Here is a 57,018-nt window from a genome sequence, read left to right as displayed (position 1 = left end):
GTCGAGGGCGAAGTCATAGGCCTCGGTGCGGGCTGCCGCCGAGAGCTGCTGGCCGGTCGAGAAGAACGTGTCCTGGTAGTAGTCGGAGAATGGCATCGTTCCCTTCGGCTGGCTGAGCTGCACGATGACGAGCACCATCAAGGCGGCTACCACGACCAGCGACGCCCACAACAGATGGGCACGAGGGAGGCGGATGTTCGAACGCCACTGAGGACGAGTCATCGCCCACCCGATGACGAGAACCGTCGCACCGAGGTGAACCAGTGTCGCTCGCTGCTCGATGGCGAACGGAGTGATGAGGAGCGCGAGCGGCGCCCACGCCAGCCAGTTGGGTCCCTGCCGTCCGCTCCACTTCACAAGCAGGACGCACGTGCCCAGAGCGACGAAGACCGATGCCGTGTCGACATGAATGGTGCCGAGATCGGTCCCGAGGTATCCGGGGTTGTCGCCGTCGCTGGCCGTCAGCGGGAACAGCACGAGCAGGATGACCGAGAGCGGGAGCAACCACCAGCCCTGCAGCATGGTCGCGAGACGGTATGGATCGCAGCCGGCCACGAGCAGCCGACCGCCGAACAGGCCGGCGAGCGACATCGCCGAGAAGAGGACCAGGTTGGTGGGGTGACCGGCCAAGACGCCCCGTGCGGTCGCCGTCAGAAGCCAGACGAACGCAGCGAACCACAGCACCCCAGTTCCGCTCACGCGCGGAGGCAGCGGACGGCTGGTGAGCCGAGCGAACACGCCGATCGCCACCAGGGCATCCTGCGTGCGGACGCTCCCGCCGAGGAGCGGGATGCGAAAGGGACCGGTCGGTGCCTGGGCCTGGGCTGGGTAGAGCAGACACTCTGCGAGCAGGAACACGACCACGAGGGCGACGAAGCGCTCGGGGCATCCACGGATCTCCCAGCGACGCGCCGTCAGGAACACCGCTGCCGCGGCGAGGAGTCCGGCAGCGAGCATCATCAGGGGCGCACCAGTTCGATGAGGAGCTCGGCGACTTGGTCATATCGGTCGACGATGTTGAAGTCGGCCACCGCCTGGGCACGAGCGGCCGCACCGAGGCGTTGCCGCAGCCCGGCATCGGCTGCGAGTGTGGTCATGGCCCTGGCCAGATCGTCGGCGTCGCTCGGCTGCACGAGCAGGCCGGTGCTTCCGTCGGAGACGAATTCCGGTATCCCTCCCTGACGGGAACCGATGACCGCCACACCGGTCGCCTGTGCCTCCAGGACGCTGCGGCCGAACGGTTCCGCCGGAGACGCGTTGACCAGCACGTCGAGGCAGCGCAGGACGTCGGGCATGTCGTCGCGTCGTCCGACGAACCGGGCCCTGCCGCCCAGGAGCTCTGCGGCTCTGGCCCTCAAGCGGTCGGCCGCAGCCTCGCTCGACATCCCGACCGCCCCGATGACAGCAAGGCGGGCGTCGAGTTCGCGTGGCACGCGGGCGAAGGCCTCGATGAGCACGTCGATTCCCTTGTCCTCGTCGATACGGCCGGCGATTCCAAAGAGGACGCCGCCATCGTCGGCGAGAACGCGTCGTGTCGCCAGCGACGTCGGTCCGGGTTCGAAGCGCTCGATGTCGACGCCAGGGTGGATGATGTGGACGTTGCGGCCGCGTCCCTCGAGGGCGGCGCCGGTGGCCGCGCTGTTGACGATCGTCGCGTCGGCACTGGCCGAGCAACGCTGGAGTATCCGGCGGCCGATGCCCGGACTCACGATGTCGACCACCTCCACGACGACCGGGACGCGGCGCAGCCGGGCGGCGATGACCGACGCGGGATGACTGCGGAGGTAGAACGACCAGACGGCGTCCACGTCGCCTATGGCTCTCGCCAGCGAGCCCGTACCTCGTGCAGCTCGCGCGAGCGTGGCGGCCAACTGGTGCGGCGGCGGACGACGATCCGTTTCCGGGTCACGGATCCCGTCGAGCATCGGCAGGTCGACCGCCCGGTGGGGGAGCCCACATCCGACCCAGCGGGCGTGAAAGTCCCCGTCCGGTGGCGAGGCAAGCGTCAATCGCACACCACGCTCGGCAAGTGCCGGGGCGTAATCCAGCATGCGGAGTTGTGCACCCCACACAGGCGTTGGGGGACTGACCAGCAGCACGTCGACTGATGTCATCTGCAGGCGGCGACCCGGTGGGAGGCGTACACCAACTTTTCGATCTCGTCCTTCAGGAGTCGCCCGCGTGTCGACCACTCGAAGAGCTCCGCACAACGGTCGAACGCGCTGGCCTGCATTCGCTGGCACTCGGCCGGGTCGTCGATCAGCTCGACGATCCGACGCGCCAGCACGTCCTCGGATGCCGCGCGGACATAGTCGACGTCCGGCCGCAGCGGGAGACCGTCCATCGACCCATCGAGGACTGCCATCGGTACACGATGGAACACGTAGTCGAGGGCTTTGAGCTTGAACCCACCACCGCCGCGTTCCGAGATCACCCCGACGCGAACGTCAGTGAGCTGATCGTCGATGCTGTCGACAGCACCGGTGAACCGAACGCTGCGAGCCTTGCTGAACTGGTGCGGATCGAAATCGGGTGGGGTGGCACCAACGACCCGCAGCTCGATCCCCGCACTGGCAAGGATGTCGTCGGCGGCCTCGACGAACTGCTGGAGGTTGCGCCGCTTGACGTGCCACATCAGGCTTCCGACGACGGCTGCGACGCGCGGGGTGGCATCGGAGATCGTCCGGTGGTGCACCCTGCTGCCGGAGTACCCGGGCGTGGCCACCAGTACGTTCGTGGCTCCTTCCCGCCGGAAGTGAGCAGCGTCGGACTCCGTCACCGCCGTGACGAGCGCACTCCCTGTGAGCAACATCCGTTCGCATCGGCGCACTCGAAAGGCGTCGTACATCAGCGGGAGCTTGGCCGGATCTCGCCATGAGACGACGTCGAGGACGTCCCTGCGCAACGCCGACTCGTAGTTCTGTGAGGCGAACACGACCGGTATCCCCGCGGCGCGGAGAATCGGCATGGTCCACGACATCGCGAGGAAGTCGATGACCGCGACGTCCCATCCGCCCTCGCGGATCGCAGCGGACAAGGCCTGGCGATACGGACCGGTGCGCCGATCGAAGACGCTGCTCGGCCACCGGCTCGCAACCTTGCGCAGGAGCGACGGTGTCGGCTCTCGCTCGATCGGTCGCCAGACGACCGGGCAGGACTCGGGCGGGGATTGTCCGGTGTCGTCGATCCCGAGGGCGACCACCTCGACGCCCGCCGCAGCCAGTGCGCCGGACAGGCCGGCGCTGTAGAGCATGCGGCCGGAGTGCTCGGGAAACGGAACGTCCGAGCTCAACCACAGGCATCGCACCCTGCTGCTCACATGTCCCACCATCGCCTCCTCGCGAGCTGATCGCCGTTGCACCAACTCGTCACAGCTTTTTCCTGCCGCCTGCGAGCCCGGTGTGCTACCATACAGCCACGGCGGAATCTATGGGCTCGGCGGAGCCCTCGCGCCGTAGGCAATATTAGGCGGACTTCGGCGTTGCCGAAGAAGTGGTGGGCCGGCGGGCCCCCGCGTGAGTGCAGCTCTTTCGCTGCGTCGTGGAGACATACCTTGAATGAGCGGACGGCGGTCGCTCTCTCGAGCGCGCCAAATTCTCGGTTTGAATCACTGACCTCGCTTGAATCACTCCAATCGGAGGAATTCGCTGTCCATCGGACAATCGCAGTGGAGCCGTTATCCGGGCTACTGCGTCCGGTTGCGGTGCCTCCGACGAGTGCTCAAGGGTTCGATCCGGCCCGGATCTCTGACCGGTACGACCGTCGAGGTCGACAAGCCAAGCGCGCCTTCGACGTCGTCGCTGCGGCGCTCCTGATCGTCGTGCTCTCCCCCCTGCTGGTGATCTTGGCAATCGGCGTCGTCGTTTCGTCGCCGGGCAATCCTCTGTTCGGGCAGGAGCGGGTGGGCCATGGCGGACGGCACTTCCGCTGCCTCAAGTTCCGGACGATGTACCGAGATTCCGAGCATCGTTTGCGGGCCGATCCGGACCTGCACGCACGCTATGTCGGCAACGACTACAAGCTTCTTCTCCACGAGGATCCGCGGGTCTTCGGGTTCGGCCGCCTGTTGCGTCGCACGTCGCTCGACGAGCTGCCGCAGCTGTTCAACGTTCTCGTCGGCTCCATGAGTCTCGTCGGTCCCCGGCCCGTCGTACCTGACGAGCTCGGGCTCTACGGCCCCTGGCGAGGAGCGTACCTCGAGGCTGTGCCCGGGATCACCGGACCGTGGCAGGTGAACGGTCGCAACGACATCAGGTACCCCGAACGAGCCATGCTCGACGCCGAGTACGTCGAAGGATGGACGTTCCAGGCCGATCTGATGATCCTGCTCAGGACGATCCCTTCCGTCCTGAAGCGCCGCGGCTGTCACTGACAGCGCACGCACACCACGGCAGAGTCATGCGGCCACGCGCGCTTCTCATCACCCCGTCCTTTTTCGGCTACGAGAAGGACATCGTTGCAGAGTTCGAACGGCAGGGCTTCGACGTCACTCTCATTGACGAGCGCCCGTCCAACAGTTCACTGGTTCGCGCTGCCATTCGGTGGAGTCGGCAGTCACTCAAGTACCTCATTGACCGGTACTACCTCGAGCAGCATCGACGCATCGAAGGGCTCGCCTTCGACACGGTCGTCGTCGTCAAGGGTGAGGCTGTTCCTCGATGGTTCCTCGAAGCGCTTCGCTCTCAGACGTCGCAGGCCCGGTGGATCTACTACACGTTCGACTCGATCGCGAACAACCCGAACTCCGTCGAGATTCTCGATCTCTTCGACGTGCGCTTCTCGTTCGATCCCAACGACGTCGCCCAACGGGCGGACCTCACGTATCTCCCGTTGTTCTACACGAGCGATTTCGAGACAGGCGGTGTGCGCCAGCCGTCGAGTCGTCCTGCCACGAGGCGGCCCAGGTGGGACGTGTGCTTCGTCGGGACCCTTCACTCGGACCGCTACCCGATCGTGTCGGCCGCGTGCCCGGAGGGGGCGGACGCGTTCGTCCATCTCTTTGTGCAGGCTCGGTGGTACTTCGCGGTCACGAAGTACGTCACTCGTGAACACACGAACGTCTCGTGGTCGCAGGTGTCCACGACCTCGCTGCCACGAGACGTGATCGCTGCGCGGTTCCGAGAATCGCACGCTGTGCTCGACATCCCGCGGACCGATCAGGCCGGTCTGACGATGAGAACGTTCGAGACCTTGGCGACCGGGGCGATCCTCGTGACGACGAACCAGTTCATCAGACACGAGCCGTTCTACGATCCGAGCCGTGTCGTGCTCATCGAGCGCGATGCCGACGGGATCGATGGCGCCAAGCTGCAGGAGCAGCTCGCCGCGCTGACGCGCCCCGTCGGCCCCCCGGCGAACTTCGATGACTACTCACTCGCCAACTGGGTCAGCCGTCTCACGTCGGACACGGTCGTCGAGCGCTTCGACCGGCGGCTCGTCTCGTGAGCGCTGGCGGACGTTCTCGCCGGGTCGCTGGGCGCCATCGTAGGACGGCAACCGACCCGGAATTCCGACCTTGGAGGTCAGGTATTGGTGTCCTATGATCGGCGACCATGAGTGACACCGATCCGTCCGCTGCCTGGGGCTTCGAGACCCGTCAGATTCACGCCGGCTCCAGCCCCGACCCGGCCACCGGCGCTCGGGCGGTGCCGATCTACCAGACGACGAGCTTCCAGTTCAAGAGCACCGAGCACGCGGCGAACCTGTTCGCCCTCTCCGAGGTGGGCAACGTCTACACGCGCATCATGAACCCCACCCAGGGGGCGCTCGAGGCGCGGCTCAACGCCCTCGAAGGCGGCGTGACCACGGCGATCGGGCTCCCCGGCACGCTCGTGGTCGGTTCGGGCCAGGCCGCCCAGACGCTGGCGCTCCTCAACCTCGCCGAGGCCGGCGACCACGTCGTGTCGTCGGCCTCGCTGTACGGGGGCACCTACAATCTGCTGCACTACACGCTGCCCAAGATGGGCATCGAGGTGACGTTCGTCGACGACCCCGACGACCTCGCGGCGTGGGAGGCGGCGATCCGTCCCACCACCAAGGCGTTCTACGGCGAGATGATTCCCAACCCGAAGAACGACGTGTTCGACATCGAGGGCGTCGCCGGCGTGGCTCACGCCGCCGGCATCCCACTCATCATCGACAACACGGTGCCGACGCCGTACCTCATCCGGCCACTCGAGCACGGTGCCGACATCGTGGTGCACAGCCTCACCAAGTTCATCGGAGGACACGGCACGTCGATCGCCGGGGCGATCGTCGACGGCGGGACGTTCGACTTCGGTGCGTCGGGCCGCTTCGCGAACTTCACCGAGCCGGACCCCAGCTACCACGGCCTCGCCTACTGGCCCGCACTCGGGCCGGGCGCCTTCGCCATCAAGGCACGAGTCCAGCTGCTGCGGGACATCGGCGCGGCGGTCTCTCCGTTCAACGCCTTCCTGCTGCTCCAGGGCATCGAGACGCTGAGCCTGCGCATGGAGCGCCACTTCGCCAACGCCCAGGCTGTCGCCGAGTTTCTCGACGGCCGCGACGACGTGCTCTCGATCAACTACGCGGGCCTGCCGAGCAGCCCCTACCACGACCGGGCCAAGAAGTACGGGGGCGGCAAAGGCTTCGGCTCGGTCCTCGCCTTCGAGATCAGAGGTGGCCTCGAGGCGGGCAGGCGTTTCGTCGAGGCGCTCACGCTGCACAGCCACGTCGCCAACATCGGCGATGTCCGCAGCCTCGTCATTCACCCGGCGAGCACCACGCACAGTCAGCTCACCGCCGAGGAGCAGGCAGCGTCGGCCGTGACGCCGGGCCTCGTGCGCCTGAGCGTCGGGCTCGAGACGATCGACGACATCCTCGCCGACCTCGAGCGGGGCTTCGCCGCCGCGGCCGCCGGCTGAACCTCGGGATCTGTGAGCGGAGGGAGCAGGTTCCTGCTCTCTCCGCTCACACCTCGCCGGCCGGTGGGTGGTCGTCGGGGTGATCGCGCAGGAACTGCTCGAACTGGGCGGCGATGTCGCCACCCTCGGCCAGCTTGGCCTCGTGGCGGCGGTCGTACTCGGCCTCGATGATCCGCACGTAGTCACGCAGCTGTTCGTCGTCGGCGATCGCAGCCGTGTGGGCATCCTCCCAGTGGGCGATGGCGTCGCTCAGATCGACGACGATCGGCACGTCGATCACGTGCGAGACATGCCGCACCAGCGCCGCGACGCAGCGCGGATGCTCACCGGCGTTCAGGTAGTGGGGCACACCGACGCGCAGCGACACGGTCGGCGTGCCGACCGCCTCGAGCGTGCTGTGCAACACGCCGACAACACCGGTTGGCCCGATGTACGACGGCGGCGCGAGGGCGAGCCGCCGGGCCAGGACCGGATCGCTCGTGCTCCCCGTGACCGTGGGCATCCGCGTGTGCGGCGTGGTGTCGGCGACCGCGCCCAGCGTGACGACGAGGTCGATACCGAGCTGCTCGATGACCGTGGTGATGCACCGCACGAACGTCGGCCAGGCGAGGTGCGGCTCGACGCCGTCGAGGGCGACGATGTCGTGGGCGCCGCCCGTCCTCACGAAGCGGATCACGTTGCTCGGCCACACGATCACGGGCCGGCTGCCGCTCGCCTCGTCGTCGGGGTCGTCCACGAGCTCGATCGCTGGACGCTCGACGGTGAAGTCGTAGAACGGGTCGGGGTCGATCTCGCCGATCGTCACCGCCGCCTCGTCGGGCACGATGTGCTCGAGCGCCGAACTGGCCACCGACAGCACGTCGAACAGGCCGTCGAGGGCGAGCACGAGCACCGGAGCGTGCAGCGGCTCGATGCCGTCGAGGTTCAACGTGAGCTGCGACGGCGGGCTCATCAGCGGCCGAGCGCCTCCGCGTGGTTGGCGACGAGGTGGTCGATGCACGCCGTGAGGGCCTGCACGTCGCCGGTGTCGATGGCCGGGAACATGCCGATGCGCAGCTGGTTGCGCCCCAGCTTGCGATAGCTGTCCGTGTCGACGATGCCGTTGGCCCGGAGCGCCGCCGAGATCCTCGTGGCGTCCAGGTGGTCGGCGAGGTCGATCGTGCCGACGACGTTGGAGCGCTTCGCCGGATCGGTGACGAACGGCGTGGCCCACTCGGTCTGTTCGGCCCACGAGTACAAGTGCTCCGCCGAGGCCTGCGACCGCTTGGCGCAGGCGTCGATGCCGCCGAGCTCGTTCATCCAGCGCACCTGCTCGGCGAGCAGCACCAGCGTGGCGACCGCCGGGGTGTTGTAGGTCTGGTCGAGGCGACTGTTCGACAGGGCGATCCCGAGATCGAGTGACGCCGGGCGCCAACGATCCGACGCAGCCAGGCGCTCGATGCGCTCGACGGCGGCGGGGGAGCAGGCGGCCAGCCACAGCCCGCCGTCGGCGGCGAAGCATTTCTGGGGTGCGAAGTAGTACACGTCCACCTCGGCCGGGTCCCACAGGAGGCCACCGGCAGCCGACGTGGCGTCGACGGCGACGAGCTGGTCGGCCGACGCGCCAGCGGGCCGGCGCAGGGTCATCGCCACGCCCGTGGAGGTCTCGTTGTGGGTGAGGGCGTACACGTCGACGTCGGCGTCGGCGACGGCGTCGGGGTGGTCGCCGGGATCGGACGCGATGACCGACGGCTCACCGAGGTGCGGTGCGGCCGTGGCGGCCTCGGCGAACTTCGACGAGAACTCGCCGAACACCAGGTGCTGGCTCCGCCGCTCGACGAGGCCGAACGTGGCGACGTCCCAAAAGACGGTGGTGCCGCCGTTGCCGAGCACGATCTCCCAACCCTCGGGGAGCCCGAAGAGGTCCATCAGCCCGGAGCGGACCGCCCCGACCAGCCGCTTCACCGGGGCCTGACGGTGCGAGGTGCCCAGCACGGAGCGGCCGGCGGCGACCACGGCGTCGATCTGCTCGGCGCGGACCTTGGAGGGTCCGCAGCCGAAGCGGCCGTCGGCGGGCAGAAGTTCGGTGGGAATCGGGAACTCGATGGGGGGAGTGTCAGCCACGGATTTAGCATGGCAGCCCGTGAACCGTATTTCCTCACGCCTTGCTGCGATCGCCGAGTCCGCCACCCTGGCGGTCGACGCCAAGGCCAAGGCGCTGCAGGCCGCTGGCGAGGACGTCATCGGCTTCGGCGCGGGCGAGCCCGACTTCCCGACCCCACCCGCCATCGTCGAGGCGGCGATCGCCGCCGCGAGGGACCCGAAGAACCACAAGTACTCGCCGGCCGCCGGGCTTCCGGAGCTGCGCGAGGCGATCGCCGTCAAGACCAAGCGGGACAGTGGGTTCGATTGCACCGGCAGCCAGGTGCTGGTGACCAACGGCGGCAAGCACGCGGTGTTCACGGCCTTTGCCGTGCTCTGCGATCCGGGCGACGAGGTGATCGTGCCGGCGCCGTACTGGACCACCTATCCCGAGGCGATCACGCTCGCCGGCGGCGTTCCCAAGATCGTCGACACCAGCGAGGAGACCGGCTTTCAGGTCACCATCGAGCAGCTCGAAGCCGCCTACACGCCGCGCACCAAGGCCCTGCTCTTCGTCAGCCCCGACAACCCGTCCGGCGCCGTGTGCCCGCCCGAGCAGGTGGAGGCCATCGGCCGCTGGGCCGTCGAGCGGGGCATCTGGGTGATCACCGACGAGATCTACGAGCACCTCACGTACGGCGACGCGCGATTCGTGTCGATGCCGACGGTCGTGCCCGAGCTTGCCGACCACTGCCTGATCCTCAACGGGGTCGCCAAGACCTACGCGATGACCGGCTGGCGCGTCGGATGGATGATCGGACCGAACGACGTCATCAAGGCAGCCACCAACTTCCAGAGCCACACCACCTCGAACGTCGCCAACGTCAGCCAGCGTGCTGCGCTCGCCGCCGTGTCGGGCGACCTGTCGGCCGTGGCGGCGATGCGCGAGGCGTTCGCCCGCCGGGCCACGGCGATGCACGCCGCGCTCAACGACATCCCCGGCGTCACCTGCCTCCCGCCACAGGGCGCGTTCTACTGCTACCCGAACGTCAAGGGCCTGCTCGGCCGCGAGATCGCCGGGCGTACCTGCACCACCACCCTCGAGCTGGCCGACCACGTCCTGTCCGAGGCCAAGGTGGCGTTCGTCCCCGGTGAGGCGTTCGGCACACCCGGCTACGCGCGCTTCTCGTTCGCCCTCAGCGACGACGCCGCGGCCGAGGGCATCGCGCGCATCGCCAAGTTCGTCGCCGCCGGCTGACGCCGATCTCGCTCGACACCGGGCGACCATCGGTGTTCGATGGTCGCGTGGACGACGACGAGCGTCTCCCGCTCAAGCTCTGGCCGTGCTCGAACGGCGAGTATCTGCCATCGCCTCTCGACGACCTGCGGCGCGAGGCGATGCGCAGGGCGAGGGACGCGGCCGACATCCACGCCCGGCGCCACGGCTGGTCTCGTCGTCGCTTCTTGACGTCGGCCGCCGGCATGGCGGCCGGGTTGGTCGCCCTCGAGGGGGCGGCGGCCGACCGCGCCCGAGCGACCGGCCGGGAGCGCGGCGGGCGGTTCCGTGTCGATCCGGCCGTCGCCCGCGACCAGGACGCGGCGTGCGAGGTCGTCCACGGCCCGGTCGGTACGGCGCCGGTGATCGACGTCCAGACGCACTTCCTCGAGAACGTCGAGACGTTCGGCGCTGGGTTTCCCCAGGCGGGGTGCGGCGAGGACGACCCCGGCGACTGCTTCTCGGTCGACCACTGGTACGACCTGGTGTTCAACCAGAGCGACACCGCGGTCGCCGTGATCTCGGCCGTGCCCGTGGTCGCCGACCCCGACCCCCTGTCGATCGACGCCATGGAGCGGGGGCGTGCGCTCGCCGACGAGCTGTGCGGCGACGGACGGGTGCTCGTCCAGGGGCACGCCGTCCCGGACGTGGGCCCGATCGAGGCGGTCGAGGCATCGATGCTCGAGCTGGCCTCGACGCACGCGCTCGCCGCGTGGAAGGCGTACACGCATGCGCCGACCGGCTGGGCACTCGACGACCACGACCCGTCCGCGGCGCCGATCGGCCAGCGGTTCATCGAGGCCGTCCGCGCGTCGGGCGTCCCGATCGTCGCCGTGCACAAGGGACTGTCGGGCGGCAACCGGTGGGCCTCGCCCTCCGATATCGGGCCGGCGGCAGCCGCCCATCCCGACCTCGCCTTCTGCGTGTATCACTCCGGCTACGAGTCCGGGACGCCCGAGCGCGCCTACGACGCCGACCAGGAGGCGTCAGCGCTCACGGGCGTCGATCGCCTGGTGCGCAGTGCCGCCGACGCCGGCATCGGGCCCGGCGGCAACGTCTACGCCGAGCTCGGCTCCACCTGGCGGATCGTGATGGGCAACCCCGACGAGGCGGCCCATGTCCTGGGCAAGCTGCTCGCGGCCTTCGGGCCCGACCGCATCCTGTGGGGGACCGACTCGATCTGGTACGGGAGCCCCCAGGACCAGATCGCCGCCTTCCGCACGTTCGAGATCACGCCGAGCTTCCAGGAGCAGTACGGCTACCCGGCGCTCACCGACGACGTGAAGGCGCGCATCCTCTCCCACAACGCCGCCGCGTTGTACGGCATCGACGTCCCGTCCCGGCGTTGCCCGCCGGTTGGCGAGGAGGAGTCTCGCTCGCTCGCCAACGCCACGCTCGGCCCGGTGTCCCGCCGCGGCGTGATGTCGACGTTCCTGCGCGAGCATCCCTGGATGACGGCCCCCGCCCGGATGTCGACAGACCACTAGCGATGCAGCGCCCACCGGTCGGCCAACCCCGACTGTCACCGTGACCACGATGTCCCCGTCGAGAGGATTCCTCAGAACCCCTGCGCCATGACGTCGTCGGCGATCGCCCGCGCCGCGTCCCACGTGCACGACGCCGTCCGGTGCAGCAGCACGGTCTTGGCGCGAAGGCGCGAGGCGATCTCGTCGGCCACCTTCTCGTGACAGATGCCGGGATCGGCGAGCGCCCCGCGCTCGACGGCGATGAGGACCACGATGTGGCCGAACTCGTGGGCAAGGATGTCGTGCAGGACTCGTGTTGACCGCTCCTGCATCCTCGGGTGCACCCTGATCGTGAGCGTTCGTTCGGCGACGGCGTCGGCGCCGGCCAGGATCGAGCTGTCCCACACGATGCGTACCGGGCGGCCGCCGAGGGTCGCGGCGAGCTGAACCCGCCACGCGCCGACGGCTTCGTCGAGCTCGGCGACCAGCTGTGGATCGGACGCGTTCGGCCGTGGCGCGGCGACGAGCGGCGGTGACGCCGTGACGGGCGAGTCGGTGACCGGTGCCGCACCGGCCGGCACGGCGATGCGCTGGCCAGGATGGATCACCGTGGACGTGGTGGCCCCGTTGGCGGCGAGCAGCTCGCGCAGTGTCACGCCCAACCGCCGGGCGATGCACGACCAGCAGTCGCCGCTCGCCACCGTGTACGTGTCGCTCGCACTCGGCGCGGCGCCAGAGATCTTCAGGACCTGGCCCGGCAGGATGAGCGAGCGCGGCGTGAGGCCGTTGAGGGCGAGCAGGGTGCCGAGTTCGGTTCCGGTCGTCCGGGCGATGCCGTACAGGTAGTCACCGCGACGCACGGTGTACGTCGCTCCGGACCACTCCGGTGTCGCCTGGCTGTTCGGGCTCGCCGCGCCGCCGAGCTTCAGGACCTGGCCCGGCAGGATGAGGGAGCGCAGCGTGAGGCCGTTGAGGGCGAGGAGGGTGTCGAGGTCGGTTCCGGTCGCGCGGGCGATGCCGTAGAGATAGTCGCCGCGGCGCACCGTGTACGTGCCGCCGGCGGCGACGTCGCTCGCCGCCGGCGCGACGTCGTTCACCGCCGCCGCGACGTCATGCCTCGATGACGAATCGGCTCCCCCGACGATCGACGGGACGACCCCGATGGACGCGCCGAGCGCGGCGGCCGCGAGACCGAGATGCCGGAACCGGCGAACGAGTGCCCTCACGGGTTCATCTTTGCAGCCGGCGGGTCGACCGCCGCGACGACGGCGGGTAGTTTGTGACGATCTCATGACGAACCGTGGTCAGCTCCCGCGCCGGATGGCGCTCGTCCTCGCCGCCTCGGCGGCCGCCGGGCTGGCCGGGTTCGGTCCCCGTGCCGCTGTGGTCCGGGCCGACCAGACCGTGGTCTTCGACGGAGCGGGCGACGCACCGCACATCAGCCTCATCGGCGACTCGACGCTGAGCGGCGTGCGCTGGTACGCCGACTACGGGGCGCTCGAGCAGTACAACTTCGTCCTCAGCGCCGAGTCGTGCCGGCGCACGATCGAGCAGTCGTGCATCAGCCGCGAGGGCTACCGGTCGCAGAACGTGATCGGGGCGATGAACACCCTGGACGGCCAGCTCGGCGAGCTGCTCGTGATCATGAGCGGCTACAACGATCCCGTCTGGACGATCGACGAGGCGATCGAAGGCGTCGTCGACGAGGCGCGTGACCAGGGCGTCGAGCACGTCGTGTGGCTGCTCCTGCGCACGAACGACGGGGTGGACTACTCCGATCCGCAGGAGTACTCGAGCATCAACACGTTCCGTGAGTACAACGACCAGCTCGTCGCCGCGGCCGAGGCGTCCGACGGTTTCCTGCAGGTGGCCGACTGGGCCACGTGGTCGAACGGCTCGTCCGGCTGGTTCGAGGGCGACGGCGTGCATCTCACGCCGCGCGGCGTCGACGCCGTGACGACGTTCATCGCCGGGATCGTCGGGCGCGTGCTGGCCGGGGAGAACGTCAGCCCGTCCGAGGCGCCGTGGACCGTGCTGGTGCCGGGAGCCGAGGGGGAGGAGGTCAGCGCCGTGCAGGAAGCACTCGTGGCGGCCGGCATCGACCTGCCCGGCGGCGCCGACGGTGTGTACGGCAACGACACGATGGCGGCGGTCGCCGCCTATCAGCGCGCCGACGGCAACCTGCAGGTCACCGGCGCCGTCGACATCGCCACGGCGCGCCGGATGGGTGTGTTCGAGGATCCCGAGGCGGCGTCGACGACCACCGCTGTCCCGACGTCGACGACCGCCGCTCCCTCCATGCCTGCGACCACGATCGCCACGGCCGGGGCTCCGGTCGCTGCCGACACCGCCTCCAGCACCGACGATGGCGCGTCGCGAGACCCGGGGCGCAGCCTGCTGCGCTGGCCACTGGCGGCCGCGGGGGTCCTCGTGATGCTCATCGCCGCCGTCGCCGGCCGGCGACGGTACGTGGTGGCCCGGCGGGCGTCGAGACGCTGGGCTCGCGTGCACCCGTCCACGGCACCGGGCCGCAGCATCGCCGACCTGCGGCGATCCGGGGAGCTGCCCATCGTCCCGCCTCCGCGCCGGCCCGCCTCGCCGGTCCTGTACGACCACACCAACGAGATCGAGCTGGCACCGGTGGGCGACCGCGAGACGGGCCAGGTGCCGGTCACCGACTGACCGCGGGGCCGATCGTGGAACGACCAGCTCGACGACGTCAGCGATAGCCGGTGGCGTCGGCGGGCAGGTCGCGGTCTTGGACTTCGACGACGTACCGCCAGGCGTCGGGGCGGCTGCCGTCGACGTCGGTGAAGCCGTACTCGCGCGCGAGTCGACCGCTGGACAACGACTGCTGGTTCCAGCGGGCGACGTCGGGATCGGCCGCGAGGGCTGCCACCGCCCGACCGACGAACGTCGGGCTCTCGGAGATGGCGAAGTGCGGGCTCACGGCGGTGGCGTCGCGCCAGTTCGTCTCGGTGACGCCGTAGGCATCGAGCATCGCCTCCGAGCGCAGCCAGCCCGGCGTCACGGCCACCGCCGTCCCTCCATGCGGCGCCAGCTCGTGGCCGAGGGCGAACGCCATGCGCAGGTTCGCCGCCTTGGCGAGGTCGTAGAAGAACGAGACGCGGTAGTTCGTCGCGTTGTACCCGGCGGTCCCGTCGGTCACCTCGACCACCAGACCGCCGCGGGAGCGGATCAGCAGGGGCAGGGCGAAATGGGCCGTGACGGCGTGGGCGTCGATGGCCCGGCGCAGGGTGGCGAGCCCGTTGTCGAGGTCGGACTCCCACACCGTGGCGTTCCACTCCATGGTGGTCGCGCCCCAGATGCCGTTGACGAGCACGTGGAGGGCCCCCTGCTCAGCATCGATGCGGGCGACGAGGGCGGCGACGGCGTCGCGGTCGAGGTGGTCGACAGGCACGGCGATGCCCGTTCCTCCCGCGGCGGCGACGAGCTCGGCGGTCTCCTCGATCGTCTCGGGCCGCTTCATCTCCGACGGCGTCGAGCGGGTGGTGCGGCCGGTGCAGTAGACGGTCGCTCCCGCCGCGCCGAGGGCGACGGCGATGCCACGTCCGGCGGCCCGGCTGGCCCCGGCGACGAGGGCGACCCGGCCGGCGAGCGGCCCGGTCATCGGGACGCTCCGGCGACCGTCTTCACGTAGCGGTGTGCGGGCACGGCGAACGAACCCGCGCCCGTGTCGGCGGCGTACGTGAACGCGCCGGCGTCGCGCCATCCGTGCCGTTCGTAGCACCGCCGGGCCCGGACGTTGCCGGCCACGACGGCCAGCCAGGCCGACCGGTGGTGCCGGGCGACGGCGCGCTCGCCAGCGTGGAGCAGCGCGCTGACGACGCCGGTACCCCGGGCCGGGCCGGCGACGTAGACCTGTTCGAGCTCGTCGTCGTGCACGGTCACGAAGCCGACCACCTCGCCCTCCACCACGGCCACCGTGGTGTCGTCGACGCGCGCCGCGGCCAGGCGGGCCAGGTCGGACTCGCTGCGGTGATCGGCCAGCGCCGACGGCACGTGACCGGCGTGCCCGTCGATCCAACCTGTCCGCCAGATCGTGGCGATCGCGTCCACGTCGGCCGGACGGGCCGGCCGGAGCTGCATCACTGGTGTAGTGTTCATAGACAGTGACGACTCTAGAGAGGAACGCGTGACTGGTCAAGTGCCGATAGGTGGTTACGCCGACACCGGGCTGTTCGTCGCCGCCGAGCTGGTGAACCGAGTCGCCGGCGACGCGGACCTGTCCGACCTGCGCGAGATCCTCGCCGTGGACCCGCCGTCCCTCGCTGCGCTCGAGGCCCGCCATGCGAAGGGCTTCGCCGCCCTGGCGGCGGATCTGCGCGCCATCTTCGACGCGTGCCACCTCGACGACATCGACGCCGCGGCCGCCGGGCTCAACGGCCTGCTGGCCGACCATCCGGCCCGCCCGCATCTGGCCAAGGATCCCGACGGCACCTGGCGCATGCACCACCACAGCGCCGACGCCGAGCTGTTGCCGATGTGGGCGTCGATCTGCGCCGAGGCGCTCGCCCGCCTGATCAGCGAGGGCGGGGGCCATCGCATCGGCACGTGCGAGCGGCCCGGCTGCGGCCAGGTGTTCATCGACGTGTCCAAGAACGGCAGCCGCCGGTTCTGCTCGGTGATGTGCCAGAACCGGGTGAAGGCGGCCGCCTTCCGCCGCCGGCGGTCGACGACGATCGATGCCTGAGCACTCGCTCGAGCCGCCGGACGTCCGGTGTCTATCGTCGGGCGGTGTGCAGGAGCATGGCGACGACGGCGCTCGGTTGGCGATGATGCTCGGGCTCGACGTCACCGACGTGCTCGATCTGTCAGCCAGTCTCAACCCCGTCGCTCCCGACGTCGCCGCGCTGGTCGCATCACTGGCACCCACCGTCACGCGCTACCCCGACGCGACAGAGGCCACCGCCGCGCTGGCGGGAGCGATCGGCGTGCCGATCGACCGAATCGTGCTGACCAACGGCGGGGCCGAGGCGATCGCCCTTGTCGCCGCGGTCGTCGGCGCGGGCCACGTGGTCGATCCCGACTTCGCGCTCTATCGGCGTCACCTCCCGCGAGTCGCCGCCGATGCCGGGCGCTGGCGGTCGAACCCGTCGAGCCCGTTCGGCCGGCTCGCGGACGCCGCGGACGCCGCGGCCGTCTGGGACGAGGCGTTCTACCCGCTCGCGACGGGGGAGTGGTCGCGCGGCGACGCCGACGCCTGGCGACTGGGCTCGCTCACCAAGCTGTGGGCCTGTCCTGGACTCCGCCTCGGCTACGCCATCGCCCCGACCGCCGAGCAAGCCGACGCAGTGCGCGCCCGCCAGCCGCGCTGGTCGGTGTCGACGCTGGCCGCCGAGGTCGTCGGGCCGATGCTGGACATGACCGACCTGCCCCGCTGGATGCTCGCGATCGGTGAGGCCCGCCGCGCCCTCGTCGCCGGGCTGCGCGATCGAGGCATCGACGCCGACGACACGGACGTGAACTGGGTGCTCGTCCGCGAGCCCGATCTCCGTCGTCGACTCGCCCGCCACGGCGTCATCGTGCGCGACTGCTCGTCGTTCGGCCTGCCTGGGACCTTCCGCATGGCCGTCCCGCACCCGAATGACCTCGACCGCGTGCTCGGCGCCGTCGACGCCCTCGCTGCGTCCCGGCGATGACGCCGACCTGGGCCGTCGCCGGTCTGGCGATCGATGCCGTCCTCGGCGAGCCGCCCGCCCGGGTCCATCCGGTCGTCTGGTTCGGGTCGGTCATGCGGCGGCTCGAGCAGGTGTCGTACCGCGACCACCGGTCCGCCGGGCTCGGTCACCTCGTCGCCGGCGTCGCCATCGCTGCGGGTGCCGGCACGGCCGTGCGCCGGCTGGTCGGTCCTCGCCCGGCCGCGGCTGTCGCCGTCGCCGTCTGTGCGGCCGGGAGGATGCTCGATGGCGAGGCGAAGGCCGTGGCCGACCTCTGCCGTGCCGGCGACCTCCACGCCGCCCGCCTCCGGGTCCGCTCCCTCGTCGGCCGCGACACCGATCTGCTGGACGCGACGGATCTGAGCCGGGCGGTGATCGAGTCGGTCGCCGAGAACAGCGTCGACGCCGTCGTCGCCACGCTCTGGTGGGGGACGATCGCCGGCGCGCCCGGCGTCCTCGTACACCGCGCCGTCAACACCCTCGACGCCATGGTCGGCCACCGCAACGAGCACTACGGCCGTTTCGGTTGGGCCAGCGCGCGACTCGACGATGTCGTCAACTTCGTGCCCGCCCGGCTGGCTGCGCTCGGCGTCGCCCTCGCTCGACCGCGACGTGCTCGGGCGGTGCAGCAGACGATTCGCCGCGATGCCTCCGCCCACCCGTCACCGAACGGAGGTGTGATCGAGGCGGCGTACGCGGCCGCGCTCGATGTGGGGCTCGGCGGCAGCAACCGATACGGCGACGTCGTCGAGAACCGGGGGCGGCTGGGCCGAGGACGTCCGCCGTCCCCCGATGACGTCCGTGCCGCGATCTGGCTGCGACAGACCTCGACCGCCGCCGTCGCCGGGCTCCTCTGCGTCGCCAGACTGGGGTTCTGTCTCAGGAATCCCCGCAATCGGCCGAGCCTCTGGCACGATTGATGTCGTGAATCGAGCCGCCGCGGCCGCTCCGGGCCGTACCGATCGTCCCGGTTTCGGGCGAATGCTCTGGCGGGGTGCCCGCCGACGTTGTGCGTGGTGCGGTGGGCGCCGGGCCTTCTTCACCGGCTGGTTCTCCAAGCAAGACCGCTGCCACACGTGCGGCATCAGCTGGCAACGCGGATACGAGGGCTTCGAGCTCGGCGCGGCCGCGATCAACGCCGTCATCACGTTCGGCCTGCTCGTGGTGGGGGTGGCCATCGGGGTCATCGCCACGCTGCCCGACGTTGCCGTCCTGCCGATCGTGATCATCCTCGGCATCGGTGCCGTGACGATCCCGACGCTCATCTATCCGATGACCTACACGATCTGGCAGGCCGTCGACCTGATGATGCGACCGCCCGAACCCGGCGACGGCGCGCCACCGTTCGTTCCCTGATCCCTGCCCCCTCGATGCCTGCGGAGCCACGATGATCAGCCCGTTCATTGCGCCCGACGCGATCCCTGCGGGCGCGCTGCTCGTCGACGTCCGTTGGACGACGGCGGGCAGCGATCGTGACGCCTTCGTCGCCGGTCACGTTCCCGGTGCGCGGTACGTCGACCTCGAGGCGGTGCTGTCGGGGGAGGGTGGACCGATCATCGGGCGGCACCCGCTGCCGACGCCGGAGGCGTTCGCCGCCGGTCTCGGTGCGGCCGGCGTGCCCGACGGCGTGGTGGTCGTCGCCTACGACGACGCCGGCTCCGTTGCGGCGTCGCGATTCGTGTGGATGTTGCGGACGGTCGGGCAAGAAGCGGCAGTGCTCGACGGCGGGCTTGCGTCGTGGACCGGCCCGCTCGAGTCCGGCGATCCGCCGGTCGTCGGGGTCACCCGCCGTGTCGTCGAGTGGCCGGCCGGCGCCACCGTCGAGGCCGACGAGGTGGCCGCGGCCGCCGCCCGCGGGCTCGTGGTCGACAGCCGCTCGGCGTCGCGCTATCGCGGGGAGCAGACGCCACTCGACCCGCGCCCCGGTCACGTGCCCGGTGCGCGCTCGTTGCCCTTCTCCGACAACATCGGCCCCGACGGTCGTCTCGCGCCGGTCGCCGATGTGCAGGCCCGGTTCGAGTCGGTCGGCGCCGGCGCCGGCACGATCTTCTACTGCGGCTCCGGGGTGACGGCGTGCGTGAACCTGCTCGCCGCCGAACAGGCTGGGCGGGGGAGGGGCCGACTCTACGTCGGGTCGTGGTCCGGGTGGGCCACCGACCCGTCCCGGCCCGTGGCCCGCACCTGACGCCGGGGACCGCCGACCCCCGTCGCTAATTCGCGGCCAGTCGGGGAGACCGTTCGCTACGTTTCTGACCCATGAGGGCATCTTCGATCTCCCGCGGCGCGCTCGCGCTCACCCTGTCCGCTGCGGTCGTCGCCGTGGGCGCGTCGTCCGCCCTGGCCCGTCCCACCGCGGCGCCGATCCCGCCGGCCTCCGGCCACGCCCAGGTGATCGCCCAGGGCGTCGCCTCCTTCAGCGCCGGAGCCCACCATTGGCGGCTCGTCTCCAACGACATCGGCACCGCGCCGGTGGGCATCGACAGCGCGTCGCCGACGTTCCTCGTGGCCGCGAGCGAGGCCGCCGACGCCGGACCGATCCGGGTGAGCGAGCCCGCCGGGCTCGGCTGGCTGCTCGCCGACGGCGAGGCCACGTTCCGGCCGGCCAACTCGGCGACTCGCATCGAGCCGACGCCAGGCGCGTTCGTGCACGAGATCGCCATCGACCAGGGCGACGGCGCCGATGCGTTCGATCCGGGCGACGGCCTCCGCGACCTCGACCTGGTGCGCGACGTCCTCGAGAACGGCGAGTCGCTCACGGTGCGGTCCGACGTCTCGGCTCTGATCTTCGTCACCGCCGGCGTGGCCACCGCGTCCGACGGCGGCGAGGTCACCGCCGGAACGACCCGGGCGATCGTCGGCGAGGTGACACTCAGCAACGCCGGGGACGTGCCCGTGGTCGTGCTGGCCGCGATCGTCGGTCCGGCCGCCGCCCCGGTGAGTGACGAGGTCCCGCCGACCACCGCCCCGACGGGCAACGGCAACGACAACGGCAACGGCGCAACCCCCACCCAGCCGCAGACCACGCCGGCGCCCACCTCGCCGCCCACCACCATCGACCCCACGGCCGACACGGACGGCGATGGCCTCCCCGACGTCGACGAGATCAACATCTACGGCACCAACCCGAACACCTACGACACCGACGGCGACACGGTCAGCGACTATCTCGAGGCCAAGGACGGCAACTCGGATCCGTTCAACCCCGACACCGACGGCGACGGGTACGACGACCGCGAGCAGTTCGACGGCTACGACCCGCGCGACCCCACCAGCAATCCGGGCGCGGCCAGCGCCACGCCGACGTCGGCGCCGTAGTCGCGCCCGATCGGCGCCGATGGGCTCAGTCGGCGGTGGCCGGCGCGCGATGCCGGGCTACGCGGGTGGCATGGGCATCGGCGTCGGGCACGCGGATGGCGACGATCGACCCGACGAAGGCGATCACGGCGGCGATGAGGAAGGCCTTCTGGTAGGCCCCGAGATCGCCCGCCGACGAGCCGTCCGATCCGTCGGGCAGGAACGCGGCGAGCGTGCTCGCCAGCAGGGCCACGCCCAGGGCCTGGGACACTTGGCGTTGCGTGTTGTACAGCGCCGAGGCCCGCCCGGTGTCGGCCGGGGCGATCGTGGCGAACGAGGACGCCTGCAGGGCGATGATGAGGAACGAGAACGAGCCGCCGAGGGCGAACATCAAGCCGCGGATGGCCCACTCGTTGGTCTCCAACCCCACCCGTGACACGGCGATGAGGAGCCCGCCCATCGCCGCCATGCCGAACACCATCAACGCCCGGGGGCCGACGCGGACGTAGAGCCGGCCGACCAGCTGCGACAGGGCGAGCACGCCGAGGGCTTCGGGGAAGGTGGTGAGACCGCTCTCCAGCGCCGAGGCCCCACGGACCTGCTGGAGCATCACGGGCATCAGGAAGAGGGTGCCGATGAACGCCGCCGTGGCGAAGATCGACACCGCGTTGGTGGAGCGGAACAGCCGATTGCCGAGGAGCGGCAGCGTGAGCATGGGCTGGGCGGTGCGCAGCTCGACGACGACGAGCGCCGCCGCCGCGGCGATGCCGCCGAGGCCGGTGATCACGGTGACGGGCGCGCCCCAGCCCGCCCTCGGCCCCTCGCTCATGGCGAACAGGATGAGGGCGAGCGCTCCTCCGGCGAGGACGAAGCCGGGCAGGTCGAAGCGGCCGGCGCTCGGCTCCCGCTGTTCGTGGAGGTACACGGCCCCGAACACGAACACGGCGATGCCGATCGGCACGTTGACGAGGAACACCCAATGCCACGACGCCGACTCGATGAGGGCGCCGCCGACGATCGGTCCGAGAGCCGGGGCGACGGCCGTGGGGATGATCAGTACCTTCGACGCCTGGGCCCGGCGCTCGGGTGGGAAGGCCCGGTAGAGCATCGCCAGGCCGACCGGTGCGAGCATGCCGCCGCCGACGCCCTGCAGGATGCGGAAGGCGACGAGCTGGCCCAAGCTCGCAGAGACCCCGCACAGGGCCGACGCCACGGTGAACACCGCGATGGCGAACAGGAGCGTCCGCTTGGTCCCGACGCGATCGCCGATCCAGCCCGACGCCGGGATCCACACGGCGAGGCTGAGCAGGTATCCGGTGACGACCCACTCGATCGACCCGATGCCGACCCCGAACTCCTGGGCGAGCGTCGGGAGCGTGACGTGGACGATCGTCGTGTCGAGGATCGTGACGAACATCGCCGCCACGTAGACGATCGCCACGACCACCGGCTGAGACGGGCGACGGAGGCTGGGCACCGAGCCATCCTGGCGGTCCGGCGGACCGCTCACACAATCACGCTCGTCACACCCCCCGGCGTCAGCGGGCGGTGACGAGGTAGCGGTTCACCAGGTTCTCGAGATGCTCCTGGCGACCGGAGACCGGCTGCGGCTCGGCCGCCGACTCGGCCCGCTCGCGCAGGGCCTCGAACGAGAGCTCGCCGGCGAGCAGGCGCTGGCCGAACTCGCCGTCCCAGCCGGCGTAGCGGTCGGCCCGGAAGCGGTCGAGCTCGCCGTCGGTGATCAGCGCGTCGGCCACGAGCAGCGCCCGGGCCATCGTGTCGATGCCGCCGATGTGGGCGCGGAACAGGTCGTCGCGTGCGATCGACTGGCGACGCAGCTTGCAGTCGAAGTTCAGGCCCCCGGTGGTGAAGCCACCGGCGCGGAGGATCTCGAGCATCCCGAGCGACATCGCCTCGACCGACACCGGGAACCGGTCGAGGTCCCAGCCGAGGCGGTCGTCGCCGGCATTGGCGTCGATCGAGCCGAAGATCCCGCAGTTGGCGGCGACGGCGATCTCGTGGGCGAAGTCGTGCCCCGACAACGTGGCGTGGTTGACCTCGATGTTGACCTTGATCTCGTCCTCGAGCCCGTGGCGCTGGAGGAACCCGAACACCGTGGCGCTGTCGTAGTCGTACTGGTGCTTGGTCGGTTCGAACGGCTTGGGCTCGATCAGGATCGTCCCCTGGAAACCGATGCGATGCTTGTGCTCGACGGCGAGGTGGAGGAACCGGGCCAGCTGGTCGAGCTCGCGCGCCATGTCGGTGTTGAGCAGCGTGTCATAGCCCTCGCGGCCGCCCCACAGCACGTAGTTGTGGCCGCCGAGCCGGTGGGTCACGTCCATGCAGTGGGCGACCTGGCCGGCGGCGTAGGCGAACACCTCGGGGTCGGGGTTGGTCGCCGCGCCGGCCATGTAGCGCCGGTTGGCGAAGAGCTTCGCCGTGCCCCAGAGCAGTTCGACGCCGGTCTGCTGCTGGTGTTCGGCGGCCCGGTCGGCCAGGCGGTCGACGTTGGCGGCCGACTCCTTGAACGTCGCCCCTTCGGGAGCGATGTCGAAGTCGTGGAAGCACCAGAACGGTGTGCCGAGCTTGGCGAAGAACTCGAAGGCGACGTCCATCTTGCGTTCGGCGGCGGCGATCGGGTCGAGCGAGCGGTCGAGCCACGGCCGATCGAGCGTGCCGTCGCCGAAGATGTCGAACCCGTCCCAGTTGAAGCTGTGCCAGTAGCAGACGGCGAACCGCAGGTGGTCGCGCATCGTGCGGCCCCGCACGACGCGGTCGGCGTCGTACCAGCGGAACGCCAACGGATTGTCGGTGTCGGGTCCGGCGTAGGGGATCGTGTCGATCTCGGGGAAGAAGTCGGTCATCGGGTGGCTCCTGACGTGGTGTTCTGATGGACGGCGTCGTCACGACGGACGACGGTGGGATCGGCGTGGACCCGCTGGATGCAGCCGAGCGCGGCGCCGATCGAGGCCGCGCGGTGGCCCAGCGACGAGGTGTGGATGACGCACCCGGCGGCGCCGGCGGCCACCGTGCCGCGGGCGAGGACCCGCATCGCCGCAGGGACGATCCACTCGGCGACCTCGGCGAGGGCACCGGCGATCACGACGAGTCGGGGATTGAAGACGTCGACGAGGTTGCCGACACCGATGCCGAACCACTCGCCGAGCTCGTCCAGCGCGCCGACGGCGATGCGGTCGCCGCGCCGGGCCCGCTCGACGACGACGGCGACCTTCTCTTCGGGGCTCACCAGGTCGTCGGCGATCAGCGCCTCGGCGACGTCGGGCACGGCGGCGCGCAGCATCGCCGGCAGCCCGATGAGGGTCTCCCAACAGCCGCGCGAGCCGCAGCCGCAGCGGTCACCGCCACGCACGAGCGTCATGTGGCCGACCTCGCCGGCGTAGCCGTTGGCGCCACTCACCAGGTGGCCGCCGGAGAACACCCCGCCGCCCACGCCGTGCTCGGCGAGCACGTACACGAAGTCGTCGACGCCGTCAGCGCGTCCCCAGGCGTGTTCGGCGAGGGCACCGAAGTTGGCCTCGTTGTCGATCACGATCGGCACCTCGTGGAGGTCGGTCGTGGCCAGGGCCTCGTGGAGCTGCTCGCCGAACGGCTCGTCGTGCCAACCGAGGTTGGGGGCCACGTGGACGACGCCGGTCCGGGAGTCGACCAGGCCGGCGACGGCGAGGCCGAGGCCGAGGATGTCGATGTCGTCGCCGATCTTGCTGCGGGCGTCGGCGATCTCGCAGAGCACCTCGCCGATCACCTCCTCGAGCGGCCGCTCGGCGCTGTGCAGCGGGCGGCGCCGTTCGAGCAGGACCCGGCCGCCGAGATCGACGACCGTCGTCGTGAGCGCGCCGACGTTGAGCTCCATCCCGATGGCGGCGAGGCCGGTGCCGTCGAGCTCGAGCAGCGTCGCCGGCCGGCCGACGCGCTGGCCGGCGTTGACGCCGAGCTCGCGGACCAAGCCACGCTCGATGAGGTCGCTGACGAGCGTCGAGGTCGTGCTGCGCGTGAGGCCGGTCTGGCTGGCGACGGCGGCTCGGGACTGGGGACCGAGTTCCGACAGCAGACGCAGCACGAGGGCGAGGTTGTGGCGGCGGACCGCGCCCTGATCGGCCGGACCGGCAGGGCGGAGCCGATCAGCCCGCAGCACGAGCGCTGCGCCGGCTGAGTGCGTCGAAGCTGCCGGCGAGGAGGAGGACTGCGGCGGCCACCATGTTCTTGAAGCCGGCATCGACGTCGGTGCCGAGGATCTTGGTGTAGAGGCCGAGGCCGTTGTTGATCACGGCGAGGACGAGACCGCCGACGATGGGATAGACGATCTTGCCACGGCCGCCGAACAGGCTGACGCCGCCCACCACGGCGGCGCCGACCGCCTGCAGGAGTTCGGTGCCGGCACCGGTCTGCGGCGTGATCGAGCCGACGCGCGACCCGTAGAGCAGTCCGGCGATCGTGGCCATGAAGCCGACGAGCGCGAACGCCGTGAGGCGGATGCGCCCGACGTTGATGCCAGCGCGGCGCGCCGCCTCGGCGTTGCCACCGACGGCGTAGAGGTGCCGTCCCCACGCCGTGCGGGCGAGAACGAACGTGAGGATCACGGCGAGGGCGAGGACGAGGGGCACGACCCACGGCACGCCCTCGATGGGCTTGGTGGCGTTGCGGGTGGCCCGGTTCTGATTGAGCCGCCAGGTGGCGAACGCCCAGACGGCGCCGATGGCGATCGCCTTGCCCGCGATGACCGACAGCGGTTGCGCGCTCACGCCCTTGGCCACTCGGCCGCGCCGCGTGGCCGTGGACATGACCACGTACCCGCCGATGACCACGGCGAACAACACCCACCCGAGCGCTGGCGGCATCGAGGTGGTCCCGATCGTCTGGAGGAACTTGTCCTGCACGCGGATCGTCCCGCCTTGCTTGGCGATCTTGAGCAGCAGCCCCTGCCAGCCGAGGAACAGCGCCAGCGTCACGACGAAGCTCGGGATCCCGACCTTGGAGACCAGCAGACCGGTGAACGTTCCCATGGCGATGCCGACGATCATCCCGAACAACACCGCGAGCGTGGTGTTCGGTGCCACCACGGCGAGCAGGACGCCGGCGCCGAGCCCGACGACGACGCCGGCACCGATGCCGCCGTTGGCGCCGAGGCGCTGCCTCGACAGCCGGGCGACCGCGGCGGCGAGGCCGAGGCCGATGATCCCGCAGGCGATCGCCGTCGCCGCGCCGGGCATCCCATCGTTGACGCGGAGGTAGATCACAGCGCCGGTGACGCCCATCGTCGCCCCGGCGGCGAGGTCGATCTCGCCGATCAGCAGCACGAACGTCACCCCCATGGCGAGGATGATCAGCCACGTCGCCTGCTGGAGCAGGTTGGCGATGTTGAAGTCGGTGAGGAACGTCGACTTGGTGAGCGTGAAGATCAGGCACAACAGGAGCAGGCCGCCGAGCGCCGGCAGCACGCCGGGCTCGCCGCCGCGAACCTTGCCGATGTAGTCGCGCACGGCGTCGCCGACCGTGGTGGGGCCGGCGTCGTTGCCGAAGTCGGAGACGGCCACCGAACCGGTGGACTCGACCGGCGTCCCGGGGTCACTCGCCTCGGGGTTGGGGAGGAGCTCGGTGGTCACTTGCCGACCGCCGATGCGCTGCCTGTGGTCATCAGCTCGACCAGCTGCGACTGGTTGACGTCGCGGCGCGGCACGTGGTCGGCGACCCGGCCGAGGTAGAGGGCGCAGATGTCGTCGGCGACCTCGAGCACGTCGAGCATGTTGTGGCTGATCAGCACGACGCCGAGCCCGTTGTCGGCGAGGCGCCGGACGAGGTCGAGGACCTGGCGGGTCTGGGCCACGCCGAGCGCGGCCGTCGGCTCGTCGAGGAGGACGACCTTGGAGTTCCACAGCACGGCCTTGGCGATCGCCACGGTCTGACGCTGGCCGCCCGACAGGCTGCCGACCGACTGGCGCACGCTCTTGACCGTGCGCACCGAGAGGCTGGCGAGGACCTGGCGGGCCAGGAGCTCCATCGACGCCTCGTCGAGCGTGCCGAAGCGGCGGCTCTCGCGGCCGAGGAACATGTTCTGCACGATGTCGAGGTTGTCGCACAGGGCGAGGTCCTGGTACACGACCTCGATGCCGAGAGCGGCCGCATCGCGCGGGGTGTGGATGGCGACCGGTTGGCCCTCGAAGAACACGTCGCCGGAGTCGATGCCGTAGATGCCGGTGATGCACTTGATGAGCGTGCTCTTGCCGGCGCCGTTGTCGCCGACCAGCGCGGTGACGGCGCCGCGGTGCACGGTGAAGTCGACGTCGTGCAGCACGTGGACGGCGCCGAAGCTCTTGTTGACGCCGCGGAGCTCGAGGATCGGCTCGCTCGGATCGGCGGACGCAGGCTGGGGCGTGGGGTCGAGGGTGGTCGTGGTCACGGCCGTCGGCAATCCTTCGAAGCGGTGGGCAGGAACGATCGACGGGCGCCGGTGAGTGGTCCATGCACCGGCTCGCCGGCGCCCGTCGTGGTGATCGTGGCGGCTCAGCCGCCTGCGGTGGTGGCGGTCGCCATGTCGGTGCCGGCCGCCTCGGTGCCGGCCATGTCGGTGCCGGCCATGTCGGTGCCGGCAGCCTCGGACCCACCGCCCATGCCCGGGTCGACCACGCCGTACTCTTCGCACAGGTCCTCGAGCCCGGTGCACACGTCGGCCCAGGTCTGGTAGCCGTCGGCGACGACGTCGTTGACGTTCTCGGCGTAGATCGGCACCGGCGTGGCGAGGACCGCGGGGACCTCGCGGCCCGACTCGGTGTCGGTCACGGTGCCGGTCGTCTCGGGCTCCTCGCCGTTGGCCAGGGCGATCGCAGCTGCGGCGGCGGCCTGGGCCTCGGTGCGAACGGCCTTGTACACGGTCATGCACTGGTCACCCTGGAGGATGTAGCGCAGGCCCTCGACGGTGGCGTCCTGCCCGGTCACGGGGACCTGCAGGTTGTTGGCCTGGAGCACCGTAATCACGGCGCCGCCGAGACCGTCGTTGGCCGCCAGGACACCGTCGATCTCGCCGTTGGCGCCGGCGAGCATCTGCTCGAAGATCTGGCCGCCCTGCTCGTTGTTCCAGTCGGGGACCGATTGGTCGTCGACCAGCGTGAACGTGCCGTCGTCGAAGAGGGGCTGGAGCACCGAGTTGTAGCCCTCGGCGAACAGCGTGGCGTTGTTGTCGGTGGGCGAGCCGTTGAGCACGGCGATCGCCGGGTTCTCCGCCCCGCGGTCCTCGAGGCACTTGACGAGTCCCTCACCCTGGAGCACGCCGACCTGCACGTTGTCGAACGACACGTACACCGAGGCCGAGCCGTTCAGCGTGAGGCGGTCGTAGTCGATCGTCGGGATGCCCGCGTCGGCGGCCTTCTGCTGGATCTGCGCACCCGACTCGCTGTCGAGGTTGACGATCATCAGCACGGTGGCCCCGTTGGCGATCATCTGGTCGGCGATGGTGGCCATGTTGGCGGCGTCGCCCTCGGCGTTCTGGATGTCGTAGTCGACGCCGGCCGCCTCGAATGCCTCGGCCAGGAACGGCCGGTCGGCGGTCTCCCACCGGTCCGAGCTCTGGGTGTCGGGCAGGATGACGCCGATGCGGGCGGGCCCAGCCGGTGCCGACGCGCCGTCGGTGCCGGGAGGCGCCGTCGTGGCGCTGGCGATGCCGCTGGACGCCGCGAGCAGGCCGAGGCCCCCGACGGCGATCAGCGATGCGAGACGAGTGGACCTTCTCACGTGTACCCCCTGTGTTGCCCAGCCCCTGGCCGGGCGTTGGTGATGCCTTGACTTGCTGTGCCGGCACCGGAACGCGTCGTTCCGCCCGTCCGCCCCCGTGACTCCCCCACGGGGCAGTTGCGGAGCGTTGCGATCGGGCTCCGGCGCCTGCGGCCCATTTCTTACTCTTCGCCGGCGGCTTTGTAAAGGGATCGAACAAAAGAGTTCAGGACGCTCGGGAATGCCCGATGGTGTCCGGCGGTTGGCCCCGTCGAGCATCGGCGGACTGGCCGCCGACGACATCACGATCTGGAGACCGTATGACCGCGCTGCAGGAGATCCCCGTCGAGACGATCAACGGTGAGGCGACCACGCTCGGCGACTACGCCGGCGACGTGCTGCTCGTCGTCAACGTCGCCTCGAAGTGCGGGCTCACCCCGCAGTACGAGGCGCTGGAAGCCCTGTACAGCGAGTACCGCGACCGCGGATTCGCGGTCCTCGGGTTCCCCGCCAACAACTTCGGCGGCCAGGAGCCGGGCACCAACACCGAGATCGCCGACTTCTGCGCCACCAACTACTCGGTGGATTTCCCGCTGTTCTCGAAGATCAGCGTCGTGGGCGAGGACCAGCACCCGCTGTACCGCGAGCTCACGGCGCAGGCGCCGTCGGCGACCGGGGACAAGGAGGCGTTCCGTGATCGTCTCCGTGGCTTCGGCATGACCCCGACCGAGGACCCCGACGTGCTCTGGAACTTCGAGAAGTTCCTCGTCAGCCGGGACGGCCGGGTGGTCGGCCGCTTCGCCCCGACGGTCACCCCCGACGACCCGGCGCTCGTCGCCGCCCTCGCGTCCGAGCTCGACGACGGCCAGGTCGCCGGCTGATCGCTACTTCAGTCCGGAGCGCACGAAGGCGTCGATCAGGCGCCGTTGCAGGACGACGAACAGCACGAGCAGCGGTATGCACGCCAGGGCGGACGCCGCCATCACGGCGCCCCAGTTGTTCGAGCCCTCCGACGCGATGAGCGACTGCACACCGACTTGGATCACCGAGTCGGCGTTGCGGAACACCAGCATCGGCCACAGGTAGTCGTTCCACGCCGTCACGAAGAGCAGCAGCCCGAGGGCGGTGAGCGGACCCTGGATGTTGGGCACGATCACGCGCCAGAGCGTGGTCAGTGGACCCTTGCCGTCCAAGCGCGCGGCGTCGAGGATCTCGGTGGGGAAGCCCTTCATGTGCTGGCGCAGCATCAGCACTCCGTAGGCGCCGGCGAGTTGCGGCACGACGATCCCGGCGAGCGAGTCCAGCCAATGCCGTTCGGAGAGCAACACGTAGTTGGGGATCATCGTCACCTGGAACGGCACGAGCCATGTCGCCAGGAACGCGGCGAACAGCAGGTTCTTGCCGAAGAACTCCCAGCGCGCGAACGCATAGGCAGCGAGGAGGCTGGTGAACAGCTGGGCCGCGGTCACGGCGACGGCGAACACCATCGTGTTGCCGAGCATCCGCCACACCGGCAGCGTGTCGAACACGTACCGCAGGCTGTCCAGCGACGGCGGCCACGGGATCGGGGTCTGGTCGTACTCGTGGCCCGGCTCGCGGAGCGCGGTGACGAGCATCCAGTAGACGGGGAAGCAGCTGAACACGGCGATCGCCGTCATCACCACGTGGACCCGCCAGCGCCGGTGCCGGCGAGGCGGCGCCGACGGTTGCGTCGGCGCATCCGGGTAGGTGTCGAGCGCCGTGGCGGCGTCGACGAGGGTGAGTGTCGCAGTCATGTCAACGAGTCCTGTCGGTCGGATTCGAGCGGGAGGGGGACCGGTCGAAACATCAGTCGTCGTAGAAGCTGAGCTTGTCCATCAGCTTCAAGCACCCGACGGCGAGGATCCCGAACGCCGCGAAGAACAGCACGCCGGCGGCCGACGAGCGGCCGGCATCGAAGCTCGTGAACCCCATCGTGTAGAGCAGGTAGTAGACGTTGGTGGTGGCACCGGCGGGGCCGCCCTGGGTGAGGAGCTGGATCAAGGGGAACAGCCACTGTGCCGTGAGCAGTACCGTCATCAGGCCCATGAACGTGAGCGTCGGTGAGAGCAGCGGCAGCGTGACCCGCCAGCGGATGCGGCGGTCGGATGCGCCGTCGATCGAGGCCGCTTCCTGGTAGGACGGATCGATGCTGGAGACCCCGGCCGACACCATCAACGTGGCGAAACCAAGCATCTTCCAGCCGGCGACCAGGACGACGGCGACGAGAGCGGGGCGGGCGTCTCGGAACCAGTTGACCGGGTCGCGACCGAGCCACTCGAGGGGCTGCTGGTACACCCCGCCCGACGTGCTGAGCAGCCAGCGCCACACGGCCGCCGCGACCACCGGCGTGATGAGCACCGGCACGAACAGCGCGGCCCGGTAGAGGTTGCGCGAACGCGTGCCCATCCGGTGGGTGACGAGGGCGACGACGGTGGGGATCACCAGGGTGAACGGCACCAGGCCCAGCATCATCCAGCCGGTGATGCCGAGCGACCTGCGCAGTTCGGGGAGGCGCAGGATCTCGGCGTAGTTCCGCGTCCCCACCCATTCCTTCGGTGTCGTCGGCAGCAGGTTCCAGTCGTGGAACGACAGACCGATCGTCGACGCCAACGGACGGTACGTCCAGATCGCCAGGGTCAGCGCGGCCGGGGCGAGCAGGAGGTAGGGAATGGCATAGGCGGCGACCCGTGTGGCCATCGGCCGGCGACGGGCGAGCGCCGTGGAGTCGTGGACCGCGCCGTCGTCGGCAACCGGTACCGGGACCGCCGGCACCAGCACCAACGTCGTCACGGCTCGACCAGAGCCCGGCGCAACCTGCCGGGCACGTCTTCGGACATGCCATGGTGCACGAGGAACCGCTCGACGTCACCGTGGGTGTCGCGAATCTCGGCGAGCACGGCGCTGATGAGCTCGGGGGGCGATCCGAGCAGCGGAGCGAGGCGCTCGAGGGCTTCGGCGTCGACGCCGGCGAGCCGGTCGGCGAAGGCGTGGCCGAGCAGGCTCGCGCTGGCCGAGTAGTCGGCGATGACCGTGTCGTCGTCCACGCCGAGCAGGACGAGCACGAAGGCCACGACCAGACCGGTGCGGTCCTTGCCGGCGGTGCAATGCACGATCGCCGGCAGGGCCTCGGGCTCGGCGAGAGCGGTGACGGCGGCCGCGAGCGCCGGACCCGAGCACCGCACCATCTGGCGGTAGACGGTGTCGAGGTCGGGGATCTCGGTGAAGTCGGCCGGTGCGCCGCTGGAGATCGAGATGTGCACCACCGAGACCGGCAGGTTGCCGAGCGCGCTCGGACGTTCGGTCCGTTCGTCGTCGCGTCGCAGGTCGAGCACCGTGCGGACGGCTCGCTCGGCGAGCAGCGATCGGTCGGCGTCGTCGAGCAGGTCGAGGCCGGCGGTGCGGAACAGCCGGCCCCATGCGACCGGTCCTGCAGGCGTGTCGTAGCCGCCGATGTCGCGGGCGTTGAACACACCCGAGAGTGGCAGCAGGCGATCGGCGAGGTCCGTGAGACTCATGACATCACTCTCGTGGTGGGGCGGAACGACGCCGCGGGCGTCGTTGCTGGGGATGATGCGTTCGACCAGCGCAGCCGGCGGCCGGACTCGGGATCGAAGAGGTGGACGCGCCGGGGATCGACGGCGAGGTGCGGATGGTCACCCTCGGCCGGGCCCGCACCGCGGGGCGAACGGACGGCGATCGTCTGCTCGCCGGCTTCGATGTAGGAGATCTCCTCACCGCCGAGGTTCTCCACCAGCGACACGATGCCGTCGGCGAACGGCTCGTCGCCCGGGCGGATGGCGCCGGCGACGCGGATCTCCTCGGGGCGCACTCCGATCGTGATCGGCCGCTCCTCGGTGGAACCCTCGGCGATCGCCACGTGGATGCCCGGCGCCTCGATCACCACCATGCCGTTGCGGGAGCGGACCGTGCCGTGCAGCAGGTTCATCGGCGGTGCCCCGAGGAACCCGGCGACGAACGTGGACGCCGGCTGGTCGTACACCTCGAGCGGCGAGCCGACCTGCTCGATGCGCCCGCCGTTCATCACGACGATCTTGGTCGCCATGGTCATCGCCTCCACCTGGTCGTGGGTGACGTACACGATCGTGGCACCGAGTTGGCGGTGCAGGGCGACGAGCTCACGCCGGGTCGCCGTCCGCAGCCGGGCGTCGAGGTTGGACAGCGGCTCGTCCATGAGGAACGCGCGGGGGCGGCGAGCGATCGCTCGGCCCACCGCCACGCGCTGGCGCTGGCCGCCCGACAGCTCCTTGGGCCGGCGGCGGAGCAGCTCGGTCAGTCCGAGCTGCCCGGCCACCTCGTCGACGCGTGCCGCGATCACCGGCGCCTCGGTGTGGTGGGCCTTGAGGCCGAACTCCAGGTTGGAGCGGACGTCGAGGTGGGGGTACAGCGCGTAGCTCTGGAAGACCATCGCCAGATCGCGGTCCTTGGGCGGCTGGTACGTGATGTCGTCGCCGTCGAGCAGCACTCGTCCGCCACTCGGCTCGAGCAACCCGGCCAGCATCCGCAGCACGGTCGACTTTCCGCAGCCGCTCGGCCCGAGGAGGGCGACGAACTCTCCGTCGCCCACGCTCAGCGACAGGCGGTCGACGGCGACGACATCGCCGTAGGACTTGGTCAGGCGGTCGAGCTCGATCATCTCAGTGGGCGGCCTGTTCGATGTGCTCGCGCAGGTCGGCCATCGACATCTCGAACAGGACCGGCCGGGGCAGGCAGTTGATCGCCCTGGCCACCACGGTGCGGTCGTCGAAGACGTCGATCACGCTGTACCCGCTGCTCGGCACGATGCGGAACGTGTCGGGGCCGACCTCGTGCGACATCGCGGTCGACGGCCCGGCCCACACCGGCACGCCGGCGAGCTGGCCGCCCAGCGGCTCGTGGTAGTGCCCGGCGAGCACCGTCATCACGTCGGTGCCGCGCAGGGCCTCGCCGAGCCCGGAGAAGTCGTCGAACATCGCGCTGGCCATCAGATCGACGACCGCGTCCGTCTCCGGCTTGGCGGTGTTGAACGGCGGGTGGTGGATCGTCAGCAGCGTGCCGGCGGGCGCCGGCTCGGCGAGCGTCGTCGCCAGCCAGCCGAGCTGCTCGAGCGTCAACTCGCCGCGATGGGACCCGGGCACGGTCGAGTCGACCATCACGATGCGCAGCCCGTCGAGGTCGACGACGTAGTCGACGGGGGCGAGCTCGCCTCGCTGCCCGTCGCTCTCGGTGCCCGCAGGCAGCGTGCCCGCCGGCGCTGCGGCACCGTCGAGGAGTCCGCTCCGGAAAGCGTCGCGGTGGTCGTGGTTGCCGATGCCGTAGAACACGGGCACGCCGAGCCGTTCGGCAGCGGGGTCGACGATGGCTCGGAGCCGCCGGTAGGCGTCGGGGGAGCCGTCGTTGGCGAGGTCGCCGGTGAGCACGAGGGCATCGAGACCCTCGGCATTGTCGGCGACCGTCTCGAGGGCGTGCTGCAGGTTGGCTGCGGTGTCGACCGAGCCGTAGAGCATTTCGCCCTCGTCGACGATGTGGGTGTCGGTGATCTGGACGATGCGGTGGGTGCGGTTGGCCATGGGGAGAGGTCCTCTCAGTTTCCGGGCATGAGGTCGGTGGCGCGGGCTTGGGCGTCGGCGAGGGTGGCGGCGGCGTCGGCGCCGTCGAACACGACCTGGCTGATGGCGTCGAGCCAGATCGTGGTGATCTGGGGCCCCTCCGTTCCCGGCGGGAACAGCCAGGGTTCGAGGTGATCGAGTTGGTCGAGGTTGTCCTGAAGGAACGGGTGCTCTTCGAGCCAGGGGCCGAGCAGGTCGGGCTCGTCGACGATCCCGGTGCGCAGCGGGAGGTACCCGATCTGCGACGTGATGATCGAGTACGCGTGGTCGGACGTGAGGAACGTGACGAGTTCGAACGCGGCGCGCTGCTCGAGCGGGTCGGTGGCGAACGTCGCCAAACCGGAACCGCTGTTGGTCGGCACGACGGGCCGGTCGCCGAACGCCGGGAGTCCGGTGGCGTCGAGCTGCCACCCGTTGGCCGCTGCCGCGGGGAGGAACGAGCCCGTCAGCACTGACGAGGTGAGGATCATGGCGAGGTCGCCGTTGATGAACGCTTCGGTCGCGTCCGCTCCGGCCACGTCGGGGAACAGTTCGTCGGACACCAGTCCGGCGAGCATCTCGGTGGCCTCGATCGCCTCGGGGCTGTCGAACGCCAGCGTCGACAGGTCGGCGCTGATCGGCGTCGCCCCGTTCGACTTGACGATGCCCTGGTAGCACCAGTCGGTGGTCGGCTCGCCTGTGCACTGCACGTAGATGCCGTCGGCCTCGGTCTGTTCGGTGACCGCCGAGGCGGCGGCGCGGACTTCGTCCCACGTCGCCGGCGGGGCATCGGGGTCGAGCCCGGCCGCTTCGAACAGCGTGCGGTTGAGAAACAGCGTCGGCGTGGAGAAGACGAAGGGGAACAGGTAGGTCTCGCCGCCGTAGTCCCCGAGCACCGCGGCCCGGTCGTGAACCGGGTGGTCGCCGGTGAGACGCCCGTCGAAGTAGGCGTCGACGCCCTCTGCTCCGAGGAGTGAGTCCCAGCTCGGCGCGCCGAGCTGGTTGACGATGAGGTCGGTCTGGAAGAGCATCTGGGCGAGCGACGGCGGGTCGCCCGCGACGATCTCTTGTTGCACGCTCGCCGTGAAGTTGGCCATGTCGGTCGGCGTGCGCCGTTCGACGTGGATGTTCGGGTGCGCAGCCTCGAACTCGTCGACGAGCTGGTTCATCGTGTCGGCGCCGGCGCCGGCCATGGCAAAGTTGTACGACTCGAACGAGATGTCGACCTCGGTGCCGGCGGGGATTGCCGGGAGGTCGATGGCGAGATCGTCGCTGGCTGCGTCAGCCGTTGGCGCGGTCGTGGCGAGCGCGGCCAGCGCGCCGGCGAGCACGGCGCCGGCGCTGACGTGCCGACGGTCGGGTCGGCGGCGCGGGACGGGAGGGTGTGACATGGTGGGGAGTGCTCCGTGAAGTGGGGGACCGGGGCCGAGATGGCGTGAAACGCTGATCCGTCGAGCGGTGCTACGGTGAAATTGTGTTTCACAGACATCGAAGCAGGGGACGGTGAACGGGTGGTGACATCGGGTCGAAGCGAGGCTGAAGTCCGCGGAGCGACGCCATGAACGCGTCAGCAACGCTCGGTCAGGCGTGGGACCAGGTTCGTGCCGCGGCGCCCTCGCTGCATCCCGGCCAGCGGCGTGTCGCCGAGGTGCTGCTCGCCATGACCAGCCAGGAGTTGGCGCGGGCATCGGCCGGTGAGATCGCCGAGCGCTCCGACACGTCCCCCGCCACCGTGGTGCGCACGTGCCAACAACTCGGGTTCTCCGGTTTCCGCGAGTGTGTGATGCGGCTGGCGGTCGACGCCCAGGCGGCCGGAGCAGGTGACGCCGACGACGGTGACGAAGCCGACGGTTCGGCCGGGGCCTTCCTCCGCGCTGCTGCGAGTGCGCTCGTCCACGCCGCGTCGACGATCGACGAGTCCGTCGTGGCGGCGGTCGGTGTGGCGATCTCGTCGGCCCGCCGGGTCGCCGTGGTGTCGTACGGGTGGTCGGTCCCCGCCGGCGAGGCGCTCGCCCTCGGTCTCGCCGGGCTCTCCCTCGCCGTCGAGTCCCCGACCGACTTCCAACGTCAGATCGTCGTCGCCAGCACGCTCGCGCCGGGCGACGTCTGCATCGTCGTCTGCTTCACGGGCAGCCATCGCCACGCCCGCCTCGTCGCCCGGGTGGCCAGGGAGCGCGGGGCGACCGTCATCCTGGTCAGCACGTTCTCGCGGTCGCTCGCCGCCGAGCATGCCGACCACAACGTGATCTTCGGTGGGGTGGCGACCGGCGAGGCCCATCCCCGCCAGCCGATCTCCACCGTCGTCCAGTTCGCCACGATGGAGGCGATCCGCCTCGCCGTCGCCGCCGCCATCGGCCCGGACGCGTCGGTGTCGCCGGCCTTGCTCGCCCTCGTCGAGAGCGGCGTCGACGGGCCGTGAGGCACCCGATCCGGCCGAACACGCCACAGCGCTGTTCGGCGCGGAACACGCCTATGTGCAGCCTCATTCGGGCATCGACGCCTCGACTACGACCAGGTGGCCGCTTCTGCCCGCGAGTTCAAGCCGCTCGTGTTGATCGCCGGCTACTCGGCCTACCCCCGCAAGATCAACTTCGCCACCATGCGATGGACTCCTGCGCCGCGGTGTCCGACTGGTCACCGGTGGCACTCCGGTAGCTCCGAGCGTGTCGGTCGGTCGATGTCTGCACTGGCCGACACGCGTTCTCCGAACACGGGCGCTCGACGTCTCGACCAGAGGCGAATGCCAGTTCTGCCTTGTTAGGAGTCCGGTCGGCAGCATGTGATGGCTGAGACTGACAATGCCGCAGAAATCGCAGAAATGAGTGGTTCACAGAACGTGCCTCTGATAGATTGATGGACGACCTCGACGGGATCGAATGTCGTGCCCAGCCGTGGAGCTCGGCCCCGATCCCCGAACCCGCAACGCTGGGTCCTGGGATCGGACACTGAGTCGGATCGTCTTCTGAGGGAATCGGCGACATGCGTCGCCCTGCAAGTGAGCAGACCGCGAGGAGGCCCCGATGTGGCACTCGACTGATTCCCCACCCCCTGGCGCCGCGTACGCGACGGCCCCAGCACCGACACCAGACCCACCACCGCCTCGTACATCGCGGTCGTCGTTGCCGGCTGGCGATCAGGCACTCGTCGATCGGTTGTCCGACATGCTGAGTGTGATCGTCGCGATGGGTCCAGCGTCGACCACCGATGGTCAGGTTGAGCAGGTGACACTGCTGGAACGGATCGTCAACGCTGCGGCCGGGTTGCGGGCCGAGGTGTCGGTCGCGTTCGCCGACGCGACGATCATCGAGCATCGCGACCAGGGAGTGCCTGCCCGGTGGGTCGGGCGCGGCGTCTCCGACGAACTGGGCCTCGCTCGACGGGTCTCGCCGCAGCACGCCGCGGCCGACATGCGGTTGGCCCGGCAACTCGATGCCCGGTCCCCGATCCTCGGGGGGCTGCTGCGCTCTGGGGACGTGTCCGAACGAGTCGCCACAGTCGTCGTGCGCGAGTGTCAGCACATGTGCGACGAGTTGGCCCGCCGGGTCGACACCGATCTCGCCCACCAATTGGTCGGGTTGGGTGTCGGCAAAGCCGAATCCGCAGCCCGCCGTCTGGCGATCGAGCTCGACGAGGCCGGATTTCTCGAGCGCCACGCTCGCGCCGCCGAACAACGCAGTGTCACCATCCGGCCCGTCGCCGACGGCATGGTTCGCATCACCGGCCTGGTGCCGATGCGTGACGGCGTCGCCGCCTACGGCACCTTGGACCGGGCTGCACGCGAGGCGCGCAGCAACGGTGACGAGCGGGCGCTCGACCAATTGCGCGCCGACATGTTCGTCGATCTGCTGTCCGGACGACGCGACCGTCCCGGTGTGCACATCGAATTCGACATCACCATCCCCGCCGAATCGCTCCTCGGCACCGGCACCGAACCCGGCGTCATCACCGGCTACGGCCCCATCCCCGCCGCCTGGGCCCGCGAGTTCCTCGACACGATCACCAACCAACCCGACGCGAGCACAGGGGTGGGGTCGGGAGTGGAGGTCTGGGTGCGGCGACTGCTCACCGACCCCGCCGACGACACCGTGTGTGCCGTCGATCAGCACCGCCGACGGTTCCATCCCCATGCCGCCCGCTGGATCCGTGCCCGAGACGCCAACGTGTGCCGTATGCCGGTGTGCGACACCGACCACGGCCTCGAGCTCGATCACGTCGACCCCTACCGGCGCAGCGGCGACTCCGCCGTCGCCAACGGCCAACTCGCGTGCGCTTCCTACAACCAGATCAAGGAGCTCCCCGGCTGGACCGTCACCAAACGCTCCACATCTGGCCATCCGAACTCGCCCACGTTAACGATCACCACCCCCACCGGGCGGACCTACACCACGCCACCACCGCCCGTCTTCGGACCCGGAACCCGGCGCCGATAGCCCGACCACCCGGTACTCGGGAGGCTAGGTCCCGTCATCGACTCAGCGAGCGGCGTTCTTGTTGAACGCCTCGATCTCCTCGCCCGGCTCGGGGCGACGGCCGGCGTTCCAGCTGCCGCGGAGGTGACGGCGGATCCCACCGGGCGGGTCCTCGGTCGCCCTCGCCGCCGAGTGCCAGAGATCGCAGTGGTGGAGGATCACGTCGCCGCGATCGCAGTACACCGCCACCTCGCCGGCGATCTTCTCGAACCCGAGCGGCATCCCGTCGGTCGGCCACAGATGGCTGCCGGGCACGACGCGCAGGAAGCCGTTGGCGGGCGACGTGGCATCGAGGTGGAGCGTCAGCGCCACGGACGGGAAGAAGTCGGAGTTGGGGAAGGCCTGGTGGTCCGAGTGCCAGCCGATCCTGCTGTACCCCGACTCCTGACCCGGTCTCGAGTCCTGGTACACGACGCCGAACCGGGAGCCGTGCTCCTCGCCGAAGCGCCACACGTCGTCAACGTCGAGACCCCGCCGGATCAGCTCGACGAGCACCGGGTGGGTGAACGCAGCATCGGCCTCGGCCGACAGCGTCGTGACGTCCTTGACGTAGTTGACGAACGGCAGCGTCTCGCCGGGCGCCGCCGACGTGAGGTAGTCCCCGGCGTACCGGGCCCGGTCGATCGCTCCCGTGGCCACGCCCCGTTGGAGGGCGGCCATGGCGGTGTCGAGGGCGTCCAGCTCCCTGTCGCTGAACAGGCCGGACACGACGACGTAGCCGTCGCGCTGGAACGCCTCGACGAGCGTGTCGGAGGTGGTGGAGGACATCCCGGCGCTCACAGCAGCGTGGTGGCGTCGCCGAAGACGTCGTCGAGGATGGTGAGGTCGAGCACGTCGGCGGCCGCCGGCGCCGACTCGCGGTCGGCGGCGAGGTAGGCCGCGGTCATCGCCCCGTCCCACAGCTCCGGGTCGATGCGGAACAACCCCGACGCGTCGGTGAGGTCGCTCTTCATGAGCGGGATCTGCAGTTCGTTCTGGCGCGTCTGCTGGGCGAGATCGAGCCCGAGGTCGGCGCCGTACTTCTCCACGGCGAGGGCTGCGGCCACCGCCGGGTCGACCTCGTTCTGTTCCCAGCCCTTGATGGTCGCCCGGATGAAGCCGACGACGGTGTCGCGATTGTCGGCCAGCCACGACCGTTCGGCGAAGAAGAGGTTGGAGTAGCTCGGCAGGCCGAGGTCGGCCCACGTGGTGACCACGAAGTCCTCGCCTTCCACCATTCCCTGCTGTTCCAGGGTGATCGGCTGGTTGACCGCGAAGCACGAGTAGGCGTCGCCCTGGCCCTCGATCAGCGGATCGGGGGTGAAGCCGGCGACGACGAAGTCGTAGTCCTTCGGGAGGCCGGCGATGTCGAGCACGGCGTCGATCAACACGTTGACGCCCTCCTGACCGAGGAACGTGATGCCGACGAGGTCCTCGGGCTTGGTGACCGGCTTGTCGGCGAGCGAGAGCACGGCGCCGGGAGACGACTGGTACTGGGTGCCGAACACGACGAAGTCGTTGCCCTCGTTGATGGCGTCGAGCAGCGTCGTCATGCTCGGCATCACGCCGATCACCCCGTCGCCGGCGGCGATGGCAACGGGCGGCGCCGGCGCGTTGGGGCCACCCTGTAGGTAGTTCGCCTCCAGGCCCTCGGCCTCGTAGAAGCCGTTCTCGATCGCCAGCCACGACCCGGCGTACTCCACGTTCTTGATCCAGCCCATGGCGATGTCCAGCGTCACCGGCGAGGACGACATCGGCAGCCGGCGTGCCGTCGCCAGGGAACGGGCACCCGCGGATCGCCCGCCGACGGCGAGGGCCGCCAGGCCGGACGCCCCGGCCGCGAGAATGCGGCGTCGCGTCAGCATCGTCGATGCAATGGGTAGAGCCGGGCGTGGGGTCATGGTGCTCCAGTCATCGTGGTGGGATTGCGTGGCGAGATTGCGTGGTGGGATTGCGTGGCGGGATTGCGTGAGGGGGATCGGGTCAGCGGAACCGGGCCCGGCCCCAGCGCTCGACGCGCAGGGCCAACTGGAAGAAGACGACCGACAGCGCGGTGGCGATGAGGGCGGCACCCCACGCCCGCTCGTTGTCGAACCGGACGCGACTGTTCGAGAAGAGCCGGCCGAGGCCGTTGGTCCCCGCGAGGAACTCGGCGACCATCGCGGCGAGTACAGCGCTGGACGCACAGAGCCGGAGCGCCACGAGCAGGTTGGGGATCGCCGACGGCACGAGCACCCGTCGCAGGAGCGTCCAGCGCGACGAGCCGAGCGCCCGCAGCAGGTCGATCGACGTGGACGAGGCGGAGCGCAACCCCGACGTGGTCATGACGTAGGCGGGGAAGAAGGCCAGCATGATCGTCACGATCGGCACGACCTTGTTGCCGTAGCCGACGACGCGGGCGACGACAGGGATGACGGCGACGATGGGGATCGAGCGCAGCATCAGCACGAGCGGGCTGATGGCACCGGCGACGATGGACGACGCCCACGTGGCGACGGCGACGGCGAACCCCATCGCCATCCCGATGGCGATGCCGACGAGGGCGAGGCCGATCGTGCGGGCCGTGTCGCCGGCGTAGGCACCGGGGTGGCCGACGAGGTCGGCGACCACGTCGGTGGGCCGGGGGAGCACGATGCTGTTGAAGCCGGTCAGCGACACCCACAGCTGCCACACGACGACGACCAGGGCGACGGCCCACCACCGGCTCACGAATCGCCCCACCGCCGTGACGGTGCGTCGGACGACGGCCGACGGGATCGCCCGGCTGTTGTCGACCCGCGATGTGCTGGCCAGGGTGTCGTCAGCGCGCTGCAGCGCATCGAGATCGGCGATGGCCATGTTCACACTCCCCATCGTTCGGTGGTCCAGCGGGCCAGCGCGGTGAACGCGCCGAACGTCAGCATCGACAGCACGGCGGCGAGCACGGCCGCGGCCCACAGCAAGGCGATCTGGTAGTTCTGCATGGCGCTCACGATCAGCACGCCGATGCCCCGCGGGGCGCCGAACCACTCGCCGAGGACGGCACCGAGAACGGCGGCCGGCGCGGCGAGGCGGAGGCCGTCGGCGAGGCCGGGGAGGGCTGCCGGCAGTTGCAGGCTGACGAGTCGCCGGCGCCGGCTCGAGCCGAGCGCGGTGAAGACGTCGTGATGGATGGGCCGCGCCGTCTCGACGGCCGCAGTGGCGGCGACGAACATGGCGAAGCCGGCGGCGAGGGCGGCGATCGCCACGGGTGTGCGCTCCCGTCCGAGCGTGACGATGAACAGCGGGGCGAGAGCGATCACGGGCATCGCGTGGAGGATCGTGGCCAGCTGGTTGATGCCGGGCCGCAGGACCGGTACGACCAGGGCGGCCACCGCGCCGACGACGGCGGCGGTCACGCCGATCACGAAGCCGAGACCGCTCGACGTGGCCGTGGTCCGGAGTGCGCGCAGCACGACGTCGCGCTGGGCCGGATCGATGACCTTGTCGACGATGTCCGAGACGGGTGGGAAGGTGCGGCCGAGCCACTGCCGGCGGCCGGCGATCTCCCAGAGCGCGAGGTACGCGGCGATGCCGATGGCGCGCTGGATCCACGTTGCGGCGGCCGCGGCTCCCCGGGGGGAGGGGAGCCGCGGCCGGTCGATCGTCGTGAGCATCGTGTCCGTCACCCGGCCGCCAGGGCGGTCGGGGCGAAGCGGTCGAAGAGCAGGCCCGAGATCTCGTCGACGACGGCGTGGAACTCTGGCGTCCGGGTCAGTTCGGGGAGCCGGGGACGGGCGAACGGGATGTCGACCACCGCCGCGATGCGTGCCGGTCGAGGAGTCATCACGACGACCTGGTCGGCGAGCAGCACGGCCTCGTCGATGGAGTGCGTCACCAGGAGCGTCGTCACCGAGCGCTCCGACCAGATGCGCTGCAGCTCGATGTTCATGTGGCGGCGGGTCATCTCGTCGAGCGCGCCGAACGGCTCGTCGAGGAGCAGCACGGTCGGGTCGGTGACCAGGGCCCGGGCGATCGCGCAACGCTGGCGCATGCCGCCCGACAGCTGGGCCGGTCGGGCCCGCTCGAATCCGCCGAGGCCGACGAGCTCGATCAGCGCGGCGATCGCCGCGTCGTCGACCGGCCGCCCGGTCACCTGGGCGGCGAGGGCGATGTTCTGATGCACCGTGCGCCACGGCAGCAGGGCGGCGTCCTGGAAGGCGATGCCGAGGGCGCCCGACGTGCGCACCGCCGCCGGCGGTTCGCCGTGCACGAGCACCTCGCCGGTCGTCGGCGTCTCGAGGTCGGCGAGGATCCGCAGCACCGTCGACTTGCCGCAGCCGCTGGGGCCGAGCAGGGCGGTGAACGATCCGGCTGGCGCGGAGAGATCGACACGCTCGATCGCCCGGACGTCACCGCGGCCGAGGCGGAACTGTTTGGAGAGACCGCGGATGGAGATCCCGCTGGCGTCGTGCATGGTCGTGTTGTACGCCTGCGGTGGGTCGGGCATGTTTCGTCCCCGTTGACAGCGCATAAAGGTGGAGCGCACCCGGGGTCGCCGGAAACGCGATCGTCACGGCTGGTTGATCGGCAGGTAATCAGCGATCCGTACCGTCAGGCCATGGAGTGTGGTCTCGTTCCGGTGGTCACCACCGAGCCAGGTGAGGTTCGTCGGATCGTCGAACGCGACGGCGCGGCCGTCCTCGCCGGTTGGGGCACCTCCGCGGACGATGCCGTCGCCGCCGCGCACGCGATCTTCGGCGCCGCGGTCCTGCGCGCACCCGATCCGTCACTGGTGCGGGCCGGCGGCGAGCGCGACCGGCGGCTGCCGATGATCGACCACACCACGCCGCTCGAGCCCCACACCGACGGGTTCGCCTACGGCGACGCCTACCCCGACTACTTCCTCCTCAGCTGCGCCACCGCCTCCCCGCACGGTGGCGAGTCGTTCCTCGTCGACGGCGACGACGTCGTCGCCCGCCTCGGTGCCCATCCTGCAGGTGGCGAGCTGCTGCGCCGTCTCCAGACGGTGCCGGTGGACCAGACCGAGCCGGGCATGCAGCCCTCGTGCTCACCCGTGATCGGGCGGACGAGGGAGGGACGGCTGATGATGCGGCGATTCGTCCACCAGCGCCCGGCGCTCAACAGCGACGATCCCGAGATCGACGCGGCGATGATCGGAGCCTGGTGGGACGCCATCGCCCGGGCGTCGAGGACGGCGCGCCGGTTCAAGCTGCGTCCCGGTGACGTGGCCGTGATCGACAACTACCGGATGATGCACGGGCGCGAGGCCTACGCCGACATCGAGCGACTGATGTGGCGGGTCTGGGTGTGGACCACCGCCGCCCATCGCGTCCCCGACGGCCCGCTGCACTCCGACAGCCGCTACGCCGCGCTGGCCGCGGAGTGACCCGGCGACGGCGAACGAACATCTGACGAACCTGACGACCGACGACACCACCACCACCGACCACAGACTGCGAGGAACCCCGATGATCGACGTACGCGCCGCCAACCTGATCCCGTCCCGAGCGACCACACCCGCCCAGGCCCGCGGCCTCGTCGCCCTCGACGGCGCCGCCGTGGTGTCGGGCATCACGACCGTCGAGGACGCCGTGGCGTTCGGTTCGGCGATGCTCGCCGGCCGCGTGCTGCGCATCGCGCCGCAGTTCGAGGCCACCAAGGCGGCGGGCGACGAGTCGGCCGCCGTGGTGGCCGAGCAGCCGGTCGACGCCCGCGGGCGCAAGCGTCACCTCGGCAGCTACGACAAGACACAGCCGGCGCACAACGACGGCTACGGGTTCGGTGACTTCGCGCCGGACCACATGTTCCTGTGGTGCGACAAGCCGTGCTCGATCGGCGGCGCCTCGTTCCTCGTCGACGCCCTCAAGCTGGCGACGATTCTCTCGGCCGAGGACACACAGCTGGCCGACTTCCTCTGGGACGAGCCGATCGACCACTCGGAGCCCAACTTCCCTCAGGGCGAGCCGGCGCCGATCGCCCGCTTCTCCTCCGGCGGCCGGGCCCAGGTGCGCTCCCACCCGTACCAGTTGCCGCGGCTCGGTCCCGACGAGACCGACCACTACCCGTTCGTCGAGCGGTGGGGCCTCGCCGTCGCCGAAGCCCGCTCGACCGGTCCCCGCTTCCGGCTCGAGGCCGGACAGCTGCTCTGCATCGACAACTACCGCATGCTCCACGGCCGTGAGGCCTACGTCGACACCGACCGCAAGGTGGTCTCGATTTGGGCGTGGACGACCGGAGCGGTGAAGATCCCGGCCGGCCAGCTCGACATCGTCACGCCGTACGTGCCCGAGCCCGTCCGCTGACGGAGCCCGTCGCGGTCACCTGACGGTTGGTGCCAGGCGCCAACCGTCAGGACGATTCGGCGCGCTCAGGCCCACCAGACCTGGTGGACGGCGAGGCCGCTCGCCGTCAGCAGCACGGCGATTTCGGCGACCTGCTCAGCGGCTCCGAGCAGGTCGCCGTTCACGCCCCCGAACGACCGGCGGGCGAGCACGGCGACGAGGAGGATGGCGGCGGCGGTGGCGACGGCGAACGGACCCACCCACCAGCCCGTCGCGGCGGCCCCGATGGCGACGGCGACGGCGGTCGTGGCGCCCGCCCTCCGGGCCGAGACCTCCCTGGCGAACGCGGCACCGAGCCCATCCGGCTCGGCCGGGGCGACGGTGACCATCAGCACCACACCGGCGACGCGGGCGATGGCGTGGGCCGCGACGCACGCGGCGATCGTGGTCTTCCAGCCGGCGTCGAGCAGCGAGGTCACGGCGGCGACGCGGAGGACGATCGATCCGCACACGGCGGCCGTGCCGTAGGTGCCGAGCCGCGAGTCCCGGAGGATCTCCAGGCGTCGCTCCCGGGTGGCGCCTCCGGCGATGGCATCGGCACTGTCGGCGAAGCCGTCTTCGTGGAACGCGCCGGTGATCGTCACGCCGGCGAGGACGCCGACGGCCGCTGCGGGGAACGGGGCCAGCACTCGGTCGAGGCCGATCGCCACCAGGCCGACCACGGCGCCGACGGCCGCACCGACCACCGGGAACCAGGGCACGATCGCCCGGGCCGTTGCCGCCCGCGGCAGGCGGATCGGCACCCGCGTGAGGAACTGGACGGCGCCCGGCAGGGACATGGCGAGATCGTCAGTCGGCCGGCGCGCCCGACGCCTCGCCGCCGAACCACTCGGCGAACGTGGGCACCTCCGAGATCCCGGCGCACGCCATGGCGACGAGCGGCACGGCGGCCATCGCCCCGCTGCCTTCGCCGAGGCGCATGTCGAGGTCGAGCAGCGGCCGCTGCCCGAGCCGCTCGAGCAGCAAACGGTGACCCGGTTCGGCCGAGCAGTGACCGACGATGCAGTGGTCGAGGGCGCGGGCGTCGACCGACACCAGCGGGAGGACCGAGGACGTGACGACGTAGCCGTCGAGTACGACCGGTAGGGATCGCCGCCGGGCCGCCACGACCGCCGCAGCGATGGCGACGAGCTCCGAGCCGCCCACCTCGCGCAGCACCTCGAGCGGGTCGGTGACTCCGGCGATGCGCCGCACCGCTTCTTTGACGACCGTGCGTTTGCGGGCCAGTCCCTCGTCGTCGATGCCGGTGCCCCGGCCGACCCACGCCGCCGCCTCGCCGCCGGCGAGGGCGGCCGAGATCGCCGCCGACGGGGTGGTGTTGCCGATGCCCATCTCGCCGAGCACCAGGAGGTCACCGTGGCGCTGATCGACCACCTCGTCGACGGCGGCGACGGCGATGTCGACGATCTCGGCGAACCGTTCGGGCGACAGCGCCGCCTCGTAGCGGATGTCGCCGGTCGGCTTGCCGATGCCGACGTCGATCGCCTGCAGCGTGGCGCCGGCGTGGCGGGCGAAGGCGTTGATCGTGGAACGGCCCTGCTGGTAAGCGGTGAACATCGCCGCGGTGACGTCGGGGTTGTAGGCGCTGACCTTGGCGGCGGCGGCCACGCCGTGGTCACCGGCGAACACCAGGCCGACCGGACGTTCGACACGAGGACGGGGATTGCGATGCCAGCCGGCGATCCACGCGGCGAGATCGTCGAGCCACTGCAGCGCGCCAGGCGGACGGAGGATGTCGGCGGCACGGGCGTGCACGGCGGCCACGGCGTCGGCATCGGGGCCGGGCAGATCGGCGAGCAGGTCGCGAAGGTTCATCGGGACTCCGGGGAGATGAGGTCGAAGGGATCGGCGAGGTCGACGGCCCGGCCGGCGACGAACAACAGGCAGCGGTCGGCGGCCGTGCCCACCCGTTGATTGACCGTGCCGAGCACGTCACGGAAGCGGCGGCCGAGCTCGGTGTGGGGGTGGATGCCCAGGCCGACTTCGTTGCTCACCACGACGGTCGGGGCGGAACGGCTCCGGGCGACGTCGGAGAGCTCGGCGGCGGCGGCGAGGATCGCCTCGTCGTCCTGCTCGGCGAACATCAGGTTGGACACCCACAGCGTGAGGCAATCGACGATCGCCAGGTCGTCGCCGGCCGTGGTGAGCGCCGAGACGAGGTCGACGGGTTCCTCGATCGTCCGCCACGCCGGGCGCTCGGCGATGTGCCGGTCGATGCGTTCGGCCCAGTCGGCGTCGTCGAGGCGAGGGGCGGTGGCGACGAACGAGACGGTGCCCCCGGCCGCCTCGTGACGGCGGCCGAACTCGACGGCGAAGCGGCTCTTGCCACTGCGCGCCCCGCCGACCAGGAACGTGACGGTCACGCCCGTCGCTCAGTACTCGATGCCGCGCAGGGCGTCGATGCCGGCGTCGTAGGCATGCTTCACCTTGCGCATCTCGGTGACCGTGTCGGCGACCTCGATCAGCTCGTCGGGGGCGTCGCGGCCGGTGAGGACGATGTTGACCTTGGCGGGACGGTCACGGATGGCCGCGGCGACGGCTGCCGTGTCGATCCAGCCCCACGTGCAGAGGTAGGTGATCTCGTCGAGCACGACCAGGCGGTGCTCCCCAGCGGCGATCAGCTCGGCGGCCTTCTCCCAGCCCTCCCGCGCCAGCGCCTTGTCGTGCTCGAGGTTGTCGGACTCCCAGGTGAACCCGTCGCCGACGTTGAACCAGTCGGCGCCGAGCTGGCGGCCGATCTTCTCCTCGCCCACGTTCCACTTGCCGGACTTCACGAACTGGACGACGGCGACCGGCCACCCGCGGGCGAGACTGCGGATCATCACGCCGAACGCGGCGGAGCTCTTGCCCTTGCCGTCGCCGGTGTTGAGCACGACGACGGACGGAGCCCGCTGTTGATCGTCGGGACGCGGGTCTTCGGTCAGAGCTTCGGTCGGCACGCGGTCAGTGTACGAACGGCGTGCCGCTCGGCGATGATGGGGTGGTGGAGCTGCGTGAATGGATCCTGACCGAGCATGCGTCGGCGTTCGACCGGATGGCGAGATCGATCCTCGACATCGTGCCGCGGGACCGGTGGCGCGACGGCGTCGGGGACGGCGGGTCGTCGATCGCCTACCTGCTGTACCACATCACGTATCACGCCGACCTGGCGATCAATGCCGTGCTCCCCGGCGGTGATCCGGCCATGGCCACGTGGCGCGGCCGGCTCGGTCTCGGAGGTCACCCGGCCCACGCCGGGCTCGGCGAGACCGAGGACGTCGCCCTGACCGCCGACGTCGACGTCGAGGCACTCGTCACCTACGCAGAGAGCGTTCAGGCGACGGGCACAGAACTGCTCGGCGCCCTCGACCTCGCTCGGCTCGGCGACGTGCCGGCCGCCGGCGAGGCGCTCGAGCGGGCCGGTGTGGCCGAGGCCGCCGTGCCCTGGCTCCACGCCATGTGGGCCGGCAAGCCGGCCTCCTTCTTCGTGCAGTGGGAGGCGATCGGCCACCGCATCAACCACGTCGGCGAGATGGTCTCCGTCCGCAACCGTCTGGGTCTCTCGCCGTTCTGAGACGCCTCCCTCGCCACCGCGTGACGTCACGAAGTGCGGCGGCACCAGGCTGAGCGAGAGATGGCGTCGAGCGTTACGGATGGTGCCAGGCACCATCCGTAACGCTCGGCCAATCCCGGCGGGGGATCTTGGATCAGACGGGCTCGGGCTCGAGTTCGCGAGCGTCGTCCGGGATGTCGAGGTCGGTGGCCTCGGTGGCGCCGTGACCTTCGACGTCGATGCTGGGCAGGATGCGGTCGAGCCACCGTGGCAGCCACCAGTTGCGGTCGCCGAGGAGCTCCATCGTCGCCGGCACGAGCAGCATGCGGATGATCGTTGCATCGAGCAGCACCGCGGCGGCGAGGCCGAGGCCGGCCATCTTGATCACGCGGTCGTCACCGAGCATGAAGGCGCCGAACACGACGACCATGATCAGCGCGGCGGCCGTGATCACACGAGCCGTGGCGGCGAGGCCGTTGGCGACGGACGTGTGGCTGTCGCCGGTGCGGTCCCACTCCTCCTTCACACGGGAGAGCAGGAACACCTCGTAGTCCATCGACAGGCCGAACACGATGGCGAACAGCATCATCGGCATGAACGGTTCGATCGGTCCGCTGTCCACGTTGAGCAGCGGCCCGGCCCAGCCCCACTGGAAGCCGGCGATGATGATGCCGTAGGCGGCGCCGATGCCGAGCAGGTTCATGATCACGGCCTTCAGCGGCACGAGCACCGAGCGGAAGACCGCCATCAGCAACAGGAACGACAGGGCGAGCACGGCGAGCAGGAACAACGGCATCCGGGCAGACAGGTAGTCGGAGAAGTCGATGTTCGCCGCCACCGTGCCGGTCACGGCGATGTCGAGCCCGCTGCCGTCGGTGGCCGCCGGCAGGATGTCGTCGCGCAGGTCGTTGACGAGGTTGGTCGTCGCCTCGTCCTGCGGCGCCGTCGTCGGGAAGGCCCGCCACATCACTGCTGTGGCGTCGGCCGGATCCTCGGCGTTGAGGATCGCGTCGCTGGCCCCGGCGATGCCCGGGTTCTCGCGCAGGGCGGCGGTGACTGCCTCGAGCGCCTCGGGCGACGTGCCGGCCGGGAGCTCCGAAGCGAGCATCAGCGGACCGTTGAAGCCGGGGCCGAAGCCCTCGGTGGTGAGGTCATACGCCTGGCGCGTCTCGGTCTCGGCCGGGTAGTTGCCCTCGTCGGAGAACCCGAGGCGCAGGCCGAAGATCGGCAGGGCGAGGACCACCAGCACGGCCACACCGGCGAGGGCCGCCGGCCATGGGCGATGCTGGATGAGGCGGCTCCACCGGTAGGCGAGGGTCTGCTCCGTCGGGCGCTGGCGCCGCTTGGGCAGCTCACGCTTGAGCGGGGCGAACACCAGGCCGGCGAGCAGCACGATGACGGCGAGCGGAAGGCCGAGCATCAGCGGGCTGACCTCGAAGGCGACACCGAGCAGGGCCAGGGCGACGAGACCGGAGGCGATGACGCCGCGCCAACGCGTCGTCTCGATGCGGGTGCCGACGAATCCGATCAGCGCCGGCAGCAGGGTGACCGAACCGATCATCGTCACCGCCACGACCGTGGCCGCGCTGATGGCCATGCCGGTGATGAAGCCGAGCTGCATCAGCAGCATGCCGAGCAGCGAGATCACGACGGTGAACCCGGCGAACACGGTGGCCCGCCCGGCGGTGTTGATCGCCGTGACGATCGACTGCTCGATGTCCTGGCCGTTGTGGCGGTTCTCACGGAACCGGGTGACGATGAACAGGGCGTAGTCGATGCCGACGCCGAGGCCGATCATGATGCCGAGCATCTGGGCGAACTCGGGCACCTCGACGATGTGCGAGACGAACCCGGCGAGGATCGTGCCGACGGCGATGCCGGCGATGCCGAGCCCGATCGGCAGGCCCATCGCCAGCACCGACCCGAACGCCACGATGAGGATGAGGATGGCGAAGGCGATGCCCACCAGCTCGGCCGTCGGTTCCTCGAACTCGGCGAAGATCATGCCACCCACCTGCACGTCGAGCCCTTCGATGTCCGGGACCGCCTCGCGGATGTCCTCACCGATCGACACGGCATCCTCCGCCGAGATGTCCGACGGGAGCTCCACGGTCGCATAGGCGATCCGCCCGGCAGAGCTCGCGTTCGACGAGATCTGTTGGGCGCCGTCGGGCTCGTACGGGCTCGCCACGTCGAGCACCCCGTCGATCCGGCCGACCTCGTCGAACAGCTCGGACATCGCGTCCTGCACAGCGGGGTCGGTCACACCGGCCTCGGTGGTGAAGACGATGGTGCCGCTGGCTCCGGCGCCTTGACCGCCGAAGTGCTCGTCGAGGATGTCGGTTCCTCGGCGGCTCTCCACGTCCGGGAGCGTGAACTCGGTCCTGGTGTCGGTGCCGATGGCGCCGAGCAGACCGCCACCGACCACGGCGACGGCGACCCAGATGGCCACGACGAGCCACCGGCGCCGGTACGCCCAGCGGCCGAGGCCAGCGAAAATTCCGCGCTGGTTGGGGTGATTCGAGCCGGCGCCGGGGGGTGGCGCCGGTTCGAGGACGCGTTCGTCCACGTACGTCACGGTTGCTCCTTGCTGAGCCGGCTCGGGGCCGGTCGATGACGCCGTGCCGACGGGGCCGGCGCGGCGGGGGGTGGTGGGTGAGGGGGCCTGTGGTTCTCGGGGGGTTTGACGAACCACGTCGTGCGTTTGTGACAGGGCCCGGGCCACGAACTCATCGGTCGCCGTCGGAACGGTGGGGACGAGACCCGCGACTGGGCTCCACCATCGTGAACCTCCAGGTCCGCCGTGTCGTCGGCCTGGCGAATGAACCTCGACTACGCCGGTCGGTGCAGGGCGGCGTCCGCGTACTCCCAGGGGAGTACGTGAAGATCCACCCCTGGGACCAGGCGGATCCACCCAGAAGGTGTTTACCCTGCAGGGATGGGCTGCTCTCGTCGCGCCTGTCTCTGCGCCGTCGACGTCGCCGTCGCCGTGGTCGTGGCGTTGCTGTCGCTCGCCGCGGCGGCGCTGGCCGAGACGTCGGTGCGCGACATGAACTGGATCGGCCGGGCCCTGCTCATCGTCGGGTCGGCGGCCCTGGTGGCCCGCCGGCAGGCTCCCGTGGTGGTGCTGGTCATCACGGCGGCGTGCGTGCTGACATACCAGGCGCTCGGCTATCCCGGCCTGCTCACCACGTTGCCGGTGCTGGTGTCGGTGTACACCGCGGTGCTGGCCGGGAAGTGGAAGGTCACGTTCGGCGTGATGATCGTCGGCCTGCTCGCCGTCGGCTGTGTCGTCAACACGGTGCCGTCGCTCGACCGGTCGATGCGCATCCTCGCCGAGGCCAAGTTCTTGATGGTCGGCTGGATGGTGGCCGGCGGGGCGATGGCTCAGGTGTCGCGTCAGCGCCAGGAGTACATCCGCGAGGTCGAGCAACGGGCCTACGACGCCGAGCGGACGCGCGAGGAACTGGCGCGGCGACGGGCCAGTGAGGAACGCCTCCGCATCGCACGCGACCTCCATGACTCGCTCACCCACAGCATCTCGATCGTCAAGGTGCAGGCCGGGGTGGCCGTGCATCTGGCCCGCAAGCACGGCGAGGAGGTGCCGCCGGCCCTGCTCGCCATCGAGGAGGCCAGCGCCGAGGCGATCCGCGAGCTGCGGGCGACGCTCACGGTCCTGCGGCGACCGCCGGCGGAGAACGACGACGTCGGCGACGCGCGCAATGGCAGCGGGCTCGACCGACTGCCGCACCTCGTCGAGCGGGCGCGCTCGGCGGGGCTGCCCGCCCAGGTGACCGTGACGGGTCAGGAACGGCCGCTGCCGGTCGGGGTCAGCGAAGCGGCGTACCGGGTGGTGCAGGAGTCACTGACGAACGTCTCGCGTCACGCCGGATCGGCGACGGCGACGGTGCGGCTCCACTACGGCTCCGACGAGTTCGTGGTGGAGGTGGACGACGACGGCCGGGGTTGTGCGCGGGGAACGCTGATCCCGGGCGTCGGGTTGATCGGGATGCGCGAGCGGGTGGCCGGCTTCGGTGGCCGGCTCACGGCCGGGCCGCAGCCGTCGGGTGGATTCGCCGTGCATGCGACGTTCCCGCTGGCCGGCACGGCGATGACGGCGGGAGCGGTGTCGTGATCCGCGTGCTGTTGGTGGACGATCAGCCGCTGATGCGGGCCGGGTTCCGGGCCCTGCTCGAGGCCGAGGACGACATCGAGGTCGTGGGCGAGGCCGGCAACGGCCGCGACGGGGTCGACCTGGCGATCGAATTGGTGCCCGATGTCGTGCTGCTCGATGTGCAGATGCCCGTGCTCGACGGCATCGAGGCCACGCGTCGCATCGCCGAGCACCCCGATCTCGCCGATGTCCACGTGGTGATGCTCACCAACTACGGCCTCGACGAGTACGTGTTCAACGCGCTGCGAGCCGGCGCCAGCGGCTTCCTCGTCAAGGACACCGAGCCGGTCGAGCTGCTCCATGCCGTGCGGCTCGCCGTTCGAGGTGACGGGTTGTTCTCGCCGGCGATCACCCGCCGGTTGGTCGCCGAGTTCGTCTCCCGCCCGCCGATCGGCGGCGGACCGGACGCGCTCGACGTGCTGACGAATCGTGAGCGGGAGGTCGTCGCCCTCGTCGCCGGTGGCCTCAACAACGACGAGATCGCTGCCCAGCTGGTGATCAGCCCGATCACGGCCAAGACGCACGTGAGCCGCGCGATGACCAAGCTGCAGGCACGCGACAGGGCTCAGCTGGTGGTGATGGCCTACGAGTCCGGCCTCGTGGCGCCGCGTCAACCGCTCACCGGCACGGCGTACTGAGGCACCGGGTCGTCTAGACGCTGGGTGCGAACCAGCTGTCGCCGTTCTCCAGGATCGAGTCGGCCTCCTTCGGGCCCCACGACCCGATCGGGTAGGGGAACGCCGGGCTGCGTTCACTGAGCGCGGGGTCGACGATGCGCCACATCTGCTCGACCGTGTCCTCGCGGGCGAACCGGCGTGGTGAACCGACCAGGGCGTCGCCGATGAGCCGCTCGTAGGCCTCACGGCGGTCGCCGAGCGTGGCGGCGAAGTCGACCGAGACGTCGACCGATTCACTGTCGAGGTGAGGGCCGGGGGTCTTCGCTTGGAGGTGGAACGTCACGCCGTCGCGCTTGCCGAGGCGCAGGCGGATGAGGTTGCGTTCGGGAGCCGGGCCTCCCGCCTCGTCGAACAGCATCCGGGGCGGCGATTGGAGCTCGACGACGGCCTCGGTCGCGGCCTGGGCCAGACCCTTGCCCACCCGCACGTACCACGGCACGCCGGCCCAACGCCACGAGTCGATCTCGAGCTTCGCCGCGGCGAACGTCTCGACCTTGGACTTCGGCGCGACGCCCGGCTCCAGACGGTAGCCCTCGTACTGGCCGCGTACGAGCGTGGAGCAGTCGAGCGCCGTCGTGGCGGCGAGCACCTTGGCCTTCTCGTCCTGGAGGTAGCTCGCCTCGTGACCGACCGGTGGTTCCATGGCGAGCAGCGAGACGACCTGCAGCAGATGGTTCTGGAAGACGTCGCGGATCGCCCCGACCGAGTCGTAGAACGATCCGCGGCCTTCCACGCCGATCGTCTCGGACATCGTGATCTGCACACTGCGGACGTAGCGGCGGTTCCACACCGGCTCGAGCAGCGCGTTGGAGAAGCGGAAGACCAGAAGGTCTTCCACCGACTCCTTGCCGAGATAGTGGTCGATGCGGAAGATGTGGTTCTCGGGGAACACGGCGTGGAGCACGTTGTTCAGCTCATGGGCTGATGCCAGGTCGCGGCCGAAGGGCTTCTCGACCACGATGCGGCCGCGGTCGTTGAGGCCGACCGACGCCAGCGACTCGACGACCGTGGGGAACATCGACGGCGGGATCGCCATGTAGTAGACGGCGGTCTTGGACCCGTGCTCGTCGAGGGTGCTCTTCAACGCGGCCCACGTGGTGACGTCGGCGTAGTCGCCCTGCACGAGATCGAGGCGACGCGACAGGCGCTTGAGCACGCTGGCCTTGGGGCCCGACTTCTTGCGACCGGGCTGAGCCGGTGGGAACGAGGCCTCGATCGCGGCGATGGCGTTGTCGCGGAAGTCGGAGTCGGTCCAGTCGCTGCGGGCGACGCCGACGATCGGCACGTCCAGCTCGCCGCGATCCTCCATGTGGTAGAGCGCGGGGAACAGCTTGCGCTTGGCGAGGTCGCCGGTGGCGCCGAAGAGCACCAGGGCGTCCGCCGGACGCTGCCGGCCCGGCTGCGTGATGATCGGCGTCGGTGGCCGACCTCTGGTACGTCGAGCATTCATCGCGTCGAGTCCTTTCGTTCTGCGTGGCCGCCGAAGCCGGCACGCATGGCCGACAGCACCTTGTCGGCGATGTCGGAGCGGCCCCTGGAACTGAAGCGCTGGTACAGCGACGCCGACAGCACCGGCACCGGCACGCCTTCGTCGATGGCGGCGGTGATCGTCCAGCGCCCTTCACCCGAGTCGGAGACGCTGCCTTCGAAGGCGTCGAGCTTGGGGTCGGCGGCGAAGGCTTCGGCGGTCAGGTCGAGCAGCCAGCTGGCGACCACCGAGCCGCGGCGCCAGACCTCGGTGACGGCGGCGAGGTCGAACTCGTACTGGTAGTACTCGGGATGGGTGAGCGGTGCCGTCTCGGCGTCGTTGGCGTGACGCTCCGTGCCGATGTCCGCCTTGGCGAGGATGTTCAGACCCTCGGCGTAGGCGGCCATCATCCCGTACTCGATGCCGTTGTGGACCATCTTGACGAAGTGGCCGGCACCGCTCGGCCCGCAGTGCAGCCATCCCCGCTCGGCCGTGGACGGCTCGGCGCCGGCCGCTTCCAGCGTGGGGGTGCGCTCGGCCGCCTCGACGCCCGGCGCAAGGGTGTCGAAGATCGGCGCCAGGCGCTGCACCGCTTCGGTGGCGCCGCCGATCATCAGGCAGTAGCCGCGCTCGAGACCGTGGACCCCGCCGCTGGTGCCGACGTCGAGATAGTCGATGCCGTGCTCGGCCGCCAGCGGTCCCGAACGGTCGACATCGTCGCGGTACCACGAGTTGCCGCCGTCGACGATGGTGTCGCCCCGGTCGAGGAGCGGAGCGAGCTTGGCGATCGTGGCGTCGACGTAGGCCGCTGGCACCATCAGCCAGATGTGCCGGGGGGCGTCCAGCGCGGCGACGAGCTCTTCCAGCGAGGAGGTCCCCTGCATGGAGCGGCCGCCGATGTCCTCGCCGGCGAGGGTCGCCACGGCGTCGGCGGAGACGTCGTAGCCGATGCAGTCGTGCCCGGCAGCGGTGAGGCGGCGCACCATGTTGGCGCCCATCCGGCCGAGGCCGATCATCCCCAGCTGCATCGATGTGGATTGCATGCCGTCAGGTTGCCACGCCCGCGGCCCCGTTGCATCCCACCGATCGCCCCCGGCTGCGTCCGCACGGGCCAGACTGGCGCGATGAGCGCACCGAGTGTCACCTGGGGACCCGCCGTGCTGGCCGACGCTCACGGCCGGCTGGTCGCCCACCTCGAGGCGATGTCCGGCACGCCCGAAGCGTCTCCCGGTGCGGCGACCGCGCTGCCCGGCTGGACGCGAGGCCATCTGCTCACCCACCTGGCGCGCAACGCCGAGGGACTGCTGCGCATCCTCGACGGCGCCGAGCGTGGCGAGTCCGTCGAGCAGTATCCCGGCGGCGCCGACGGGCGGGCAGCGGGGATCGATGCCGGCGCCGACCGACCTTGGGACGTCCTCGTCGACGACGTCCGCGACACGGCGGCCGCCCTCGATGCCAAGATCGCCGGGCAGCAGCGCTGGGACGGCGGGGGAGTCAATTCGGGCGGTGCCCCGCTGCCCACGGCCGACGTGCCGTTCCTGCGGTGCCGGGAGGTCCTGATCCACCACGTCGACCTCAGCGTCGACGGGTACGGGCCCGACGACTGGCCCGCCGAGTACGTGCGCGAGGAGCTCCGGCGGCTCGAGATGGCGTGGAACGCCCGCAAGCCGATGGGCGCCACCGGACTGCCGCCGGCGGCGCTGTCGCTCCCTCCCGTCACCCGGCTTCTGTGGCTCCTCGGCCGCACCGCGATCGACGGGCTGCCGCCGGCCGGCGTCTTCTGAACGTCTGACGCGTCTCCAACAGATCCGAAGAGAGTGTCCGGCTGCTTCGCTGTGCGACGGGTTCGGTCGCTCTGTGGCGATCGTCGGTTGGCCTTGATGGGGTAGGTGCTGGGTTCGCCGGTCGTCGGGTTCGGGTCGGTGGTGGCCGACTGCCTGCGAAGGTGAGCGCGTTCCGGGGAGTTCCGACGGGCCGTTGTGCGGTGCGTTGGGTGTCGGGTTCGGCCGGTGTGTCGCTCTCGCCGGTCGGCCTTGAAAGGGGTGGGTGTTCGGTTCGCCGGTGCACGGGGTCGGGTCGGCGGTACCGAACGGTCCGGGGTTCCCGAGGCAGGCTCACCGTCGTGGGGGTGGGGGGTGTGGGGGCGTGTCGGGGTGGCTGGGTGGTGGTTGGTTAGGCGGTTTTGGTGTGGGTGCCGGGGTCGGCGCTGGTTCGTCGTCGTCGGCGGTCGTGGTGGGGGTGGAGTTCTTGGTGGCCGTCGGGGTGGGTGATGGTCAGGGTGCGGGTGGCGGGGTCGAGTGAGAGTTGCAGGTGGTGGTCGTGGATGCGGTGGTGGTGGTGTTGACAGGTGGGGATGAGTTTGTCGAGGTTGGTGGTGCCGTTGGTGGGTGGTCCGAACGGGTCGAT

At 70.4% G+C, this 57,018-nt stretch carries 53 protein-coding genes and 2 pseudogenes (1 of these 55 only partly in view); 22 read left to right on the top strand and 33 right to left on the bottom strand.

Annotation, left to right across the window (positions count from 1 at the left end; genetic code table 11):
- The 3 genes in view from DN771_RS21745 to DN771_RS21735 are tightly spaced (each overlapping or abutting the next) and all read right to left on the bottom strand, a layout consistent with a single transcriptional unit that may run on beyond the window.
- Positions 1-960, bottom strand: the 5' portion of a protein-coding gene (locus tag DN771_RS21745) for an O-antigen ligase family protein (RefSeq protein ID WP_116999660.1). The gene continues 429 nt to the left of window position 1, outside the view; 960 of the gene's 1,389 nt are visible here — the first part of the coding sequence; the start codon lies at positions 958-960; the stop codon falls past the left edge of the window.
- Complete coding sequence (locus DN771_RS21740; protein WP_116999659.1) at positions 960-2,114, bottom strand: glycosyltransferase family 4 protein; 1,155 nt, start codon at positions 2,112-2,114, stop codon at positions 960-962. The genes DN771_RS21745 and DN771_RS21740 overlap by 1 nt, the downstream gene beginning before the upstream one ends.
- A complete protein-coding gene (locus DN771_RS21735; protein ID WP_162942249.1) occupies positions 2,111-3,319 on the bottom strand; it encodes a glycosyltransferase in 1,209 nt (402 codons plus the stop codon). Before DN771_RS21735 ends, DN771_RS21740 begins: the two co-directional genes overlap by 4 nt.
- A gap of 234 nt (positions 3,320-3,553) precedes the next feature.
- Between DN771_RS21735 and DN771_RS21730 the strand changes: the two genes are divergently transcribed.
- The 3 genes from DN771_RS21730 (at position 3,554) to DN771_RS21720 (ending at position 6,884) form a co-directional block, all read left to right on the top strand.
- Positions 3,554-4,372 carry a sugar transferase gene (locus tag DN771_RS21730; protein ID WP_162942248.1) on the top strand — a complete coding sequence of 273 codons (819 nt, stop codon included), beginning with the start codon at positions 3,554-3,556 and terminating at the stop codon, positions 4,370-4,372.
- 26 nt (positions 4,373-4,398) lie between these two features.
- Positions 4,399-5,445 carry a WaaS/CpsH family glycosyltransferase gene (locus DN771_RS21725; RefSeq protein ID WP_116999656.1) on the top strand — a complete coding sequence of 349 codons (1,047 nt, stop codon included), beginning with the start codon at positions 4,399-4,401 and terminating at the stop codon, positions 5,443-5,445.
- A gap of 107 nt (positions 5,446-5,552) precedes the next feature.
- A complete protein-coding gene (locus DN771_RS21720; RefSeq protein WP_116999655.1) occupies positions 5,553-6,884 on the top strand; it encodes a bifunctional o-acetylhomoserine/o-acetylserine sulfhydrylase in 1,332 nt (443 codons plus the stop codon).
- A gap of 46 nt (positions 6,885-6,930) precedes the next feature.
- On the opposite strand, the gene DN771_RS21715 is transcribed toward DN771_RS21720, so the two are convergent.
- The gene (locus tag DN771_RS21715) at positions 6,931-7,836 is read right to left on the bottom strand and encodes a PAC2 family protein (RefSeq protein WP_116999654.1); all 906 of its coding nucleotides are present in this window, start codon (positions 7,834-7,836) and stop codon (positions 6,931-6,933) included.
- Complete coding sequence (gene serC, locus DN771_RS21710) at positions 7,836-8,987, bottom strand: phosphoserine transaminase (RefSeq protein WP_227462434.1); 1,152 nt, start codon at positions 8,985-8,987, stop codon at positions 7,836-7,838. Before serC ends, DN771_RS21715 begins: the two co-directional genes overlap by 1 nt.
- Positions 8,988-9,006: 19 nt before the next feature.
- On the opposite strand from serC, the gene DN771_RS21705 reads away from it, so the two are divergent.
- Together DN771_RS21705 and DN771_RS21700 are read left to right on the top strand one after the other, a co-directional pair.
- Positions 9,007-10,203, top strand: coding sequence for a pyridoxal phosphate-dependent aminotransferase (locus DN771_RS21705; RefSeq protein WP_193615398.1), 1,197 nt, complete (start codon positions 9,007-9,009; stop codon positions 10,201-10,203).
- A 47-nt stretch (positions 10,204-10,250) separates the two neighbouring features.
- Positions 10,251-11,708 carry an amidohydrolase family protein gene (locus DN771_RS21700; protein ID WP_162942247.1) on the top strand — a complete coding sequence of 486 codons (1,458 nt, stop codon included), beginning with the start codon at positions 10,251-10,253 and terminating at the stop codon, positions 11,706-11,708.
- A gap of 71 nt (positions 11,709-11,779) precedes the next feature.
- Here DN771_RS21700 and DN771_RS21695 read toward each other — a convergent pair whose 3' ends face one another.
- The gene (locus DN771_RS21695; protein ID WP_162942246.1) at positions 11,780-12,913 is read right to left on the bottom strand and encodes a LysM peptidoglycan-binding domain-containing protein; all 1,134 of its coding nucleotides are present in this window, start codon (positions 12,911-12,913) and stop codon (positions 11,780-11,782) included.
- A gap of 64 nt (positions 12,914-12,977) precedes the next feature.
- On the opposite strand from DN771_RS21695, the gene DN771_RS21685 reads away from it, so the two are divergent.
- Positions 12,978-14,369, top strand: a complete 1,392-nt coding sequence (locus DN771_RS21685; protein ID WP_162942245.1) for a peptidoglycan-binding protein — start codon at positions 12,978-12,980, stop codon at positions 14,367-14,369.
- A gap of 37 nt (positions 14,370-14,406) precedes the next feature.
- Here the strand turns inward: DN771_RS21685 and DN771_RS21680 are convergent, their stop codons facing one another.
- Positions 14,407-15,318 carry an SDR family oxidoreductase gene (locus tag DN771_RS21680; protein WP_116999650.1) on the bottom strand — a complete coding sequence of 304 codons (912 nt, stop codon included), beginning with the start codon at positions 15,316-15,318 and terminating at the stop codon, positions 14,407-14,409.
- Positions 15,315-15,815, bottom strand: coding sequence for a GNAT family N-acetyltransferase (locus tag DN771_RS21675; RefSeq protein ID WP_116999649.1), 501 nt, complete (start codon positions 15,813-15,815; stop codon positions 15,315-15,317). Before DN771_RS21675 ends, DN771_RS21680 begins: the two co-directional genes overlap by 4 nt.
- A gap of 28 nt (positions 15,816-15,843) precedes the next feature.
- Between DN771_RS21675 and DN771_RS21670 the strand changes: the two genes are divergently transcribed.
- The 6 genes from DN771_RS21670 to DN771_RS21645 all read left to right on the top strand — a co-directional run bounded on the left by DN771_RS21670 (position 15,844) and on the right by DN771_RS21645 (position 20,683).
- A complete protein-coding gene (locus tag DN771_RS21670; protein ID WP_205528709.1) occupies positions 15,844-16,401 on the top strand; it encodes a CGNR zinc finger domain-containing protein in 558 nt (185 codons plus the stop codon).
- Entirely contained in the window at positions 16,394-17,350 is a 957-nt protein-coding gene (locus DN771_RS21665; RefSeq protein ID WP_116999648.1) for an aminotransferase class I/II-fold pyridoxal phosphate-dependent enzyme, read from the top strand. Before DN771_RS21670 ends, DN771_RS21665 begins: the two co-directional genes overlap by 8 nt.
- Positions 17,347-18,288 (top strand): adenosylcobinamide-phosphate synthase CbiB, encoded by a 942-nt coding sequence (gene cbiB, locus DN771_RS21660; RefSeq protein ID WP_116999647.1) that lies wholly within the window; start codon positions 17,347-17,349, stop codon positions 18,286-18,288. Before DN771_RS21665 ends, cbiB begins: the two co-directional genes overlap by 4 nt.
- Before the next feature lie 4 nt (positions 18,289-18,292).
- Complete coding sequence (locus DN771_RS21655; RefSeq protein WP_162942244.1) at positions 18,293-18,724, top strand: hypothetical protein; 432 nt, start codon at positions 18,293-18,295, stop codon at positions 18,722-18,724.
- A gap of 31 nt (positions 18,725-18,755) precedes the next feature.
- Complete coding sequence (locus DN771_RS21650; protein WP_116999645.1) at positions 18,756-19,553, top strand: sulfurtransferase; 798 nt, start codon at positions 18,756-18,758, stop codon at positions 19,551-19,553.
- Positions 19,554-19,624: 71 nt separating this feature from the next.
- Positions 19,625-20,683 carry a hypothetical protein gene (locus DN771_RS21645; protein ID WP_116999644.1) on the top strand — a complete coding sequence of 353 codons (1,059 nt, stop codon included), beginning with the start codon at positions 19,625-19,627 and terminating at the stop codon, positions 20,681-20,683.
- Positions 20,684-20,708: 25 nt separating this feature from the next.
- Here the strand turns inward: DN771_RS21645 and DN771_RS21640 are convergent, their stop codons facing one another.
- The 6 genes from DN771_RS21640 to DN771_RS21615 form a co-directional block, all read right to left on the bottom strand.
- Positions 20,709-22,139, bottom strand: coding sequence for an MDR family MFS transporter (locus tag DN771_RS21640; RefSeq protein ID WP_116999691.1), 1,431 nt, complete (start codon positions 22,137-22,139; stop codon positions 20,709-20,711).
- Positions 22,140-22,200: 61 nt separating this feature from the next.
- Positions 22,201-23,526, bottom strand: a complete 1,326-nt coding sequence (xylA, locus tag DN771_RS21635) for a xylose isomerase (RefSeq protein ID WP_116999643.1) — start codon at positions 23,524-23,526, stop codon at positions 22,201-22,203.
- Entirely contained in the window at positions 23,523-24,815 is a 1,293-nt protein-coding gene (locus DN771_RS21630; protein ID WP_162942243.1) for an ROK family transcriptional regulator, read from the bottom strand. The genes xylA and DN771_RS21630 overlap by 4 nt, the downstream gene beginning before the upstream one ends.
- Complete coding sequence (locus DN771_RS21625) at positions 24,802-26,283, bottom strand: sugar ABC transporter permease (protein WP_162942242.1); 1,482 nt, start codon at positions 26,281-26,283, stop codon at positions 24,802-24,804. Before DN771_RS21625 ends, DN771_RS21630 begins: the two co-directional genes overlap by 14 nt.
- Positions 26,280-27,077 (bottom strand): ATP-binding cassette domain-containing protein, encoded by a 798-nt coding sequence (locus DN771_RS21620; protein ID WP_116999690.1) that lies wholly within the window; start codon positions 27,075-27,077, stop codon positions 26,280-26,282. The genes DN771_RS21625 and DN771_RS21620 overlap by 4 nt, the downstream gene beginning before the upstream one ends.
- Positions 27,078-27,181: 104 nt before the next feature.
- On the bottom strand, positions 27,182-28,405 hold the full coding sequence (locus DN771_RS21615; protein ID WP_205528708.1) for a sugar ABC transporter substrate-binding protein: 1,224 nt from the start codon (positions 28,403-28,405) through the stop codon (positions 27,182-27,184).
- 299 nt (positions 28,406-28,704) lie between these two features.
- Here DN771_RS21615 and DN771_RS21610 point away from each other — a divergent pair, with 299 nt between their 5' ends.
- Positions 28,705-29,265, top strand: a complete 561-nt coding sequence (locus tag DN771_RS21610) for a glutathione peroxidase (RefSeq protein WP_116999640.1) — start codon at positions 28,705-28,707, stop codon at positions 29,263-29,265.
- A 3-nt stretch (positions 29,266-29,268) separates the two neighbouring features.
- Here DN771_RS21610 and DN771_RS21605 read toward each other — a convergent pair whose 3' ends face one another.
- Genes DN771_RS21605 through DN771_RS21580 form a run of 6 tightly spaced genes read right to left on the bottom strand, consistent with a single transcriptional unit; the run spans position 29,269 to position 35,381 of the window.
- On the bottom strand, positions 29,269-30,159 hold the full coding sequence (locus tag DN771_RS21605; protein ID WP_116999639.1) for a carbohydrate ABC transporter permease: 891 nt from the start codon (positions 30,157-30,159) through the stop codon (positions 29,269-29,271).
- A gap of 52 nt (positions 30,160-30,211) precedes the next feature.
- The gene (locus DN771_RS21600; protein ID WP_205528707.1) at positions 30,212-31,195 is read right to left on the bottom strand and encodes a carbohydrate ABC transporter permease; all 984 of its coding nucleotides are present in this window, start codon (positions 31,193-31,195) and stop codon (positions 30,212-30,214) included.
- Positions 31,192-31,920, bottom strand: coding sequence for a tyrosine-protein phosphatase (locus DN771_RS21595; protein ID WP_116999638.1), 729 nt, complete (start codon positions 31,918-31,920; stop codon positions 31,192-31,194). Before DN771_RS21595 ends, DN771_RS21600 begins: the two co-directional genes overlap by 4 nt.
- Complete coding sequence (locus DN771_RS21590; RefSeq protein WP_116999637.1) at positions 31,917-33,059, bottom strand: ABC transporter ATP-binding protein; 1,143 nt, start codon at positions 33,057-33,059, stop codon at positions 31,917-31,919. The genes DN771_RS21595 and DN771_RS21590 overlap by 4 nt, the downstream gene beginning before the upstream one ends.
- A gap of 1 nt (position 33,060) precedes the next feature.
- Positions 33,061-33,972 carry a metallophosphoesterase gene (locus tag DN771_RS21585; RefSeq protein ID WP_116999636.1) on the bottom strand — a complete coding sequence of 304 codons (912 nt, stop codon included), beginning with the start codon at positions 33,970-33,972 and terminating at the stop codon, positions 33,061-33,063.
- A gap of 14 nt (positions 33,973-33,986) precedes the next feature.
- Positions 33,987-35,381, bottom strand: a complete 1,395-nt coding sequence (locus DN771_RS21580) for an ABC transporter substrate-binding protein (RefSeq protein ID WP_162942241.1) — start codon at positions 35,379-35,381, stop codon at positions 33,987-33,989.
- 167 nt (positions 35,382-35,548) lie between these two features.
- On the opposite strand from DN771_RS21580, the gene DN771_RS29725 reads away from it, so the two are divergent.
- From DN771_RS29725 to DN771_RS21560, 3 genes and pseudogenes are all read left to right on the top strand, one after another.
- Positions 35,549-36,409, top strand: coding sequence for a MurR/RpiR family transcriptional regulator (locus DN771_RS29725; RefSeq protein ID WP_162942240.1), 861 nt, complete (start codon positions 35,549-35,551; stop codon positions 36,407-36,409).
- Positions 36,410-36,490: 81 nt separating this feature from the next.
- A pseudogene (locus tag DN771_RS30920) lies at positions 36,491-36,595 on the top strand (hypothetical protein); the annotation flags it as partial.
- Positions 36,596-37,211: 616 nt separating this feature from the next.
- Entirely contained in the window at positions 37,212-38,420 is a 1,209-nt protein-coding gene (locus DN771_RS21560; RefSeq protein ID WP_162942239.1) for an HNH endonuclease signature motif containing protein, read from the top strand.
- 42 nt (positions 38,421-38,462) lie between these two features.
- Here the strand turns inward: DN771_RS21560 and DN771_RS21555 are convergent, their stop codons facing one another.
- The 5 genes from DN771_RS21555 to DN771_RS21535 form a co-directional block, all read right to left on the bottom strand.
- Complete coding sequence (locus DN771_RS21555) at positions 38,463-39,227, bottom strand: phytanoyl-CoA dioxygenase family protein (RefSeq protein ID WP_116999687.1); 765 nt, start codon at positions 39,225-39,227, stop codon at positions 38,463-38,465.
- Between the two features lie 8 nt (positions 39,228-39,235).
- Positions 39,236-40,303: an ABC transporter substrate-binding protein gene (locus DN771_RS21550; protein WP_162942238.1), complete on the bottom strand. Its 1,068-nt coding sequence runs from the start codon at positions 40,301-40,303 to the stop codon at positions 39,236-39,238.
- 118 nt (positions 40,304-40,421) lie between these two features.
- Entirely contained in the window at positions 40,422-41,276 is an 855-nt protein-coding gene (locus tag DN771_RS21545) for an ABC transporter permease (RefSeq protein WP_162942237.1), read from the bottom strand.
- 2 nt (positions 41,277-41,278) lie between these two features.
- Positions 41,279-42,073: an ABC transporter permease gene (locus DN771_RS21540; protein WP_162942236.1), complete on the bottom strand. Its 795-nt coding sequence runs from the start codon at positions 42,071-42,073 to the stop codon at positions 41,279-41,281.
- An 8-nt stretch (positions 42,074-42,081) separates the two neighbouring features.
- Positions 42,082-42,906, bottom strand: coding sequence for an ABC transporter ATP-binding protein (locus DN771_RS21535; RefSeq protein WP_116999629.1), 825 nt, complete (start codon positions 42,904-42,906; stop codon positions 42,082-42,084).
- 111 nt (positions 42,907-43,017) lie between these two features.
- Between DN771_RS21535 and DN771_RS21530 the strand changes: the two genes are divergently transcribed.
- Positions 43,018-43,806 (top strand): TauD/TfdA family dioxygenase, encoded by a 789-nt coding sequence (locus DN771_RS21530; RefSeq protein ID WP_116999628.1) that lies wholly within the window; start codon positions 43,018-43,020, stop codon positions 43,804-43,806.
- Positions 43,807-43,888: 82 nt separating this feature from the next.
- On the top strand, positions 43,889-44,722 hold the full coding sequence (locus tag DN771_RS21525; protein WP_116999627.1) for a TauD/TfdA family dioxygenase: 834 nt from the start codon (positions 43,889-43,891) through the stop codon (positions 44,720-44,722).
- A gap of 65 nt (positions 44,723-44,787) precedes the next feature.
- Here DN771_RS21525 and cobS read toward each other — a convergent pair whose 3' ends face one another.
- Genes cobS through cobO form a run of 4 tightly spaced genes read right to left on the bottom strand, consistent with a single transcriptional unit; the run spans position 44,788 to position 47,700 of the window.
- Complete coding sequence (cobS, locus tag DN771_RS21520) at positions 44,788-45,540, bottom strand: adenosylcobinamide-GDP ribazoletransferase (protein WP_116999626.1); 753 nt, start codon at positions 45,538-45,540, stop codon at positions 44,788-44,790.
- Between the two features lie 10 nt (positions 45,541-45,550).
- A complete protein-coding gene (gene cobT, locus DN771_RS21515) occupies positions 45,551-46,576 on the bottom strand; it encodes a nicotinate-nucleotide--dimethylbenzimidazole phosphoribosyltransferase (protein WP_116999625.1) in 1,026 nt (341 codons plus the stop codon).
- The gene (locus DN771_RS21510) at positions 46,573-47,124 is read right to left on the bottom strand and encodes a bifunctional adenosylcobinamide kinase/adenosylcobinamide-phosphate guanylyltransferase (RefSeq protein WP_116999624.1); all 552 of its coding nucleotides are present in this window, start codon (positions 47,122-47,124) and stop codon (positions 46,573-46,575) included. Before DN771_RS21510 ends, cobT begins: the two co-directional genes overlap by 4 nt.
- A gap of 9 nt (positions 47,125-47,133) precedes the next feature.
- Complete coding sequence (gene cobO / locus DN771_RS21505) at positions 47,134-47,700, bottom strand: cob(I)yrinic acid a,c-diamide adenosyltransferase (RefSeq protein ID WP_116999623.1); 567 nt, start codon at positions 47,698-47,700, stop codon at positions 47,134-47,136.
- A gap of 44 nt (positions 47,701-47,744) precedes the next feature.
- Here cobO and DN771_RS21500 point away from each other — a divergent pair, with 44 nt between their 5' ends.
- Positions 47,745-48,314 (top strand): hypothetical protein, encoded by a 570-nt coding sequence (locus DN771_RS21500; protein ID WP_162942235.1) that lies wholly within the window; start codon positions 47,745-47,747, stop codon positions 48,312-48,314.
- A 133-nt stretch (positions 48,315-48,447) separates the two neighbouring features.
- Here the strand turns inward: DN771_RS21500 and DN771_RS21495 are convergent, their stop codons facing one another.
- On the bottom strand, positions 48,448-50,871 hold the full coding sequence (locus tag DN771_RS21495) for an MMPL family transporter (RefSeq protein ID WP_227462433.1): 2,424 nt from the start codon (positions 50,869-50,871) through the stop codon (positions 48,448-48,450).
- Positions 50,872-51,231: 360 nt separating this feature from the next.
- Here DN771_RS21495 and DN771_RS30545 point away from each other — a divergent pair, with 360 nt between their 5' ends.
- Both DN771_RS30545 and DN771_RS21485 read left to right on the top strand, forming a co-directional pair.
- Entirely contained in the window at positions 51,232-52,428 is a 1,197-nt protein-coding gene (locus DN771_RS30545; protein WP_116999621.1) for a sensor histidine kinase, read from the top strand.
- On the top strand, positions 52,425-53,105 hold the full coding sequence (locus DN771_RS21485) for a response regulator (RefSeq protein WP_116999620.1): 681 nt from the start codon (positions 52,425-52,427) through the stop codon (positions 53,103-53,105). Before DN771_RS30545 ends, DN771_RS21485 begins: the two co-directional genes overlap by 4 nt.
- Positions 53,106-53,118: 13 nt before the next feature.
- Here the strand turns inward: DN771_RS21485 and zwf are convergent, their stop codons facing one another.
- Positions 53,119-54,594, bottom strand: a complete 1,476-nt coding sequence (gene zwf, locus DN771_RS21480) for a glucose-6-phosphate dehydrogenase (protein ID WP_116999619.1) — start codon at positions 54,592-54,594, stop codon at positions 53,119-53,121.
- Positions 54,591-55,640 (bottom strand): phosphogluconate dehydrogenase (NAD(+)-dependent, decarboxylating), encoded by a 1,050-nt coding sequence (gene gnd, locus DN771_RS21475; RefSeq protein WP_116999685.1) that lies wholly within the window; start codon positions 55,638-55,640, stop codon positions 54,591-54,593. The genes zwf and gnd overlap by 4 nt, the downstream gene beginning before the upstream one ends.
- 96 nt (positions 55,641-55,736) lie before the next feature.
- Between gnd and DN771_RS21470 the strand changes: the two genes are divergently transcribed.
- Positions 55,737-56,396, top strand: coding sequence for a maleylpyruvate isomerase N-terminal domain-containing protein (locus tag DN771_RS21470; RefSeq protein WP_116999618.1), 660 nt, complete (start codon positions 55,737-55,739; stop codon positions 56,394-56,396).
- 388 nt (positions 56,397-56,784) lie between these two features.
- Here DN771_RS21470 and DN771_RS21465 read toward each other — a convergent pair.
- Positions 56,785-57,018 (bottom strand): annotated as a pseudogene (locus DN771_RS21465) (hypothetical protein); the annotation flags it as partial.

This window comes from Desertimonas flava, assembly GCF_003426815.1.
Taxonomy (GTDB): Bacteria; Actinomycetota; Acidimicrobiia; order Acidimicrobiales; family Ilumatobacteraceae; genus Desertimonas; species Desertimonas flava.
This window is presented reverse-complemented; position numbering and strand designations above follow the sequence as displayed.

Bases quoted from the DNA above. Each gene is read 5' to 3' on its own strand.
- DN771_RS21665 (WP_116999648.1), top strand. From the start codon at position 16,394: ATGCCTGAGCACTCGCTCGAGCCGCCGGACGTCCGGTGTCTATCGTCG.
- cbiB (WP_116999647.1), top strand. From the start codon at position 17,347: ATGACGCCGACCTGGGCCGTCGCCGGTCTGGCGATCGATGCCGTCCTC.
- DN771_RS29725 (WP_162942240.1), top strand. From the start codon at position 35,549: ATGAACGCGTCAGCAACGCTCGGTCAGGCGTGGGACCAGGTTCGTGCC.
- DN771_RS21535 (WP_116999629.1), bottom strand. From the start codon at position 42,906: ATGCCCGACCCACCGCAGGCGTACAACACGACCATGCACGACGCCAGC.
- DN771_RS21685 (WP_162942245.1), top strand. From the start codon at position 12,978: ATGACGAACCGTGGTCAGCTCCCGCGCCGGATGGCGCTCGTCCTCGCC.
- DN771_RS21675 (WP_116999649.1), bottom strand. From the start codon at position 15,815: ATGAACACTACACCAGTGATGCAGCTCCGGCCGGCCCGTCCGGCCGAC.
- DN771_RS21650 (WP_116999645.1), top strand. From the start codon at position 18,756: ATGATCAGCCCGTTCATTGCGCCCGACGCGATCCCTGCGGGCGCGCTG.
- DN771_RS21715 (WP_116999654.1), bottom strand. From the start codon at position 7,836: ATGAGCCCGCCGTCGCAGCTCACGTTGAACCTCGACGGCATCGAGCCG.
- DN771_RS21605 (WP_116999639.1), bottom strand. From the start codon at position 30,159: ATGACTGCGACACTCACCCTCGTCGACGCCGCCACGGCGCTCGACACC.
- DN771_RS21610 (WP_116999640.1), top strand. From the start codon at position 28,705: ATGACCGCGCTGCAGGAGATCCCCGTCGAGACGATCAACGGTGAGGCG.
- zwf (WP_116999619.1), bottom strand. From the start codon at position 54,594: ATGAATGCTCGACGTACCAGAGGTCGGCCACCGACGCCGATCATCACG.
- cobT (WP_116999625.1), bottom strand. From the start codon at position 46,576: ATGAACCTTCGCGACCTGCTCGCCGATCTGCCCGGCCCCGATGCCGAC.
- DN771_RS21555 (WP_116999687.1), bottom strand. From the start codon at position 39,227: ATGTCCTCCACCACCTCCGACACGCTCGTCGAGGCGTTCCAGCGCGAC.
- DN771_RS21580 (WP_162942241.1), bottom strand. From the start codon at position 35,381: ATGTCACACCCTCCCGTCCCGCGCCGCCGACCCGACCGTCGGCACGTC.
- cobS (WP_116999626.1), bottom strand. From the start codon at position 45,540: ATGTCCCTGCCGGGCGCCGTCCAGTTCCTCACGCGGGTGCCGATCCGC.
- DN771_RS21550 (WP_162942238.1), bottom strand. From the start codon at position 40,303: ATGCTGACGCGACGCCGCATTCTCGCGGCCGGGGCGTCCGGCCTGGCG.
- DN771_RS21585 (WP_116999636.1), bottom strand. From the start codon at position 33,972: ATGGCCAACCGCACCCACCGCATCGTCCAGATCACCGACACCCACATC.
- DN771_RS30545 (WP_116999621.1), top strand. From the start codon at position 51,232: ATGGGCTGCTCTCGTCGCGCCTGTCTCTGCGCCGTCGACGTCGCCGTC.
- DN771_RS21530 (WP_116999628.1), top strand. From the start codon at position 43,018: ATGGAGTGTGGTCTCGTTCCGGTGGTCACCACCGAGCCAGGTGAGGTT.
- DN771_RS21595 (WP_116999638.1), bottom strand. From the start codon at position 31,920: ATGAGTCTCACGGACCTCGCCGATCGCCTGCTGCCACTCTCGGGTGTG.
- DN771_RS21740 (WP_116999659.1), bottom strand. From the start codon at position 2,114: ATGACATCAGTCGACGTGCTGCTGGTCAGTCCCCCAACGCCTGTGTGG.
- DN771_RS21725 (WP_116999656.1), top strand. From the start codon at position 4,399: ATGCGGCCACGCGCGCTTCTCATCACCCCGTCCTTTTTCGGCTACGAG.
- DN771_RS21720 (WP_116999655.1), top strand. From the start codon at position 5,553: ATGAGTGACACCGATCCGTCCGCTGCCTGGGGCTTCGAGACCCGTCAG.
- xylA (WP_116999643.1), bottom strand. From the start codon at position 23,526: ATGACCGACTTCTTCCCCGAGATCGACACGATCCCCTACGCCGGACCC.
- DN771_RS21525 (WP_116999627.1), top strand. From the start codon at position 43,889: ATGATCGACGTACGCGCCGCCAACCTGATCCCGTCCCGAGCGACCACA.
- DN771_RS21470 (WP_116999618.1), top strand. From the start codon at position 55,737: ATGAGCGCACCGAGTGTCACCTGGGGACCCGCCGTGCTGGCCGACGCT.
- DN771_RS21590 (WP_116999637.1), bottom strand. From the start codon at position 33,059: ATGATCGAGCTCGACCGCCTGACCAAGTCCTACGGCGATGTCGTCGCC.
- DN771_RS21545 (WP_162942237.1), bottom strand. From the start codon at position 41,276: ATGGCCATCGCCGATCTCGATGCGCTGCAGCGCGCTGACGACACCCTG.
- DN771_RS21680 (WP_116999650.1), bottom strand. From the start codon at position 15,318: ATGACCGGGCCGCTCGCCGGCCGGGTCGCCCTCGTCGCCGGGGCCAGC.
- gnd (WP_116999685.1), bottom strand. From the start codon at position 55,640: ATGCAGCTGGGGATGATCGGCCTCGGCCGGATGGGCGCCAACATGGTG.
- DN771_RS21540 (WP_162942236.1), bottom strand. From the start codon at position 42,073: ATGCTCACGACGATCGACCGGCCGCGGCTCCCCTCCCCCCGGGGAGCC.
- DN771_RS21645 (WP_116999644.1), top strand. From the start codon at position 19,625: ATGAGGGCATCTTCGATCTCCCGCGGCGCGCTCGCGCTCACCCTGTCC.